Here is a 56,161-nt window from a genome sequence, read left to right on the forward strand (position 1 = left end):
CCCACCCCGCCGTCGACGCAGCGCCGGCCGACGTCGTCGGTCGCGCGACCGGGACCCCGTGGTGGCTGTCGGTGCGCGGCGCGGACTGGCGCCACCCGGCTGGTCCACGGTCCAGCATCACCGACCTCCAGAACCACCCGGTCGTGCACGTGTCGTGGCGCGACGCCCGGGCCTACTGCCGCTGGGCCGGCAAGCGCCTGCCCACCGAGGCCGAGTGGGAGCACGCCGCCCGCGGCGGTCTCGACCGAGCCCGCTACCCGTGGGGCGACGAGCTCACCTCGCGCGGCCGGTGGCGCTGCAACATCTGGCAGGGCTCGTTCCCGGCGACCAACACCCTCGACGACGGCTACCTCACCACCGCGCCGGTCGGTGCGTTCGCGCCCAACGGCTACGGCCTGCACAACACGGTCGGCAACGTGTGGGAGTGGTGCCAGGACGCCTTCCGCGCCACGGAGTACGCCGACCGGTCAGCCGACGGGGGCGGTGTGATCCCGGACCCGCGGGCCAGCGAGCCGAGCGGCGTCGACGACGCCGCCGTCCGTCGGGTCATGCGCGGTGGGTCCTACCTGTGCCACGACAGCTACTGCAACCGCTACCGGGTCGCGGCGCGCTCGTCGAACACCGCGGAGTCCTCAGCCGGCAACATCGGGTTCCGCTGCGCCAACGACGACGCGGAGTAGCCCCGAGCACGACGGGGCCCGGACGCTGGTGCGTCCGGGCCCCGGGTGCGATCAGTCTCGCGTCGACTCCGATCAGTTCGCCGGCAGGACGAACGGCACTTCCTCGCCCGGCGCGATCGTCAGCGTCTCGCCGTCGCGACGGGTGACCTCGTCGTTCGCGTAGGTGAGCCCGGAGACGTCCTCCAGCACCAGCGCCGGCCGCCCCGCCCGCACCGTCGCGAGCGGGGCATCGGTCTCGTCGAGCCACGCGATCAGCTTGCCGCCGAGGCTGCGCACCAGGCCCGGCTTGGCGGCCGCCAGGTTCTCGGTCTCGCCGACGTCGGTGCGCAGGTCGTACAGCTCGAAGGTCTGGTCGGCGTACTTGTAGTACAGCTTCCAGCGTCCGTCGCGGATGATCGAACCCGGCCCCTGCACGCCGACGTAGCCGGGCAGGTGGTGGAAGTGGGTCCGCTCGACGTGGGTGCCCTTGCTGAACGCCGGCCTCAGGTCGACGCCGTCGAACGGAACGCCGGCCGGGAGCGTGGCCCCGGCGTACGACGCGAGCGTCGGGTAGAGGTCGGTGCTGTTGACGAGGCTGTCGTTCACGCGCCCACCGCCGCGCACCAGGTCGGGGTTGGCGCTCCACACGATCCACGGGACCCGGATGCCGCCCTCGTAGAGCTGGCCCTTGTCGGCCCGGAGCGGGCCGTTCCAGGCGCCGGAGTTGATCGGGTCCTCCTCGCCCCCGTTGTCGGAGGTGAAGATGAGCACCGTGTTCTCGGACAGGGGTCGCCCGTCGTTGCGCGGGTCGGGCGTCGTCTCGAGGTAGTCGACGATCCGCGCCACCGACTGGTCCACGCCCTCGGTGAGCGCCGCGTACGACGGCTTGGCCGGGTCGGCGCCCGGGGCCTTCGCCTTGTACTTCGCCAGCAGGTCGGGCCGCGCCTGGGCGTCGTTGACCGGGAAGTGCGGCGCGAACTCGCTGACGAAAGCGAAGAACGGCTCGTCCTTGCTGCGGTCGATGAAGTCGAGCGTGGCGTCGGTCTGCGCGTCGGTGACGTGCTTGTCGGTGCCGACGAGCGCGTCGAGCTGGGCCTCGCTCACCCCCTGGCTGTAGGGCGCGATGTTCGCGTCGACGTACGCCTGGGTGTAGTCGGCACCGAACTGGTCGAGCGAGGGGGCCACCGAGTCGTTGAATTGGTTGTTGGTCGCGAAGTAGTAGGTCGCGTGGGAGTTGGAGCTGCCGCCCCAGTTCTCGTCGAACCCGTGGGCCTGCGTGATCTCGTCGATCGATCCCGTGACGTGGAACTTGCCGGTGTAACCCGTCGTGTAGCCCGCGTCCTGGAGGGTCTCGCCGAGCGCCTGGTAGCCGACCGGGATCGCCGTCCGGCCGTCCTCAGCGAGCCGGCCCTGCGTGACGCCGCGCAGCGGAGCCGACGCGTTGCCGGTGATCGCGCCGACGGCGTAGACGTTGTTGGTGGACCGTACGGCGTACTGACCCGTGTGCAGCGCCGTGCGGGTGGGCGAGCACTGGACCGAGGCATAGGCCTCGGTGAAGACCTGGCCGTCTGCGGCGAGGCCGTCGATGACCGGCGTCTCGTTGAAGTCGTTGCCGTGTCCGCCGTTCGCGAGGTCGGAGCTCAGGTCGGCCCAGCCGAGGTCATCGGCCATGACGAAGATCAGGTTCGGCGTCGGGGCGTCCTGCGGCTTGGCCGCCGTGGCGGACTCGGAGGCGGCCAACGTCGGGAAGGCGCTGGCGAAGGTCAGGACCGCCGGGACGGCGATGGCACTGACCAGTCTTCGAGAAGGCATGGTGGTCCTTTCGGGAGTGGAGGTTCCCGCAGGAATCTAGTGTAAATAACTAGACATACGTTTGTATCACTTCCCTTCCACGCTGCTTCGCGACCCGTACGATGCTGTCCTCCCCTCCAGGAACCTCATCGGAGCTCTCACATGTGGAAGACCTGGCTGATCCGGATCGGCGCGCTCGCCGTCGTCCTGATCGTCGTGGGCGCCTGGGCGTCCAGCCTCGTCGAGCGCGGCGACGACGAGCCCGAGCAGACACCGGTCGTCCGGCGCGACGCGCCCGACCGGCCCGACAAGGGCGACCGCGACCGTCGTACGAAGCGGGCTGACGAGCGCGCCGAGGCCGACCGGCCCTCCGACGACACCACTCGCGACCCGGTCGAGGGCGCCGAGGTCGCCGACCAGGTCGACAGCCCGTCCGACGACCCTGCCGCCGAACCGGCCCCGAGCACACCGTCGAGCCCCGACTCCCCCGACGGTCCCGACGAGCCCGAGGGCCCCGGCCAGGGCGACCCGCCGGACCAGCCCTCCCCCGACCCCAGCGACCCGCCGCCCGCCGCCGACAACTGCGAGGACCTCGGCGACGCCGTCGACTGCATCCTCAACCCGGTCACCAGCGCCCCCTGACCCGAGTCAGAGCGCGACGTCAGCAGCCGTCGGACGCCAGCCCCTTGTCCTCCGGCGACAGGCGCTCGGAGGGTGGACATCAGGAGACGCCCGCGTCCAACCCTGCGCGCACCTGCCGCGGTGTCTTTCCGAACCATCGGCGGCAGGACCGGTTGAAGGTGCTCTGCTCGGCGTACCCGAGCAACCCCGCGATCTGGCTGAGCCCCAGGCCGGGCTCGGCGAGGTACCTCCCGGCCTGGTGGCGGCGCTCCCGGTCGATCACGTCCTGGCACCGGATGCCCTCCTCGAGCAGACGACGCTGCAAGGTCCGCGGATGCAGGTTCAGCTGATCGGCGATGGCGTCCGCGGTGCAGTGCCCCGTCGGCAGCAGCCGGCGGGCGAGCTCGGCCACCCGCTCGGTCAACGTCGTGGTGTGCGGGAGGAAGTTCGCCTCGAGGTACTTGGTGGCGATCCGCCGCGTCTGCGGGTCGGCGCGGTCGATAGCGCGTTCCGCCAGTCCCAAGGGCAGCTCGAACCCGCACCAGGCCTGCCCGAAACGCACCTCGCACCCCAGCACCTCGGCATACGCCGCGTCCGAGCCCATCTGCTCGTGCAGGAACGAGATCGCGCTGGGTCGCGCATCCGGACCACCTAGGAGCCGGGTGATCTGGACGCCGTTGGCCATGCTCAGCTCATAGCCCTGACGGAGCACGTCGAGGCTCAGCTCGGTCACCTCGTAGGTGAACTTGAGGTCCCTTCCTCGCCCCTGCGGTTCGACCGCCAGGGTCAGTGCCGGCGAGTGGACGTAGAGGTAGCGGGCGACCGATCCCAGGCCGTCCTGGAGCGTCTGGGCGTTCCTGGCGATGACCGCGATCGGGCCGAGGATGTCCAGTCCCTGCCACTGCGAGAGGCGGAGCCCGAAGTCAGGGCAGTCCAGCTCCTCGGCGCTGGCTTCCAGCATCCGCACGAACGGCTCGAAGGCGACGAATGCGTCCTCCTCCTGCTCGGCCGCCGGCGCGATGCCGAAGCGCGACTGCAGTCGCGCCGGATCACCCCCGAGCTCGCGCACCAGCGTGCCGAAACCCCACAGGTTGCTGGCACGGATCAGGGTCGGCACGCGCCCACTCCCTCAACTGTCGGGAAATGACAAAAGTATGTCGCACCCTGTCAATACGCAGGGAGCGCCGGGCGCGCAGTCTCGTCTCATGACCACCACCCACTTCGACGTCCTCGTCATCGGCGCCGGCCTCTCGGGCGTCGGCACCGCCTGCCAGCTCACCGCGGAGTTCCCCGACAAGACCATCGCCATCCTCGAGCGGCGCGAGCGGCTCGGTGGCACCTGGGACCTCTTCACGTACCCGGGCATCCGCTCGGACTCCGACATGTTCACCTTCGGCTACAAGTTCCGCCCGTGGCACGAGCTCAAGGTCCTTGCCGACGGCCCGTCGATCCGCAACTACATCGCCGACACCGCGCAGGAGTACGGCGTCGACCAGAAGATCCACTACGGCCTCAAGATCGTCGGCGCGGACTGGTCGAGCTCCGACGCTCGGTGGACCGTCACCGCAGTGGTCGAGGCGACCGGCGAGCAGCGCACCTACACATGCGGCTTCCTGATCAGCTGCACCGGCTACTACAACTACGACAAGGGCTTCACGCCGGCCTTCCCTGGTTCGGAGCGGTTCGGTGGCCAGGTGGTGCACCCGCAGCACTGGCCCGAGGACCTCGACTACGCCGGCAAGAAGGTCGTGGTGATCGGCAGCGGTGCCACCGCCGTCACCCTGGTGCCCACGATGGCTGGCACGGCCGAGCACGTCACCATGCTGCAGCGTTCGCCGTCCTACGTCTTCTCGGTGCCTGCCGTCGACAAGATCTCCAGGGTCCTCGGGCGGTTCCTCCCCACCCAGGTCGTCTTCGAGTTCGCCCGGCGGCGCAACGTCGCCCTCCAGCGCGGCCTGTACCTGGCCTGCAAGCGCTGGCCGAAGGCGATGCGGCGCTACCTGCTCTCCCAGGTCGCCCGGCAGGTCGGCCCCGACATCGACATGAGCCACTTCACGCCGACGTACATGCCGTGGGACGAGCGCTTGTGCGCCGTCCCCGACGGCGACCTGTTCAAGGCGCTCAGGTCCGGCGATGCCTCGATGGTCACCGACCACATCGAGACCTTCACCGAGAAGGGCATCCTGCTCCAGTCCGGGGAGGAGCTGGAGGCCGACATCATCGTCACGGCCACCGGCCTCGATGTCCAGATGCTCGGCGGCCTGAAGCTGTCGGTCGATGGCGAGGCACGTGAGCTCCACGACCAGATGACCTACAAGGCCGTGCTGGTCGAGGACATCCCCAACCTGGCCTGGATCTTCGGCTACACCAACGCGCCCTGGACCCTGAAGTCCGACCTGGCCGCGACCTACCTGATGCGGCTCCTGCAGCACATGGACGACCACGGGTACGCCGTCGCCACGCCCCGCGACAGCGCTGACTCCGCCCTGGACATCGGCATGGTCGACAACCTCCAGTCCGGCTATGTCCAGCGCGCCAAGGACAAGTTCCCCCGCCAGGGTTCGACCTACCCGTGGAAGGTCCTCATGCACTACGGCAAGGACACCCAGATGCTCGTCGAGGACGCCATCGACGACACCCTCGTCCAGTTCGGGTCCGCCGCCGCGAAGCTCGAGGACGTCGCATGAGGCCCGACGCACCCTCGCCCGCCGTCGTACCTGGTCCGGGGCTCAACTCGCCGACCACCGGAAGTCCGAGGACGTCATGATCGAAACCACCTTCCTCAGCGGCGGCACGACGTGTGCCGCCTGGCACCTGCCTGGCGCCGGCGATGCCTTCCTGACCGATGCCGGCCGGCCCTGCGTGGTCATGGCGCACGGCTTCGGCGGCACCCGCGACACCGGGCTCCTCGGGTATGCCGAGGGCTTCGCAGCCGCCGGTCTCGACGTCCTGCTCTTCGACTACCGCGGCTTCGCCGGCTCCGGCGGCGCACCGCGCCAGCTCGTGTCGTACCGGCGTCAGCGCGCCGACTACCGCGCAGCCATCGCGGCTGCCCGCGCACTCGACGGCGTCGACCCGGACCGCATCGCGCTGTGGGGTACGTCGTACTCCGGAGGCCACATCGTCCCGGTCGGTGTGCGAGACGGGCGGATCGCCGCCGGGCTGTCGCTGACCCCCGCGATGGACGGCCTGTCCGCGCTGCTGGCTCTCGCCCGCCACGGCGGCCCGCGGCGACTGCTGCCCCTGATCACCAACGGGGTCCGCGATGCCTTGCGTGCCGTGACCCGCCGGAGCCCCCACTACCTCCCGGTCGTCGGTTTGCCCGGCTCGACGGCCGTGATCACGGCCCCTGGTGCGGTCGAGGACTACCAGGCCCTGGCTGGTCCGACCTGGCGCAACCAGGTCACTGCGCGGACGGCGCTGGTGGTGGCTTTCAACCGGCCGATCCGGTTCGCGTCCCGGGTCCGGTTCCCGCTCCTCGTCCAGATCGGCGACAACGACGCGGTGGCGCCGCCCGCCGCGGCGCACCGGGCGGCCGACAAGGCCGGTCGGCATGCGCACGTCCGGACCTACCCCGTTGACCACTTCGACGTCTACGACGGCCCGTGGCAGCAGCGGGCGCTCGCGGACCAGATCACGTTCCTCGGCCAGCACCTCGGCGGGACGGTCACCACCACCAGTGCGAAGCAGCACGGTGAGGGGCCCGTTCGACGATCCAGGCGCTTCGCGACGCCGACACCGCCCGGCCCCCTGAAGGAGGTCACCCGATGATCGACCTGGTCCTGGTCTACGGGTTCATGCTCGTCCCGATCTGGATCCCCTTGTTCACCGTCTCGGTGGGCGTCGTGGCCGACGCCGTACGACGCGACTCCTGACTCTCCGACCTGCCGGGGAACCCGAGGACACCCGCCCGCGGTCGTGGTTCCGTGGTGCGAGTCGAGCAACCGAGCGATCCCGGGCGGAGGTCGCTGCTCGATCGCCGCCGCCGCCGACGTCGAGCGTGAGCGACGCATCCAGGTGGCATGCTGTCCCTTGGCGCGCGAAGGACGAGAGGGGCTTCCGACGACAACCGCTGCCGGCGCCGGGACACCCTCTGATCCGCCGACGAAAGGAACAACCCATGTCGAAGTCGATCCCCGCCTCCGACCTGCCGCCGGGAGCCGTCACCGGCGTGGAGCGTCAGGCCGTCGGCAACAACGCCGGCGACTACTTCGCCGTCAGCCGCAAGTGCCGCCACCTGGGCGCCGATCTCGCCGAGGGCAGCATCGACCCGGACGGGTGCCTCGTGTGCCCGTGGCACCAGGCCAAGTACGACGTCACCACCGGCCGGATGGTCCGCGGACCGCAGGGCGTCTTCGCGAAGATCCCCGGCCTGGGCGCGATGTTCAAGGGACTCACCCGCGTCGTCCCGCTCAAGGTCGGCAAGGTCACGCCGCGCGGCGCTGACCTCGAGATCGACTGAGTCCCGGCCGGGACACGCCGACGTCGGTCCGTCGCACGGGCCGCTGATCGACCACGGTCCACGGGTCGAGCTCCACGACTTCGTAGGTGTAGGCCAGCCGACGTCCCAGGAACTGGGCGACGAAGTCCATCCGCGAGCCCACCGTGACCGGCGGTGGGGTCTGCCAGTCGACGGAGCGGATGTTGGCGTACCACTCCGGTGCGTTGCCGGGATCCGCGGCGTAGGCCGTCACGGCCGCGACCGGCCGGTCGATGATGGTCTGGACCTCGACGTCGACGCTCACCCTCCCATCGTCTCCGGTTGCCGCGAGGTCCGCCATCGCCAGGTCGAGCCGATGCTCCGGCTTCGGGCAGGTCGCCCGAATCCTCGGCTCTGCCGAGCAGGCATCGTTGCCCGGTCCGCGCAGCGATGGTTCGGCACGACGCCCGCACGTTGCCGGCGGTCCCAGGCGCCGTGACCGGCTGCCGCCTCAACCCTTCAGCCGCACCCGCCACGCGACCCCGGGACGCAGCAGCCGACCGGGGTGGTCCACGCCCGGTCGACGAGCTCCGCTGCCGCGCGGCGGTGATCCGTTGGGCGACTCCCACAAGACTTGAAGAAGTTTTCAACTTGTGTAGAGTCCTCAGCAGGGTCGCGCCGACGGTGCGGGCCGGATCGGAGGTGGTTCATGAGCGTGCCGCTGTACCAGGCGAAGGCCGAGTTCTTCCGGACGCTCGGTCACCCGGCCCGGATCCGGATCCTCGAGCTGCTCTCGGAGCGGGACCATGCGGTGCACGAGTTGCTCGAGCACATCAGCATCGAGCCCAGCAACCTCTCCCAGCAGCTGGCGGTCCTCCGTCGTACCTCCCTGGTCGTCGCCCATCGCGAAGGCGGCGAGGTCACCTACTCGATCAGTGCCCCTGAGGTCCGCGACCTGCTCCTCAGTGCCCGGAGGATCTTGGTCGGACTGATCCACGTGGACGAGGACCACGACCTGGCACCGACGACCAAGACGGCCCGGTGATGGCCGGAGGGGAACGCGAGAACGCCCGATCGTTGCGGGGCGACCTGCTCCAGCTCGGGCGCCGCGCGCACAGCCTGCGACCCCGGACAACCGATTGGACGCAGTCGCGGCCGCGCCGCGACCTCACCGCCGGCGTGATGGTCGGCCTGGTGGCGCTGCCGCTGGCCCTGGGGTTCGGCGCGAGCTCGGGGATGGGCGCGACCGCGGGGTTGATCACCGCGATCGTGGCCGGCGCCACCGCGGCGATCTTCGGAGGGAGCCGAGTGCAGGTCAGCGGACCTACCGGCGCCATGACGGTGGTCCTCGTTCCCATCTTCGCAACCCACGGCCCCGAGGGTGTCCTCGTCGTCGGCGTGCTCGCCGGGATCATCCTGGTGGGCCTTTCCCTGGGTGGCGCGGGACGCTTCATCCGCTACGTACCCGTTCCGGTCGTCGAGGGGTTCACCCTGGGGATCGCGGGCATCATCGCGCTTCAGCAGCTCCCGGCCGCGCTCGGAGTCGAGGTCCGCGGTGAGAACGTCATGGTGCTGGCGGCCGACACCCTCCTCGCATGGGTCGAGAGCCCCGTGTGGACCCCGGTCGGCATGACCCTCGGCGTCACCGTCGCGATCCTGGTGGTCGCCCGGATCCGGCCGTCCGTGCCGGGCAGCCTGCTGGCGGTGGCCCTGGCCACCGCCGCAAACTCGGTCCTGCAGCTGGGCGCCGCCACGATCGCTCACATCCCGGTCGGCCTGCCAGCACCTCGGCTGCCGTCGGTCCCCCTGGGCGACCTGAGCGCACTCGTCCTCCCGGCGATCGCGGTTGCGGCACTCGCCGCGCTGGAGAGCTTGCTGTCGGCGACCGTGGCCGACGCGATGAGCGTCGGACAGCGCCATGACTCCAACCGGGAGCTGTTCGGCCAGGGGCTCGCGAACCTTGTCGCGCCGCTGTTCGGCGGCGTGCCCGCGACCGCGGCGATCGCCCGTACGGCGGTCAACGTGCGCGCGGGGGCGACCTCGCGGTTGGCCGCGCTCAGCCACGCCCTCGTCCTCCTCGGGGTGGCGCTCGTCGCCGCGGGCTGGGTCTCCGAGATCCCGCTGGCAGCACTGGCGGGCGTCCTGGTGGCGACGGCGATCCAGATGGTCCGCTTCTCCAGCCTGCGCGCCGTGGTCCGATCGACGCGCGGCGACGCCGCCGTCCTGATCATCACGGCCGCCGCCACGGTGCTCTTCGACCTGGTGACCGCCGTCATCCTCGGTCTGGTCGTCGCCGGTTTCATCGCGCTGCAGCAGACCGCGAGGACCGCACGGATCGACGAGGTGCCGCTGGACGACGCTGACCACATCGATGAAGAGCTGTCGCTGCTGGACGAGCACATCGTCGCCTTCCGGATCGACGGGCCGTTGTTCTTCGCCGCGGCGCACGACTTCCTCCTCGAGCTGTCCGAGGTCGCCACCGTTCGGGTCGTCATCCTGCGGATGTCACGCGTCACCACGATCGACGCCACCGGCGCCCACGTCCTGGCGGACACCATCAGCCGGCTCGAGGGCCGAGGCGTGACCGTCTTGCTCTCCGGGGTGCAGCCGACCCATGCACGGGTGCTGCGGGAGCTGGGCGTGTACGGGCGGCTGGCCCACGAGCGACACCTCTTCGACGACACCCCCGCGGCCATCGCCCACGGCCGCCTGCACGCGTCCCGAATCGCCCACGCCGCCGCCACCCACCCCCACGAGGAAGAGGACCTGCCATGACCCACCCGCTCGCTCCGTGTCCGGAGTGCCGCGAGAACTACACCTACGAGCAGGGCGCGCTGCTGGTCTGCCCGATGTGCGGCCACGAGTGGTCGGCCGATGACGACGCAGACGCCGACGGGGCGCGCCCGATCACCGACGCGTTCGGCACCGCCCTCGCCGACGGTGACACCGTGACCGTGATCAAGGACCTGAAGGTCAAGGGTTCCTCGCTGGTGGTGAAGGTCGGCACCAAGGCCAAGAACATCCGTCTCGCCGACGGATTCGGCGGACACGACATCGACTGCAAGATCGATGGGATCGGCGCGATGCAGCTGAAGTCGGAGTTCGTCCGCAAGAGCTGAGTGCGAGCGACCCGCTGCCGTCACGCCGCGGAGCTACCCCTCGACGGCCGCCTCGCGCAACCGCAGGCGAAGAGCGGCGGGCCCCACCCCGAACCACCGCCGGCAGGAGCGGCTGAGCACGCTCTGCTCGGCGTACCCGAGCTCGCGGGCAACGGCGGTGAGCCCGAGCTCGGTGTCGCGCAGGTAGTGCACCGCGAGATCGCGGCGCTGCTCCTCGACCACCGCCCCGAACGTGGTCCCTTCCTCGCCGAGCCGACGCTGGAGTGTCTTCGGGTGCAGCGCCAGCTGTCGCGCCACGAGGTCCATCGTCACTGCGCCGGTGGGGAGAAGCTGGCGCACCAGACGCCTGACCGGCGGCGCCACACCGGGCTCGCTGGTCTCGGTCAGCACCTCCAGGTAGCGCAGCAGCACCTGGTTGGCCTGGCTGTCGCCCGCCAGCGGCCGGGCCAGGTCGGTGGTCCGCATCACGAATCCGCTGCGGGGCGCGTCGAAGCGGGCAGGGCACCCGTAGAACGCGCGGTAGGAGTCCAGGTCGTCCAGAGCCGAGTGGTCGAGGTGCACCTCGAGCGGCGTGTAGTCGTCGCCTCGCAGGAAGCGGAAGATGTCGAGGGCGATGCCGAGCGACAGCTCCGTCGTGTGGACATGCGCCGGGATGTCGGTGGCGACCACCCGGAACTCGAAGAACACCCGATCGGGCCCCGGGTCGGGCGTCAGCGACACCTCGATCGAGGGGCTGTAGGCGGCGAGATAGGTCGTGAAGACCTGCAGCGCCTCCCCCATCGTCGACGCCGTCCTTGCGGCGACGCCGACGGGGCCGAGGATCTCGATGCCCTGGCGCGTCGCCAGCCGGCGACCGAAGTCCGGCACGCCGGTCGCCCGCGCCCCCGTCTCGACGGCGAGCACCAGGCTGCGGTAGCTGATGAACGTCTCGTGGTCGCCGGCGTCGCCGGGACGGACCCCGGCGCCGCGCAGCAGCGGGTCCGGGTCGCAGCCGAGCTCGGTCACCAGGTCGGCGTAGCCGTGCAGCCCTGAGGCGCGGATCACACCCATGTCCTCAACTGTCAAATGGTTGTCCTGATGTGTCAAGACGCAGGCGGGCCGCGCGCGTGACGCTGGACACATCGCACCAACGGCCGGTCCCGGCCAGAGCGCGAGGCCCGGCTCCCTCCGGGCACCCGACCACCACCTGCCCGCGGCAGGCCCTCCCGGAAGGATCCGCCATGTCCACCACCACTCCCGTGCCCGCCACCACGAGCAACGGCACCGCCCTCCCCGTCGTCGCGCTGCCCCAGGGCGAGCTGCTCACCGTCAACGCGAACGACATGCCGCTGATCGTCGACTCGCTCGGCCCCGGCGTGCACTTCAAGCCGCTGCGACTCGACCTCGAGCTCGGTGAGTGGGTCGTGCTGGCCACCTTCGCCCCCGGCGTCGAGCTGCCGCTCCACTACCACACCGGCGCCGTCGACGCGTACACGCTGAGCGGCTCCTGGCACTACGTCGAGTACCCGAAGCAGGTGCAGACCGCCGGTTCGTACCTCTACGAGCCCGGCGCCTCCGTCCACACCTTCAAGGTGCCGGAGGACAACACCGAGGACACCGTCGTGTGGTTCCGCGTCTGCGGCGCGAACATCAACTTCAACCCGGACGGCACCTTCCACTCGATCCTGGACGCTGCCCTGATCGCCCACCTCACCAACGTGCTCGGCGAGGCCCAGGGCCACGGCAAGGTCAACTACATCGGTGGCGGCGCGGCCGACTTCACCGCCGACGCCTGATGCGCGCCGTCGTTCTCGAGCGCGGCAGCCTCACCGTCCAGGAGGTCCCCGAGCCGGTCCCCGGCCCCGGTGAGGTCCTGGTCGAGGTGCTGGCCGCCGGCATCTGCGGCTCCGACAAGAGCTGCGCGAACCACGCGGACGGCTTCAACCGCGCCTCGCAGGCGCTCATGGGGATCGACCTGCTCGACCTCGACAGCCCGATCGTCTTCGGGCACGAGTTCGTCGCTCGGGTGGTCTCCTACGGCCCCGACACCCAGCAGGCCATCCCGGTAGGCACCCGCGTGGTGTCGATGCCGATGCTCCTGCGCGAGCAGCCCGTGCTGCTCGGCTTCGCCGGGGCCGAGGTTCCCGGTGCCTACGCCGAGCGGATGCTGCTCTCCGAGGCGCTGCTGATCCCGGTGCCGGACCACCTGCCCACCGAGGTCACCGCTCTCACCGAGCCCCTCGCGGTGGCCCTGCGGTCGGTCAACCGGGTCGACACCGGCGCGGACGACGTCCCGCTGGTGCTTGGCTGCGGCCCGATCGGTCTGGCCGTCATCGCCGTGCTCAAGATGCGGGGCGTCGGGCCGATCGTCGCGGTCGACCTGTCGGCCGAACGTCGCGACTTCGCGAAGCTGATGGGCGCCGACGTCACCGTCGACCCCACGGTCGAGTCCCCCTACGACACGTGGATGCAGGCCGCTGCGACAGACGACCCGGCGCGGATGGCTGCGCCGACCGCGGTCTTCGGCCAGCTGCCGTTGCGCCCGACCGTCGGCTTCGAGTGCACTGGCGCGCCTGGGCTGCTGCAGCAGCTGGTCGCGGGCGCCCCGGCGGGCTCGCGCATCTCGGTGGCCGGGATCAACCTGGATCCCGACACCATCGAACCTGCGCACGGCATCCTCAAGGAGCTGGACATCCGGTTCAGCCTCTACTACTCGCCACAGGAGTTCGCCGAGACCGTGGCCCACCTCGCCTCCGGCGAGCTGGACGCCGCCGCGCTGATCACCGGACGCGTCGGCCTCGACGACGTGGCGGAAGCCTTCGCGCGCCTGGGGAACCACCCCACGGACGCGAAGGTGCTCATCGACCCCTCGCTCGGCTGAACGGAACCCTCTTGGGCAACTGCCGCCCGCGTCTCTGGGGGGATGCGGGCGGCAGACCCACCATCTCTCCCACAAGATCCCGCCAGGAGCTCCCCATGACCAGCACCGCGCCGGGTCGGCCCGCGCCGACGCTCGACCAGCGCATCTTCATCACCGGCGCCAACGGCTTCATCGGCCGTGCCATGGCTGCTCGCTTCCGCGAACTCGGTGCCACCGTCACCGGGGTCGACCTTTCGGCCGATCCCGAGCACGGCGTGGTCGCCGGCAACACCACCCGCCCCGAGGAGTGGTCCGACGCGCTCGCGGGGGTCGACGTCGTGGTGCACACCGCCGCCCTGCTCGGGTCGGCGTACTCGCTGGACCAGGCGTGGGAGGTCAACGTCCTCGGCACCAGCCGGGTGCTCCGCGCCGCCATCGACGCCGGCGTGCCGCGCCTGGTGCACCTCTCCTCGGTCGCCGCCTACGGCTACGACTTCCCCGACGGTGTCGACGAGACCCATCCGGTGCGGGTCGACGACGATGTCTACACCGACACCAAGGTCAACTCCGAGGCCGTGGTGTTCGCCGCGCACGCGGCCGGTGAGATCGCCGCCACCGTGGTGCGGCCCGGCGACGTGTGGGGCCCTGGCTCGGTGTGGGTGCGCTCCCCCCTCGCCGAGATGTTGAAGCCCACCGGCTTCCCGCTGCCCGACGGCGGCCGCGGCATCTTCACCCCGACCTACATCGACAACTTCGTCGACGGCGTGGTCCTCATCATGTCGAACGACGACGCGATCGGGCATGCGTTCAACATCACCGACGGCATCGGCGTCCCGTGCTCGGACTACTTCGGTCGGCTCGCCGCGATGTCGGGCGGTCGTGTCGTGCACATCCCGATGCGGGTGGCCTCGCCCCTCGCCGACGTCGTCGGAGGCCTGATGCGCCGGGTCGGGATCCCCAACGACCTGAGCCGCGGCACCATGCGGCTGCTCAACCGGCCCGGCACGTACTCCATCGACAAGGCGCGCAAGGTGCTCGGCTACGAGCCGCTGGTGGGCATTGACGAGGGGATGGACGCCGTCCGCGCCTGGGCGATCGACGACGGCCTCATCGAAGGACACCGATGAGGGCCGAGCCCGCCCCCGGGGCGACCACGAACCGCCTCACCGCGATCGAGCGGGACGGCCTGACCTTCGGCGTCATCGATGCCGGTCCGATCGACGGACCGCCGGTGGTGCTGCTGCACGGCTTCCCGCAACGCGCGACGACGTGGGCCCCCACGACCGCGCTGCTCAACCAGGCCGGTTTCCGCACCTATGCCCTCGACCAGCGCGGATACGCGCCCGGCGCTCGGCCGCGCGGACGACGTGCCTACCGGATGGCCGAGCTGGTCGACGACGTCGTCGCGCTGATCGACCGGATCGGCGGACCCGTCGTCGTCGTCGGGCACGACTGGGGCGCGGGCGTGGCGTGGAACGTCGCGACCCGCCACCCCGACCGGGTGTCCCACCTGGTCGCGGCCTCCGTCCCGCACCCGGCGGCCTTCTTCGCCTCGATGGTGCGGAGCAACCAGCTGCTGATGTCGGCGTACATGGGCTTCTTCCAGCTCCCCGTCGTCCCGGAGCTGTTCACCCGGTTCGGCTGGATGCGCTGGTGGCTCCGCCGCTCGGGCATGCCCGCCGACGCGGTGACCCGCTGGGAGCGCGAGTTCGCCGGCCGGGGCTGTCTGCGGGGCGCGCTCGGCTGGTACCGGGCGCTGCCGTTCCTCGAGCCGCGTCTGGTCGGCACGACGTCGAGCATCCCCACGACCTTCGTATGGAGCACCGAGGACTGGTTCCTGGGCCGCAAGGGCGCCGAGCTCACCCCGCAGTGGGTGAGCGGGCCCTACCGCTACGTCGAGCTCGACGGGAGCAGCCACTGGCTGATGGACGAGCATCCGGGAGTGCTGGCCGCCCAGGTGATCGCCGGCCCGCCGCGCTGACCTGGCCGGGATGCGCCCCGGCCGGCCGTCATCCTCCGGGTGGGGCCGGTGCGGGTGCGTACATCTCGATCGGGTAGTGCACACCCTTGACCTGCACCTCACCCCGGGACTCGCACCGGACTTCGTCCTTGATCAAGTGCCAGCTGGTGCTGGAGAGCAGGATCCCTCCGGGGTCCGCGTGCGACTGGATCCGCGCAGCGACGTTCATCTGGATGCCGATGCCGGTGTAGGTGGCGCGAACAGCCGTCCCGAAGGTGCCCACGGAGACGACGCCGGTGTTGATCCCGACCCGAGCGCGCAGTGGTGCGGTGAGTCCGAGCGGATACCAGCGCTCGCTCCACCCGGGCAAGGTGTTCTGGAGCTCGAACGCGGCGGCGGTCGCAGCGCGGACCTGATCGGCCGGTTCGGTCTCCGCAGGGGCCCCGAAGATGGCCATCAGTCCGTCACCGGCGAACTCGGTCACCGTGCCGCCGTGCCGCTCGACGAGCTCGGCCAGGTCGCCGACGTAGTCGTTGATCAGCTCGGCCAGCGCCTCGGGGTCGAGCTGGTCGGCCAAGACGGTGAAGCCGACGACGTCGGAGGAGAAGACGGTGACCCGGCGGCGCTGGGCGTGACTGACCGTGTCGTCACCCTGCTCGATCAGCGACACCACCGCCGTCGGTGCGTAGCGGCGGATGAGCTGGCGGCTCTCGACGAGCTGGCTTCGCTGCCGCACGATCACCTGCTCCTGGACGAAGCTGCGCCGACGACTCCCCTCCGCAGCGATGCTCGCCACGCCGAGGACCAGCGGGGTGCTGGCGACGAAGACCATCGGCACCCAGACCTCCGACCGGGTGAGCTGGTCGTCGGCGTAGTCGAGGAGCAGCATCCCCGCACCCAGCCCGTTGAACAGCACGCCCAGCAGGAGCGTGCTGCGCCACCCGAGCCGGGAGATCAGCGGGATGAAGGCGTACCAGATAGCGGCGACCACCGCCGTCACGGCACCGGCGGGCCCGATCCGATCGGTGAAGCCCGTCCAGCACACGTACATCAGGGCGATGCCGTTGATCGGGAGACCCGCGATCGTGAACGGGACCAGCGCCCGACGGAGACGTGGGTGCGTCAGGATCGCCCACAGGGCGGTGATCGGAGCGAGCACGGCCAGCTCGACGACCCAGATGGAGGTTCGCATGTCCGGGCCGAGCCACCACGCGGTGTAGAACGGGAGGGCGAGCCAGTGGAAGGTGCCTGGGATGGCGATGCCCCGCACCACCGGCACCATCTTGCCGACGTTCCAGGCGCGGTAGTCGGCCTCGGTCGCGGACGGGAAGCGACTCCACCAGTGCGGACGGACCAGGTCGGGATCGAGGCCGGGATCGAGGCCGGGATCGGCCGGGAGTGCAGCCTCCATGGGGTCCTCCATGGTTCAGGCACCCGCTCCGACGTGAACGACGCGCGGGGTGGTGTAGGAGTTCAACCCGTCGAGGACGCCGACGCCGCTGCTCTTGGCGGGCTCGCACACCATGCCTTCAGCGCCGCCCCACCACTCGTTGACCCAGACCACCGCCGCCGGGATCGTCGCGGCGGCATCGATGTGATCGGGATCCTTCGACAAGACGGTGGCGGCCAGCCCGAAGCTGGAGTCCCGAGCCAGGTTCAGCGCCTCGTCGAACGACGCGACGACGCGGATCGGTGCCACCGGACCGAAGGTCTCCTCCCGCATGATCGCCATGTCGTCGGTGACGTCGACAAGGACGGTCGGCGGGTAGAACGATCCCGGGCCGTCGGGGACCGTGCCGCCGGTGAGGACCCTCGCTCCCTGGACCACCGCCGCGTCGACCTGGTCCGCGACGATCCGGCGCTGACGCTCGTCGACGAGCGGGCCCAGGTCGGTTCCCTCCGACTGAGGGTCCCCGACCTGCAGGGCCGCCGCGCGCCCGACGAGGGCCCGGGTGAACTCCTCGGCGACAGTGTCGAGCACGTAGAGGCGCTCCATCGAGGTGCAGATCTGTCCGGTGTTGTGGAACGCGCCGAGGGCCACCTGCTCGGCCGCCCACACCGGATCGACGGTGTCGTCGACGATCACGGGGTCCTTCCCGCCGAGCTCGAGGAGCGCCGGGCGCAGGTGAGCGGCGCTGGCCGCAGCCACCGAACGGCCCGCGGCGGTCGAGCCGGTGAGCACGGCGATCCCCACGTCCGGGTGCTCCATCAGGGGCGCCCCCGCGCGGACGTCACCGAGCACGAGGTTGAGCACCCCGGGGGGCAGGTCGAGCAGCTCGACCAGTCTGACCGCGGAGAGCGGGCTGCGTTCGGAGGGCTTGAACACCACGGTGTTGCCGGTAGCGAGCAGTCCCCCGAGGGAATCGGCGCCCACCAGCAGCGGGAAGTTCCAAGGCACCACCAGGGCCCCGACGCCGTACGGGTGCCGCACGATCCGGGTGGAGCTGCCCTCGGCGCCGGCCAGGGCAGTCACCCAGGCATAGGTCCGGGAGGCCTCGGCCGCGCCGGCGATCGCGTCGAGCGCCGCCACGGTGTAGTCGCGCGCCAGGGCGATGGGCTGACCCATCTCCATGGTCTGCAGCCGCGCCAGCTCCTCGACGTGCGGACGGACCCGGTCGACCGCGGCGGCGATGCGGTCCGCCCGCTCGCCGACAGCAAGGGCGGCCCACTCCGGTTGAGCCGCCACGGCCGCGGCGACCGCGGCGGACACGTCCTCAGCGGCACCGGCGGGGATGACCCCGACCACGCCGCCGGTGGCCGGGTTGCGGACGTCGATCGTCGCGCCGTCGCACGACTCAACCCATGAACCACCGATGAAAAGTCGTGCCGTCTCCACACATCCCCCGTTTGCCGATCGTTCCCAGCCCCGAGTGTGTGGCGACCTCGGTCGCACGACCGGAAGATTAGTGGACGGGTGGTTGGTTCCGTGAGGCGCCACCGCTTCTCGCCGGATGTCGTCGTCCACCTCGGCCTTCAGACCGACCTGGATGCGCACGCACGAAGGGCCCGGACAGAATCTGTCCGGGCCCTTCGATCTTGTAGCGGGGGGGAATGTAGAGGCCTGCGACCAACTGGTGCGTGCTCGGCGATCCCTCGCTCGGATCGACTGCTGCACAGGCAAGTGCCAGGCCCTCGACATGGTCGCTCCTTCCCGTCGAGCGCGGTCTCGGCCTCGTCGAACAGGACTTGTAGCGAGCCCTTCCACGCTGGCAGGTCTCTGCAGAGCGTGATCCAGGTGAGCTCGCGGTTGATCTCGTCGTACTGGTGAATGATGAAGTTGCGGTTGGCGACAGCGAGTGCCCACTCGACTCCCTCGGAAGCGAGCACTCCGAGTCGCGACAACCGGTTGGCCGCTTCGCCGAGCTTCATCATCAGCGAGTCGCCAGCCTCTTGGAGCAGGTCGTCAGTGAGGTATGCCTCGCGGCCCCGATCCACGATTTCGTCCACGCGAGACACCCACGTCCTGATGTGGATGAGTTCCTTGGCCGCCTTGATCTCCATCAGAGCAGCACCGCCTCTCGCCGGATGTCATCGTCCACCTTCGGCTTGAGACCGCCGTACTCGATCAAGTCGATCTCGCGTCCCAGCACTCGCTCGAGCAGCTGCTTGAAGCGGATGAAGTCGAACGTCGAACTCCCCTCGGGCGCTTCGACGACAAGGTCGATGTCGGAGTCCTCCCTCGCCTCGCGACGAGCGACCGAACCGAACACCGCGAGCCGTCGGTACCCCGAGTCCTCCGCGAGACGCCGGAGAACCGGCGCAGCAGCCTCGACGAGTCGGTCGGGATGCACGCCCGACAGGTCCGAAGCCGACTTCAGTTGCTGACTCACGGCCGGCTGACTGACCCCCAGAGCGTTGGCGATCTCACGTTGACTCATCCCTGTCGCCACCATCGAGCGCAGGGCGAGGGCACGACGAAGCCGCGCGACCTCTTCCTGCTGCCGCGCAGCGACGTACTCCGCTACCGCGTTCATAAGGTGACCTTATCAGCGGTCGAGACCAGGCTCCCAAACCGACGTCAGAACCTGGTTGCGCATGCACGAAGGGCCCGGACAGTAACTGTCCGGGCCCTTCGATCTTGTAGCGGGGGGAACGTGGACATCTGCGATCGCCCCGTGCGACGAGTCCGCTTCTGGGCGTCGGTCGGTCCGCGCACGGGCATCTGCCACCCCTTCCTCGCCGGATCTGGGTGCCCATGTAAACAGAACGCTGCGACCAATCAGCCCCGCCGAGACCGCGCGTGTTCGGCCGCCCGACGAGCGTTCAGCCCGTGGGTACGGCACCTCGTCGCGCGTTGCGCCGGCTGCCGTTGACGAGGTCGTTGAAACGGTCGATCGCCCAGATCGTCCGGAGTCCCGGACGGCCCATCATCATCGGCCGCGGGAACCTCGGTTTGTCGTGCCACAGGGTCCGCAGGTCCTCGTGCAGCTCCCCGTCGACGATCGCGTCCGCGATGAGCGTTCCCACGTACGGCGCCTGGGCGAGCCCGTGACCGTTACAGGCGATCGAGTAGTGGACGTTGTCACCGACCCTCCCGGCGACGGGGAGCCACGACGAGGTGATCGCGATCCACCCACCCCAGGCACGGTCGACCGCGACGTCGGCGAGCGACGGGAACCGCGTGGCGAAGGCACCCGCCAGCTCCTCGACCAGGCCGGGGTCGGGCGTCTTCGCCGGGAGCGGGTACGTCGTGCCGCGCTCGAGCCGGCGGACGCCGAACACGATGGTGTTGCGCGGAGTGAGCCGGTAGTTCTCCATGATCGCGTGCTGGGTGACCAGGCCCATCCCGCTGGTCCAGCCGAGGGCGGCGATCCGGGCGGGGTCGATCGGTTCCGTCTCCACCTCGATGACGTAGATGGGCACCGACAGGTGCTTCGGAGTGATGTCCCACTCGCCGGCGAACGCGTTCGTGGCGAGCACGACATGGTCCGCTCGGACGGTCCCGTGCGCAGTGGTGACGACGACCCGGTCGCCGTCGCGGGCCACGTCGGCGACCTTGGTCTGCTCGAAGACCCGAGCGGAGGAGTCGAGGAGCACGCGGCGCATCCCGAGGGAGAACTTGCCCGGGTTCATCCGTCCGCCGATCATCTCGCGCATGCCGCCGACGAATCCGCGCGGGATCCCGAGCTCCGCGGCTGTGCCCACCTCGACATGCCCCCCCGCGCGGGTCACGATCTTCGCGACCCGACGCACCCGACCCATCTGTCCGCGCGAGACGGCGGCGAAGGCGTTGCCGGTCGCCTCGTACTCGCACTCGATGTCGTGCTTGGCGATGAAGTCCTCGACGTGGTGAGCGGCGTGCTCGGCGAGACGCATCATGCCCGGCATCTTCTTGCGCGAGAGCAGGTTGAGGAGCTGGAGGTCACCCCCGGGCGCGCCGGCCAGCTGGCCAGCGTTGCGGGAGCTCGACCCGTGGCCGCAGAACTCCGCCTCGACGACCACCACGTCCTGCCCGCGCTGCGCGAGCCGCAGCGCGGTCGACATTCCGCCGATACCGCCCCCGATGACGGCGACTTGGCAGGTCACGTCGCCGTCGACGCCAGGCCTGAGGTCCGCGGGGGCGTCGACCCAGCCGCTGAAGGACTCGTAGGCGACGCTGTCGGTCCTCATGCCCGCACCGCCTTGCGGTGGTCGTCAGCCGGCGCGCTGCCCGTCGCCTTGTTGTGGTCGTCGAGGGCGCGGTAGGCGAACAGGTAGGTCAGCATCTGCAGGCCCCACACGGTGAGCGCGAAGGTGTAGAAGAGTGCGCGATCCTCGAGCGGGTCGACCGAGTCGGGCAGCGGGAAGAAGTCGTAGGTCAGCGCGACGGCCGTGGCCGCGAGGCTGACCGCGAGCGTGGCGACAGCGACCCGGGTAGCTCCGATCTCCCACAACCGCTTCACGAAGTAGAGGAGGAAGGCCAGCGTCAGCAGGTTGACCACCAGGTAGAACGTGGCCGGGCCCTGGTGCAGGAGGAACTCTCCGTTGTCGTCCACGTGGTCGCGGTACTTCGGCTGTGCCAGGAAGAGGCCGCAGCCGATCGCCAGGGCGAAGACACCGATCTCGACCGCGAGGCTCGCCTTGTAGCGATGGGTCACCGCCAACAGGCCGACCACCAGTAGCAAGGTGATCCCGATGGACCGGGAGAACGCATCGAGGAAGAACGCGAACGCGTACTGCCCGCTGGCCTCACCTCCGTCCGGATCGTCGGCGAAACGCAGCGCCCAGACCAGGAAGTTCGTGCCGGAGGTCGCGACGATGAACCACTCGATGCCGAGCAGGTAGTTGCGGTGGTGCTTGATGAAGCGCCATCCCGCCCAGTAGCCGCACACGATCATGATCAGGTCGGCGACCAGGAAGGTCAGGCCGTAGATGTCTTCTTTCATGTCATTTCCTTGGAGTGAGTAGGGCCGGCCGAGACACCGTCAGGCCGCGATGCCGTCGGTACGGCGGGCGCGGGTGGTCGAGACCAGGACGGTCAGCACGACGGCGAGAGCGAGCGCGGCCGCGAGCCAGTAGCCGACGCCGTACAGGCTCTCGGCCGCGACCTCCAGCGTCGTTCCTGGGACGGGGACGAGGGAGGCGCTCAGGTCGGCGCTGACGAGGGCGGTGCCGAAGGCGAAGCCGACGGCGAGGAAGGTGCCGGCCACCCCGGTCGCCATCCCCGCCTTCTCCTCGGGCACGGCCAGCTGCACCAGCGTGAAGCCGGCCGCGTAGCCGATGCTGCAGCCGAGACCGATGATCGCGGCACCGACCAGGTAGTGCCACTTCTGGTCGTGCGCGAGGGCGAGCCAGGTCAGCCCGGCGGCGCTGATGAGGGCACCGCTCACGAAGACCGGCACCACGCGGCCGTTGTTGACGGGACGGTCGACGATGGCACCGCCCACGACGAACGTCACCGCGAACGGCAGCATCAGCCAGCCGGTCTCGAGCGCGCTGAGGCCAAGCCCGTAGGAGTCGACGGGACGCAGCGCCTCGGGGATGATCTGGGCGTAGGTGCTGACGAGGAGCAGGAACGCCGAGTTGACGGCGGCGAACAGTGCAATGCAGATGCACGAGGCCGTGACCAGCGGGGCCTTCATCAGCGCGACGTCGAAGACGGCCGTCGACGACCTGCGCTCCACCCGGACCCACGCGATGCCGCCCACCACGCCGAGCACCAACGGGATCAGCGCGGCGTTGCCCCACACGAGACCCTGGGTCAGCGTCAGCAGGATCGCCGCGACCCACGCGATCATCCACACGGTGCCGACGACACCGATGCTGCCGGTCCGGACAACGGGCGGGGCGTGCGGGATCAGCAGGTACGACGCGAGCGTGGTCACCGCGCCGATGGCGGTGAGGACCACGAAGAAGCTCTGCAGCGACAGGCTCTGGACGATCAGCCCGCCGCCGATCATGCCGGCGACGATGCCGACACCCGTGCCGATGACCAGGACCGCGACCGCGACGGTGATGCCACCCTCCCCGAGACCGCGGCGCAGGAATCCGAGCGGGAGCACCTGGGCGGCCCCGCCGAAGCCCATCAGGGCGCAGCCGACGAGCAACGTCGGGTAGGAGTCCCCGACCGCCGGCACGAGCGCACCGGCCGTCAGGAACGTCGCGGCGGCGACGTTGGCGTTCCGGTCGCCGTACAGGTCGGCCAGCCGGGGCAGGAGGATGAAGCCCGCTCCCCCGCCGAGGGTGAGGACCGTGTAGAGCCACGTCGTCTCCGCGACCGTGGCGAGGCCGTACTGCGCCTGGATGACCGGCAGCAGCGGCGGGAGGATGAAGATCACCGCGTTGGTCAGCACGACCAGCAGTGAGCCGATGCCGACGAGCGTCCCCTTGCCGGGCGTTCGTCCTGCCGTCGCACGGCGGTCGCTTCCAGCCTCGTGGGTCTGGGTCATGAGTGGTCTCCGATTCGGGCGAACGATGTGATCCGACTCATACGGTAGGCCTAACTTAGTCATACGATCAAGATGTATGACCAAGTTGTTTGACTAAGGTTTTCTAGACGCCCTCAGCAGGGAGCCCTGCTAGGCTCGTCTTTGACTTAGACAAGCGCCCAACTTTGTGGCGCCCAGGCACCCGGAGGCCCAGATGGCACGGATCCCCGTCGCCCAGCGACGTCGCGACTTCATCGATGCGGCCGTCGAGGTGATCGCCAGCAACGGGATCGACGGCGCCACCACGCGCCGGATCGCCGAGCAGGCCCAGGCGAATGTGGCGATGCTGCACTACTGCTACGACTCGAAGGAGGACCTCTTCGCCGACGTCTACGAGTTCGTCGCGAGCCGGTTCCGCCAGGTCATCGAGGAGAGCGACCCGCACTCGACGGTGCTCGAGACCGCGCAGGCGATCATGCGGGGCGTGATGGAGTGCTACTACGACTCCCCCAGCTTCGGCGCCACCACGCTCGAGCTGATCAACTGGGCCCGGCGCCAGCACGGCGACCGCGGCATCGCCGTCTACGACCAGGCCATGCAGGTCGGGCTCGAGGTGCTGCGCCGCGTCGCCGCCGAGGAGGGCGTCAGCGCCGACGTCGTCGACGAGATCCCCTATGTCATCGGCGCGCTCTCCGACGGCTTCGCGATCAACTTCCTCACGTACGGCGATCGCGCGGCCGCCAAGGCCCAGATGGACGTCACCGCGTCGGTGCTGGACAGCTGGCTGTCTGCACGGCTCGCGGCCGGTCCCGCCAAGCCGGAGCGACGCAAGCGCGCGGCCAGCGCCTGACGCGCTGACCGCGCGCCGCGATCAGATCGGGAGGTCGGGCGAGTCGACGCCCACGACCCGGTCGCCGCAGAACACCCGGACGGACTCGGCCGGTCCGTGGCCACCGATGCCGGAGGGTCCCCAGAAGCTCTGGGCAGAGTCGTCGCCGAGGTCCGCGACCTTGGCGCCGTTGACCCGAACCTCCCCCGCGACGATACGAGTGCCGACCTCGATCGCGCGGTCGGTATCGGCACCGAACACGTAGGCGTCCAGCCCTGACGGGTTCGCGTTCGCGATCCGCAGTGCCTCCTCGGCGGAGTCCACGGCGTGCAGCGAGACGACCGGCCCGAACAGCTCAGCGGTCGCCTGCGCGGGATCGGCACCCACGGCGACGGTCGGCGAGAGGAAGAACCCGCCGAGGTCGGGCAGGGTCGCCGGCTGGTGGATCTGCGCCCCCAGGCCACGCAGTCCCTCGATCCGCGACTGCAGGGTCTGGAAGTGCGGGGCGTTGGAGATCGGACCGACCTGGCTGTCGTCGTCGAGCGAGTGGCCCACGACGAGCTTGGAGATCCGCTCGGTCAGCGCCTCGACCAGCGGCCCGACGAGCGCGGGTGGGGCGAGCACCTTGCCCGGGCCCTCGCACCACTGCCCGTTGAGCTTGGTCATCCCCTCGAGGATGCCGTCAGCGGTGACGTCCACGTCCGCGTCATCGAGCACGACGACCGGGTTGTTGCCGCCCAGCTCGAGCTGCAGCACCTTGAAGTCCTCGGCAGCGACGCGGGCGATGGCGCGACCGGCACCGGGACCGCCCGTGAAGGAGACGACCTTGATCCGCGGGTCGGCTGTCAACTGCGCGCCGACGTCGCCAGCGCCGTGCACGAGCTGCAGGGCTCCCGAGGGCAGGCCGGCCCCGACGAAGCACTCGACCACGACCTGGGCGCTACCTGACGCATGTTCGGAGGGCTTGAGGATCACCGGGCAGCCGGCCGCGATCGCGCTGACGACCTTCGCCGCCGGGATGAAGCTGGGCCCGTTCCACGGGGTGAGGATCGCCGCAGGGCCCCACGGCACCTTGTGGAGACGTACGTCGCGGCCGCCGGCCTCGAGGGCGCTCACGCGCGGGATGGCGCGCAGGTCGGCCGCCGTTGCGCGGATCCGGTGGGGCAGGAAGGCCGCCACCAGGCGGGTGGTCGCGATCGGCGTACCGCTGGTCAGAGCGTCGGTCCGTGCGATGTCCTCGATCCGCGTCTCGACCAGGTCGGCGACGCGTTCGAGGATCGCCGCCCGCTCGTGGCGCGCTTCCTCGTCCCAGGGACGGGCGTCGTACGCCTGCTCGGCGTGGCGCAGCGCTGTCTCGACGTCGTCGGGCGAGGTGGTGACGAGCCGGTGGACGGGCTCGCGGGTGTTGGGGTCGAGGTTCCAGGCCTCGCCCGTCGTGCCCTCGCTCCACTCGTCGGCGACGTAGTTGACGGGCTGCGGGATGGTGATCTGGTTCATGGTGCGTCTCCTGTCAGGCCTGGAGGTCGACGACGATGCGGGTGACGTCGCCGGACAACATCAGCTCGAAGCCGTCGTTGATCGCGGCGAAGGGAATGACGCGGGTGACCATCTCGTCGAGCATCAGCCGACCCTGCTGGTAGAGCCGGGCGAACTGGGCGATGTCCTCACGGGCCTGGCCCGAGCCCATGTAGGAACCGATGAGTCGCTTCTCCTGGAAGAAGAAGTCCAGTGCGGGGACCCTCAGCTCGGTACCCATCGGCGCGATCCCGACGAGGCACGCGGTGCCGGTCGGCCGGAGCAGGGCGAGTGCCGTCTCGGCCGTGCGGGCTGAGCCAACGGCCTCGAACGCGTAGTCGACGCCGTCGCCGAGCTCGCGGTGCAGCTCCGCCACCGGGTCGACGTCAGCACCGTTGATGGTGTGCGTGGCGCCGTAACCGCGGGCGGCCTTGAGCCGGTCGTCGTCGAGATCGATCGCCACGACGGCCGAGGCGCCGGCCAGCCGCGCGCCCTGGACGATCGCGGAGCCGACGCCGCCGCAGCCGATGACCGCGACCGTGCTGCCCGGCCGCACCTGCGCACCGCGGAAGACCGCGCCCACGCCGGTGACGATGCAGCACGACAGCAGGCAGCCGACGTGGAGCGGCACGTCGTCGGGCAGCCGGACGAGCGCGTTCTCCCGCAGCAGGATGTGCTGCGAGAACGCACCGATGGCGGCGAGGCGCTCGATCGGGCGACCGTCCACGGTCTCGAACGCGGGTCGCTGCCGCAGGCGCACCTCCTCCAACCGGGTGCACTGGGTCGAGTGCCCGGCCTCGCAATTGGCGCACCGTCCGCACGACGGTGTCAGTGCGCCCGTGACGCGGTCGCCCGGGCTCAGCGAGGTAACGGCGGAGCCGACGGCCTCGACCACCCCGGCGACCTCGTGCCCGACGACCACCGGAAGGTCCGTCGGCACGGTGCCGGTCATGTAGTGCAGGTCGCTGTGGCACAGCCCCACATGGGTCACCGCGACGCGCACCTCGTGCGACTCGGGGTCGTCGACCCGGATGTCGGTCAGCTCCAGTGGTGCCCCGATCTCGTTGAGGACGGCGGCTCGGGTGGTGATCATGCGGAGGTCTCCTTCGTGTTCCAGAAGCCGGCGACGCCGGCGGTGAGCAGGCCGCTCGTCCACGCCTCGCGGGCGGCGACGTCCTCGCGCGCGAAGGCCGCCTCCACCTCCGCGAGCAGGGGCCGCAGCAACGCGAGGTGCAGCGCCGTCGTTCCGCCGTCCGGGGTCCAGGCGTGGACGGTCTCGACGGCGTGGTCGACCAAGGCGTCGGGGTCGACGACCTCGTCCAGCAGGCCGATCCGCAGCGCCTCGTCGGCGGGCACACGCGGCGAGGCGAGCACCATGCGCATCGCGTGGTTGCCGACCAGCCGCCGCAGCAGCAGGCTCGTCGCATTCGAGATGGTCAGCCCGCGCGCGTTCTCCGGCTGGAAGTACGACGTCGCAGGCGTCCCGATCCGGGCGTCGCAGCACAGCGTGATCTCGGAGGCTCCGCCGACGGCGAGGCCGTTGACGGCCGCGACCACAGGGACCCGGGTCTCGAGGATCGCGCGGGTGACGTCGTGGAAGCTCTCGAACGCCCGGTCGACCTCCTCGTCGGTGGTCGGTGCCTGCTGCAGGTCCTCGCCGGCGGAGAAGGCGCGGCCGCGGCCGGTGAGGACGATGCCGCGGACGGCGTCGCCCGTGCCGAGCTCGCGCACCAGGGCGGCGAGCCGCAGCCGCATGGCGACCGTGAGGGCGTTGAGCTTCTCGGATCGGTCGAGCGTGAGCACGGCGACATCGCGGACGATGTCGACGGCAATCTGCTCCTCGGTGACGGACGGGACGGTCATGGTCAGCTCCTCGGTCGGGCGAAGTCGTGGGTGATACCCGGCTGGTCGGCAGCTCGGGCCTTGAGGGCGGCCTTCGAGACCCGCTCGGACGGGGTCCGGGGGAAGTCGGCGACGAACTCGACGTAGCGCGGCACCTTGAAGCGAGCGAGCTGCGCGCGCGCTACCTCGAGGACCTGCTGCGCGGTGACGCGGTCGGCCGCCACGCCGTCCCTAAGCTGGACGAACGCCTTGACCTCCTCGCCCAGCACGTCGTCCGGTACGGCGACGACGGCTGCCGCGACGACCCGGTCGTCACGCTCGAGAACGGCCTCGACCTCGGCACAGGCGACGTTCTCGCCGCCGCGCCGGACCATGTCCTTGATCCGGCCGACCAGCTGGAGGCCGCCGTCGGGACGGCGGACGACCAGGTCGCCGGTGTGCAGCCACCCCTCCCGCAGCACGTTGGCGGTGGCGTCGGGTCGGTTCCAGTAGCCGCCCATCATCGGCGCGCCCGAGATGACCAGCTCCCCCGGCTCACCGAGCGCGACCTCGACAGCGGGATCGGCGGGGTCGACGACCCGGACCTTCTTGGTCGGCACCGGGCGGCCCAGGCTCCCGCTGCCCACGGCCGCGGTGTCGTCGAACGGGCAGAGCAGGTCGACGCCCGACTCGGTCATCCCGTAGATCTCGCGCCACGGTGCCCCCCACCGCTCCTCCAGCGCGGCGTGCAGGGCCACCGGGATGCCCGAGCAGAACACCATGCGGAGGTCGTTGTCACGGTCGTCGGGAGACGGCGGCTGCTTGAACAGCAGCGTCGGCATCGAGCCGAGGACGTAGAAGAAGGTCGCCCGGTGCCGGCGTACGTCCGCCATGAACGTCGACGCCGAGAACCGCGGCAGCACGACCAGGGGCGCACCGACGGTCAGCGCGAGCGCGGTGTTCCACTGCGGATCCATGTAGGAGAAGGGCTGCGACGTCAGCAGCACGTCGTCGCTGCCAAGGCCCGTGGCCGCGGCGCAGACCCAGCCCAGCCGCACCCAGTAGCCGTGGGAGAGCTGGCACGCCTTGGGAAATCCGGTCGTGCCGGAGGTGTACTGGAGGTTGGCCAGGGTCCCGGCGTCGACCGGCAGCCCGGGCGCCGTGTCCGGGAAGTGCTCGGACCCGTCGTCGGCGACGTCGACCACTCGGACGCCGGACAGCCCGTCCTCGCTGTCGATCACGTCGTGGACCAGACCGGACCGATCGGCATCGGTGAAGACGATCCGCGCCCCCGAGTCACCAAGGACGAACGCGAGGTCCGACCGCTGGTAGCTGCAGTTGACCGGTACGACGACCGCTCCCGCCTTGAGCGCTGCCAGCCACACGACGGGCCAGTGCACGACGTTCGGCAGCATCAAGGCGACCCGGTCGCCGGGCTCGATGCCGTCCACCTCGATCATCCGGTGGGCCAGTCGGGAGGTCCAGGCGTCGATCTCGGCGAAGGTCCAGGTCCACTCCCCGAAGCGCAGGAACTCGCGCTCACCGGCATCCTGCGCCCGGTGAGCGAGCAGACCGGTCAGCGTTGGCACGACGGGCTCGTGGCCCATCCGCTCGGCCGCGACGGCGGGCTGGTGGCTCAGGTCCGTGGTCACGACTCACTCCTCCGCTCGAGCAGCCGGGTCGCCTGGCGGACGACCCAGGTCAGTGTCGGGTCGGCGCTCTTCATCCACTCCGGGTGCCACTGGACGCCGAGGACGGGGTGACCGGGCACCTCGATCGCCTCGACGACGCCGTCCGCGGTGCGGCCGGTGACGACGACGCCGACGCCGCAGCGGTCGACGGCCTGGTGGTGCCAGGAGTTGGTGACGACATCGCCGTCGAAGAGGCCGGCGGCGATGGATCCCGGCTCGAAGGAGACGAGATGGTCCACGGTCCCATCGGTGGGCGCGCACTCCTCGGACAGGTGGCTCACCGGTCCGGCGGGCAGGTCCGGGACGAGAGTGCCGCCGAGCGCGACGTTGAGCACCTGCAACCCGCGGCACACACCGAGGACCGGAATCCCGCGGTCGAGGGCCGCGCGGACGACGGCCACCTCGTAGTCGTCGCGCTCGCGGTCGTGGACCATCGGGTCGGTGCGTGGGTCGATGCCGCTGACCACCGACGGGTCTCCGCCCCAGCAGGTGGGATGCATGTCCTGGCCGCCGGTGATGACGACTCCCGCCAGCCAGTCACACACGGCGTCGGGGTCGGTGTCGTAGGAAAGGTGCACCGGGAGCCCACCGGCCTCAGCGACGCGCGTCGCGAAGTCCGACATCGCGGTGTCGACGCACCGGTCGCCGTACCTCTCGTCCGAACCCTCGATGAGGGAGAGCCGGAAACGTCGTCCGGTGATGCCGACGAGCGGCCTCCGCGCGCTCACGGGAACTCGAAGTAGCGCTGGGACTCCCACGCGGAGAGCTCGGCGAACGGGTCGCCGCCCTTGGTGTGGAACTCCATCCACTCCCAACGGCGCGATGCGACCCAGAAGTCGACGAACTCGTCGCCGAGGTAGGCCCGCAGCAGCGGGTCGGCGGCGAGCGCAGCACCGGCCTTCGACATCGTGTCGGGGATGCGTTCGACTCCGATGTCGTCGGGCAGGCACCAGGCCATGTCCGTGACCTCGGCGGGCGGCTCGATCTGCCGCTCGATGCCGGCGAGCACCCCCGCCAGCACGCCCGCGAGGGCGAGGTAGGGATTCACGTCGGCGCCGGGCAGCCGGTACTCGAGGCGGCTGTACTTCGGGTGGCCGGTGATCGCGCGGACTGCCGCGGTCTTGTTGTTGACGCCCCAACTGATGGTCGTCGGGGGCCCGGTCAGGTCGACCAGGCGGCGGTAGGACGTGATCTGGGGCAGCGCGATCGCGGTGTTGCCCGCCATCGTGGCGAGCAGGCCGCCGACCGCGTGTCGCATCAGGTCGGACGGGCCGTCCTCGTCGAAGAACCGGTTCACCCCGTCGCTCTGCAGCGAGATGTTGATGTGCGCGCCCTGGCCGAAGCCGGCCGTGGGCTTGGCCATGAACGACACGGTGTGGCCGAGCTCGAAGGCGACCTCTCGCATGACCTGTCGGGTCCGGGCCCAGCCATCCGCGAGCCGCACGGGGTCGGTCGGCGCGAGGTTGAGCTCGGTCTGCCCGGGAGCGGCCTCGTCGGTCCAGGCCTCCCAGGTGATGCCGACCCGGTCGAGCCGTTCGACGACCGCCTCCATATAGGCGATCCAGTCGCTGGAGCGGGCCAGGTGGTACGTCGACCCGGTGCTGCCGCCGAGGGGTGTGAGGTCGCGGTACCCGCGTGCCCGGGCCTCGTGCACGGACTCCTCGAACAGCGTGGCCTCGATCTCGACGGCCACGGTGGCGTCGTACCCGAGGTCGGCGAGGCAGGCCACGAGCTTCCTGACGAGGTTGCGCGGACAGATCGGGACAGGAGTCCCGTCCTTGAGCCAGTAGTCACCGATCACCGCGTCCAGGCCGGGCTTCCACTCCACGAGCGTCGCCAGGTCCGGGATCATCTGGATGTCGTAGAGGTTGCCGCGCCACTCTGGGAAGGCGTCACCGAGCACGATCTCGTTGTTGAGGTCGATCGCGAACAGGATGTCGGCGAACGCGAAGCCGGCCTCCTTGCCGGCCTCGAACTTCGCCGGGGACACGTTCTTGCCGAGGAAGCTGCCCTCGTGGTTCGTCGCCTCGAGGCGGACGGCCCGCCGGGCGATGGTGGTCTCAGACATCGAAGCGGACCTTCCAGGAGGCAGCGGTCATGACCGACAGCTGCGAGAGGGTGCCCTGCACCTGCAGGCCGGCACTCAGGGAGACGAGGAAGTCGTCGGCGCCGCTGAAGACGCCGGCGAGGAGGTCGGCGGGACCGGTGATGCCGTACGACGTGGCGCCCTCGCCGAACCGAGCCCGCTCAACCCCATCCGGGACGACAGCGTGCACGTCGAGGACATCCGGGATGCCGGGAATCTGACGCGTCGCCTCCCAGAACCGGGCGGCGGCATCGCGCCAGTGCGGCACTGTCGGCGTCAGCGACAGAAGCACATCTGCGGCCAGGGCCGCGTCTCCCCGTGGCTCCTGGGTCGCCGCGAAGCGGGCGTTGAGGTCGACCACGACCGTGGCGTCGGGCTCGGCCGGCGCGCCGGCGACCACCTCGACGGTGCCGCCGACGAAGGTGATGGTCGCCGTCTGCGGGGTGTCGTGGGAACGGACCGCCACCGTGCCGCTGGCCCGGTCCAGCACCTCCACGGCGTTGCCGGCGATCGCCGCGTCGCGCAGGGTGCGACCCACCAGCCGGACCATCGGGGTCGCGTCGTCCTCGATCGCGATGTTCGGGACGGCCTGCCGCATCGGTGCGGCGATCGTCGTGGTTGCAGCCATCTCTCGGCCCTTTCTCGACTGGTTGTTAGTCATTTGACTATAACGTGTGACCATGATGGTGCGTGCTTCAGGTCACGTTGTCAACCACCGAGCCGGACGAGATCGCGACCAGCTCCCGAATTCGCGAGAGCCCCTTGACGAGAGGTGACCCTTGCCACACACTTGGCCAACAGACTCAATCAAATGACTAACTCGCGGAGGCGCTGAGATGAATCACCACCACACGACGGAGACGGCCGACATCGTCGTCATCGGCGCCGGCCTGTCCGGCATCGGTGCGGCGACGTACCTGACCGCCGACTTCCCCGACAAGAAGGTCCTCCTGCTCGAGGGCCGCGACGCAATCGGTGGGACCTGGGACCTGTTCCGCTACCCGGGGATTCGGTCCGACGACGCCGTGCACCACTACGGCTACGCGTTCAAGCCGTGGATGCACGACGACGCGATCGCCGAGGGCGCGCTGATCCGGAGCTACATGGCCGAGACCGTCACCGAGTTCGGGCTCGACAAGATCCTGCGCCTGCGCCACCGCGTCACCGCGGCCGACTGGTCCAGCGACGAAGCGCAGTGGACGCTCGAGGTCACCGCGACCGACGAGGCGGGCACCGAGACGAGGAAGACCATCAAGGCCGGCTTCGTCTTCAGCGGCACCGGCTACTACCGCTACGACCAGGGCTTCGAGCCCCACTTCGAAGGTCGCGAGGACTTCCGCGGCGACATCCTCCACCCACAGCACTGGCCCGAGGACTACGACCACAGCGGCAAGCGCGTGGTCATCATCGGCAGCGGCGCCACCGCCGTGACGATGCTCCCCGCGATGCTGAAGGGCGAGGGCGCGGCCGCCCACGTCACCATGCTCCAGCGCACCCCGAGCTACGTCGCCTCGATCCCCCGGGTGGACAAGATCGCCCTCCTCCTCATGAAGATCTTCGGCGCCCGACGCGGCTACGCACTGACCCGGATCAAGAACATCCGGCGCGACCACTTCCTCGTGACCGTGATGTCCCGCTTCCCCAACTTCGGACGCAAGCTCCTGCGCAGCATGACGGCCAAGGAACTGCCGCCGGGCTTCGACGTCGACACCCATTTCGCGCCGCCCTACAACCCCTGGGACCAGCGCCTGTGCGCCACCCCGGACGGCGACTTCTTCGAGGTGATCCGCGAGGGCAAGGCTGCAGTAGTGACGGACCATATCGAGCGGTTCACCCCCGAGGGCATCCTGCTGAAGTCGGGCCAGACGCTCGAGGCCGACGTCATCGTCACCGCGACCGGGCTCGTCATGCAGATGCTCGGCGGCATCAAGCCGACAGTCGACGGCACCCCCGTCGACGTCGCCGACACCGTGCTCTACCACGGCGCTCTCATGTCCGGCGTCCCCAACTGGGCGATGATGCTCGGCTTTACCAAGGCGACCTGGACGCTGCGCATCCGCAACGTGACCCGGCTCGTCGCCGACGTGATCCGCGAGATGGACCGCAAGGGCTACGACACCGCGCTGCCCGTCGCGCCGGAGGGCATGGCCACCCAGAGCCTCTTCGACCTCTCGGCCGGCTACATGCAGCGCGCCCAGGCAGAGCTTCCGCGCCAGGGCGCGGACAAGCCATGGCGGATGCACACGACCTTCGTGCGGGACAACCGACTCTTCAAAGGCCGCCTGATCCACCGCGACCTCCAGCTCTCGAAGCGAGCCGTCGAGGCGCCGCACCTGGTCAGCGTCGAGGCCACGTCATGAGCACGCAGCACTTCACCCTGGGCCAGCGTCTCCAGCGGCTTCTCCTCGTCGCGCTCAGCCACTTGCCGGCCCCGCTCCAGCGGGTGCTGGCGCGTCCGCCAGTCAACAGCGCCGGTGACCGGATGGCCCCCGACGTGGCACTCCTGATGAAGCTCAGCGAATCCGCCGAGGACTTCAGCGACCTGTCCGCCACTGAGGCGCGGCAGGTCACCGAGCGGGACCTCGCGCTGTTCGGCGACCGCATTTCACCATGTGCCCTCGAGGAGGAGGTCGAGATCCGCGACGGGCTGTGGGCCACCCGCTACCGGTCCGGGCAATCGGCCCGCGACCTGATCCTGTTCTTCCACGGCGGCGGCTTCGCGCTCGGCAGCCGAGCGAGCTACACCGCTCCGGCCCGCATGCTCGCTCACGGGACCGGGGCCGACGTCCTCTCCGTGGAGTACCGCCTCGCACCGGAGCACCCCTTCCCTGCGGCCCACGATGACGCGCTTGCCGCCTGGCACCACGTCGTCACTCACGCCGCGGACTGGGGCATCGACCCGCGTCGGGTCGTGGTGGCCGGCGAGAGCGCCGGCGGCAACATCGCCGCGGTCCTCTGCCAGCAGGTGCGCGGCCAGGACGTCCAGCCCGTCCTCCAGGTGCTGATCCAGCCGGTGACCGACGTCTCGGTCCATCGCTCCTCCCAGGACGAGTTCGCCGACTCCCCCGCGCTGACCGCCCAGCAGGTCGCGTGGTTCATGGGGCACTACCTGCCCGAAGGGACCGACGTCGCCGATCCGCGCGTCTCCCCGCTCCGTGCGGCGAGCCTCGAAGGCCTCCCGCGCGCCATCGTCACCCTCGGCGGGTTCGACCCGCTGCACGACGACGGCCACGCCTACGCCACGGCACTGCTGGAGAACGGCGTGCCGACGACGGTGATCCGCGAAGCCGGCAACGTGCACGGCTACCTCTCCTTCACGGCCCTCAGCCCGAGCAGCAAGGCCGCGACCGAGCGACTCGTCGCTGCGATCCGCACGACCCTGGACGAGCGGTCGGGACGGACCGCCGACCTCACGGTCACCGAGGCAGCCCTCGCCAGGGACACAAGATGAGCGCGCTGAACCTGGCCTCCCTCCTGGAGGACTCGGCCCGCCTGCACCCCGACCGCGAGGCCGTCGTCTCGGGGCCCACCCGCCTGACCTACCGCCAGGTGGACACCGCTGCGAACCAGGTCGCGAACCTCCTGATCGAGCGCGGGATCGCGCCCGGCGACCGGGTCGCCCTCATGTGTCCGAACGTGCCGGCCTTCCCGATCGTGTACTACGGCATCCTCAAGGCGGGTGCGGTGGTCGTACCCCTGAACGTGCTGCTCAAGGGTCGCGAAGTCGCCTACCACCTCGACGACTCCGAGGCGAAGGCCCTCTTCGCGTTCGAGGGCACGGACACGCTGCCCATCGGCGCGGAGGCAGGCGCCGGCTTCGACCAGGCCGACACCTGCAGGCACTTGTTCGTCGTCACCTCCGACCCGAGCGCCTCGCCTTCGATCCCCGATGCTGAGGCTTTCGGGCAGGCCGTGGCAGCGCAGCCGCACACCTTTGCGTCCGTCGCGACCGACGAAGACGACACCGCCGTCATCCTCTACACGTCGGGGACCACCGGCCAACCGAAGGGCGCCGAGCTGCGCCACCGCAACATGCGGGACAACGCGCTGGCGGGCAAGGACCTGTTCGGCTGCGACGACGACGAGCCGGACACCTACCTGTGCGTCCTACCGCTGTTCCACTCCTTCGGCCAGACCACCATCCAGAACGGCGCCTTCGCCTTCGGCGGGACCATCGTGATGCTCCCCCGTTTCGAGCCGGGACCTGTGCTCGAGACGATGGAGCGGGAGTCGGTCACGGTCTTCGCCGGCGTACCGACGATGTACTGGGGTCTGCTGGGTGCGCTCGACGAACGCACCGATGTGGGCACCATCGCCAAGAGTCTCCGCTTGGCGATCTCCGGCGGATCGGCCCTCCCCGTCGAGATCCACCGGCAGGTCGCCACACAGCTGGGCGTCACGATCGCCGAGGGCTACGGACTGTCCGAGACCTCCCCGGTGACGTCGTTCGCGCCCCGCGACGAACCGCCGCGCCCGGGCTCGATCGGCACACCGATCCCCGGCGTCGAGATGAAGCTGATCGAACCGGACTCCTGGAACCCGATCGAGTGGACCCCCGACGCGGTCGGCGAGATCGCGGTCAGGGGGCACAACGTCATGAAGGGGTACTTCCGACGACCCGACGCGACAGCCGCCGTCATCGACCCCGACGGCTGGTTCCGGACCGGAGACCTCGCACGACGCGACGAAGACGGCTACTACTACATCGTCGACCGGTCCAAGGACCTCATCATCCGCGGCGGGTTCAATGTCTACCCCCGCGAGATCGAGGAAGTACTGGTTCTGCACCCGGACGTCAGCCTGGCCGCGGTCATAGGTGTGCCCCACGAGAGCCACGGCGAGGAGATCAAGGCGTTCGTGATCCTCCAACCCGGCTCGGCGCTGACCTCGGGCGAGCTCGTGGCCTGGGCCAAGCAGGAGATGGCGTCGTACAAGTACCCGCGCATCATCGAGCTCGTGACTGGCCTCCCGATGACGGCGACGGGAAAGATCCTCAAGCGTGAGCTGACCTGAGCACCAGCTCGCGGCGCGCCACAGGTGTGCACGCACGAAGGGCCCGGACAGAATCTGTCCGGGCCCTTCGATTTTGGTAGCGGGGGCAGGATTTGAACCTGCGACCTCTGGGTTATGAGAGACCCTCCGACCACCAACCGACAGGTGCGCTGAGTGTGGAATCAAGGTAAAGTCGCAGGTCAGAGGGCAGTTTGCGTTCCGCTGACGTCCGAGATCGTCCAGCCAGATCCGGGCATGGTCTGCTCACAAATGGCTCACATGCGACTCGGGGAGACTTCATGGCATGGGTAGTGGAACGACACGGCGCTAAGGGCACTCGTTACCGCGGCGGCTACCGCGACCCCGACGGGCGCCTCCGCTCCGCAGGCACCTTCTCCACCCGCCGCGACGCCCTGCGCGCGGCGAACCGGGAGGAACAGAAGGTCCTCGCCGGCGCGTGGCACGACACCACCCTCGGCGAGGTCACCTTCACCGACTACGTGAAGGGCGAGTGGCTCCCGAACAAGCACGTCGAAGCGTCCACCCGGGCGGCCTACATCTCGTATTTGAACAAGCACTTCTACCCCTACCTCGGCGACCGCAAGTTGAACCGCATCTCCCCGTCCCTGGTCCAGGACTGGGTCACCCAAGCCAACGCGGACGGGCTGTCGCCTCGGTCGATCCGCAAGTACCACGTGATGCTGTCCTCGATCTTCGCCCGCGCCGTCAAAGACCGGATCCTGGTCCACAACCCCTGCGACCACACCGAGCTACCTAAGGTCATCACCCGCAAGGCCCGTACCCTCACCCCCGACGAATTCACCCGTCTGCTCGCCGCGATCCCCGACCAGCACCGACTCATGGTCGAGACCCTGATCGAGGCCGGACTGCGGTGGGGCGAGCTCGTCGCGCTCAAGCCCCGCCACATCGACTTCCTCCGCCGATCACTGACCGTTGAGGAGACCATCGTCGAGGTCTCCAAGACCCACTCCCCCACCGGCCAGCGCTACCTGACCAAGCCCTACCCCAAGGACAACGAGCCCCGCACCTTTGGCGTCCGCCAGGCCTGGCTCGACAACATCGCCCAGCACATCCAGGCCAACGGCATCGGGCACGATGACCTGCTCTTCCCGACGAAGGCCGGCACGCCGATCTCCCGCAACACCTTCCGCACCCGGATCTGGCTGCCCGCCGTCAAAGCCTCCGGAGTCGACTTCCCTGTCCGGGTCCACGACCTGCGCCACGCCCACGCCTCCTGGCTGCTGGCCGGTGGCGCGGACCTGAAGTCCGTGATGGAGCGCATGGGCCACTCCCAAATCCAAACCACCCAGAAGTACCTCCACACCCTGCCCGACACCGACCAACGCAACCTCGACGCGCTCACCCGCATCCAGAACCGCCAGCCCTGAGACGCGCCGTCAACCGGGCCGGTCGCCGGTACCACAACGGACCCCATCCGGGGCACCTCTGCCAAAGCTAGAAAGTGCAGTTTCTCTAGATGAATCTAGATCGACCCGCTCGCGCGCCCACTCTCCGAGCCACTCCACGAACACGGTTGACATTCGAACCCAAGCGTCGACGCTTGGTGTAAACCGCTCGGATCCAAGTAGCAGAGTTCGGCCCCGCCAGCGACTGGCTGAACCAGCGGGGCCTACCAATCTTCGTCGCCCGGGCGATGAAGGTCAGCTTCATGGGATTTACCCCAGCGGCGCTCGCGCATTCAGACGGTGCGAACCCGCCACCGCGTGGCACCAGAGGCTCCTGCCAGCTACGACCGAGCCGCGGCAGTCCGGGATCAAGCTTGGTCCGAACATGACATCTGAATCGCCCTGGGTTTCTTGGAGACTCTGCTACTAGCCGGTGGCGCCGACCTCAAATCCATGATGGACCGCATTGGGCCACTCCCAAATCCAAACCACGCAGAAATTCCTGCACACCCTTGCCCGACACGACCGACCAACGCAACCTCGACGCCCTCACCCGCATCCAGACGAAAGGCCCCGTGGCTCAGGTATGCACACCCGCGGAACCGCAAGCATCCGGTGGTCTCAGTGTTGTTGTCCAGGCGGAGCCCCCGTCAGGGGCTGGAACTGCACGGGAAGGCCGTCCGCGGGCACCGGGAGCGAGGTGTTATCCCAGCGGACCCGATAGTTGTCGGGCACCGTCCAACGATAGTTCAACAGCATCTCGTGCAGGATCGCCTTGACCTCCAGGGTCCCGAAGTGCAGTCCGATGCATTTGTGAACGCCGCCGCCGAAGGGGATCCAGGCGTTTCGATGGGACTTGTCCTCCTGGCGCGCGGGGCCGAACCTGTTCGGGTCGAACGTGTCTGGCTGGGTCCAGCAGGTGTGGTCGAAGTGGTTTACTGCAGCGGCGACAGCGACCAGCGTGCCCGCAGGGACGTGGTGTCCTTGGACCTCAGTGTCTTTCACTGTCTTGCGCATCACCAACGGCACGGGGGCCACTAGGCGCAGCGTCTCCCTGATCACCAGGTCGAGGGTGGTCAGTCCTTCGAGGGCGTCGATGTCGACGGCCTTTCCGAGGGCGAGTGACTCGCGCCGGGCGGCTTCTTGCCACTGGGGGTGTTTGGCCAGGAAGTAGGCGGCCGCGGCGGTGGTGATGGTGGAGGTGTCGTGCGCGGCCATCATGAGGAAGATCATGTGATTGATGATGTCCTCGTCGCTGAAGCTCTCGCCGTCGGCGGTGGTCGCCTGGCATAGACCAGCGAACAGGTCGTCGCCTCCTCCAGCCCGCGTCGCGGGGAGGTGCTTGTGGAAGTAGTCCTCGAGCACCCTGCGGCCCTTGACGCCGGCCCGGAAACGGGTGCCGGGAATTGGCAGACGGACGATGGAGCTGGCCGCGCGGACGGTTGCGACGAAGGCCTCGTTGATGGCTCTCGTGTCCCCGCCGCCGCGGCCTCCCATGAACACCTCGGTGGCGATGTCCAATGTGAGGTCCTTCAGCAGCGGGTAGAGCCGCACGGGGCCGTCGCTCGACCAGGAAGCAACGCCCTCCCGTGCCTGCGGCGCGACCTGGTTCACGTAACCAGCGAGCCGGTCCCGGGTGAAGGCTTCCTGCATGATCCGGCGGTGCATGAGGTGCTCATCGAAGCTCATCAGCATCAGGCCGCGATGGAAGAACTTGTCGATCAGGAAGGTCCATCCGTCCTGGGAGAAGGCCTTGTCGGAGTTCGCGAGCACCGACTGAGTCGCCGAAGGTCCGGCCACGACCACCATTCGTGTGCCGAACGCGCCCATCCAGGAGACCGGACCGAGGCGAGCGTACCGGTCCCGACCCAACTGGGCGCCGAATCGGATGTAGTCCACCGTGTGACCCAGGAGCGGCCACCCCTTGTCGCCCTCGACCGGTCGCAGCCCGCTGCCCCGTGGTGGTTCGGCCAAGGGTCGGGTGGGCCATCGGTGCGTGAGGTCCAGTAGCACCTCATCCACCTTCCGAGGCGCCGGGAGCATCAGGATGGAGGAGCAGCGGTCGCGCAGCGCCTTCCGGGGCCTGAGGAGAAGCGGGCTCACGGGATCTTCCTTTGTGATCGGGTTGCTCTCAGGACTTCCGGGCGCGGTTTTCGTAGGCCATGCGCTCGGCTTGGTCGGCGGAGACCAGATGTTCCTGACCGAGACCCGGTGGGGTAGGCACGGGGTCGCGGTCTCTGCAGGAGCGAGGCGATTGCGTCGGCGACCTCTTCGGGCTCGGCGTTGCGCAGACCTCTCGGTCCGGCGATTCCGGTGACCAGCTTCGATGGTGGTGACGGGGGTAGCACCAACGAGACCTCGACGCCGCTGGTGCGGTGCTCGAGGCGGACCGCTTCGGTGAAGCCGATCACCGCCGCCTTGGTCGCGCAGTAGGTGGCGGCTCCGGGAACGAACGTTTCGCCGGCCATCGACGCAACGTTGATGATGTGGCCGCCATGTCGCGGCAACATCGACTCCAATGCGAGCTTCGTGCCCGTGATGACACCGTGAACGTTAATGTCGACCATGCGGCGAGCCACGTCGTCGGGTTCCTCCAGGGTTGGTCCGACGGGCATGATCGCGGCGTTGTTGATCAGCGCGTACGGCGTTCCGAGCCGGTCGGTCACCGTCGCGTAGAACGCACGGAACGACGCCGGGTCCGTCACGTCCAACCTGGCGGCGACCTCAATCCCGAGCTCGTCGGCCGCTGTGAGCACCCGCGACTCGTCGATGTCGCCGATGCCCACCTTGGCGCCGAGCGCGGTGAGTCTCTTGGCGGTGGCGTATCCGATGCCCCGTCCGCCGCCGGTGATGATGACAACCCGGTCGCGAAGTGATGTGGCTGTCACCGATTTCCTCTCGCGGACGCATCGACGGGAGTCCTGGTCCAAGTGATGGGGAGTGAGGCGTAGCCGCGGACCGGCCCCGAGCGGAGCCGGGTCGCGGCAGCGAGGTCGACGTCCCAGTCAGGCCATCGACGCAGAATGGTGGCGAGCGCGGCCGCGGCTTCCATGCGGGCAAGGGCTGCGCCTAGGCAGAAGTGGATCCCACGACCGAAGGCGACCTGGTGGTCCGGCTTGCGGTCGATGTCGAACACGTCGGCTGAGGGGAAGGCGCGTTCGTCGCGGTTGGCCGAGCCAAACAGCAGAAGCACGGTCGCTCCTTCGATCATGGTCTGCCCGTGCAGCCTCACCTCGCGGGTGAGGGTTCGGGAAAGGCCCTGGACGGGAGAGTCGTAGCGCAGCAGCTCCTCGACCGCCGGAGCGATGAGGGTTGCGTCCTCGGCCATCCTGCGACGGGCCTCGGGATGCTCTGCGAGGACGACAGCACTGTTGCCCAGCAGGTTGGTGGTCGTCTCATGACCGGCCACCAGCAAGAGCAGGCAGAAGCCGAGGAGCTCCTCTTCAGTGAGCCGCTCGCCGTTGACCTCGGCCTGAACAAGCGCAGAGATCAAGTCCTCACGTGGCCTCGTGCGTCGATCGGTCAGGAACTCGGCGAAGTAGTCATACAGCGCAGCGGCGGCCGCGAGCCCCGGGCCGGCCATGTCGAGCAACGGGTTGGCCTGGACCAGCGTGCTGGACCAGATCCGGAACTGGTCGCGGTCGGATCGCGGCACGCCGAGGAGATCGGCGATCACCATGGCCGGCAGCGGCCCGGCGAAGTCCTGGACGAAGTCGCACCCTGCCAGGTCCTCGAACGGCTCCACCAGCTCGTCGGCGGCCTCGTGAACCGTTGCGGCCAGGCCGGCGATCCGGCGGGCGGTGAAGACTCTGCTGACCAGCGACCGCATCTCAGTGTGCCGGGGCGGGTCCATCATGATCATCATCGGCAAGAACAACTCGGTCATGTCCACCGCCGAGCGCGTGGGGAAGATCCCGCGGGCCGATGAGTAGGTCCCCACATCGAGCAGGGCTGCCTCGACGTCGCTGTACCTGCTCAACACCCACGTGTTGCTGTTCTCCGCCCGGTAGAGCGGGCACCGCTCTCTCAACACCTCGTACACCGGGTACGGGTCCTGATGCACGGCTGGATCGAACGGGTCGTAGAGCTCCACCATGGCTGGGCCCCTTCCGCGAGCACCGGATGGTATTGGACCACGGAGTTAGACTGTTAGTCTAGACTCGTAGGTTATAGCCTCACGGGTTATAGCGACAGGAGACCGCCATGCGCCGTGTTCCGGCCCAGATCGCTGCTCGACTGCCGGGCGCTGCCGAACTGTTCGCAGATCGCGGCCTTGAGGACACCAAGGTTGAGGACATTGCCTCCGCAACCGGAGTGCCGAAGGCGACGCTCTACTACTACTTCGCGGGCAAGGAAGAGATCTTGGCGTTCCTTTTCCAAGACGCGCTTCAACAGATGGCCGACGAGGTCACCATGGCAGTGCAGGCCGCGGACTCGGCGGCGACCCGGTTGACCGCGGTCGTCCAAGCGCAGTTGCGGGTGATGGCTGATCAGCCGGCTGTGTGCCGAGCCCTCGTGGGAAACCTCGGTCGGGCGGGTCGCATCCCCGAGATCGCAACCGCCATCACCGAGGCCTACTACACACCGGTGCAACATCTTCTCGAGGAGGGCGTACGCGACGGGTCGCTCCGAGCGACCGAGGATCCTGCCACGACCGCGATGGTCTTGTTCGGCGCCGTCACCATGAGTGCACTGTCATACCTAGCCACGGACCGGCCACTCAGCGCCGAGAGTTTGAGCCCCTCCATCCTCACCGTGGTCCTAGAAGGGCTGCTACCCCCTGATTCGGCCCCACAAGAGTCCTGATGAGATCGCAACGCGGTTCAAGCCAACGCAAGACCTGGACAGCCGCCGCACCGGGCCGCCTGGCCCGACTCTGCTCAGCCGGAATTCGCTTCCCGCGGCTGGTGGTCCTCGGCTGGCTGATCGCGGCTGTCGCAGTAACGGTTGCGGTGCCATCGCTTCCATCGGTGGTGGAGCGAAGCAGTTCGGCGTTTCTGCCGGAGGACGCCCCCACGTTGAACACGTTGCATCGGATGGATGAGGCGTTCGGTTCGGGGCGCACCGAGTCCTTCGTCTACGTCGTGTTCAGCAATAGCGACGGTCTGCGCGCGGCGGATGTCCGGGCCTACCGCAAGCTGGTGCGGGCGCTGCAGGCAGACGAGGTGCGGGTCTCTGACGTGCAGCACTTCGTCGGCAACAAGGACGCTCGGCGCCAATTGGTCAGCGACGACGGCGAGGCCGCGTACATGGTGGTCGGGTTGACCAGTGGCGTGGGATCACCGGGCTCGGAGCGAGACGTGCACTGGCTTCGGGACGAGGTCGCCCAGGTGCCAGTGCCGCCTGGCACCACTACACACGTGACCGGTGACGCGGCGATGATCACGGACCTGACGACGGAGGTCAATGCCGCGTCGGTGAGGATCACGGTGATCTCGGCTCTGCTGCTGATCATGATCCTGCTGATCATCTACCGCCGGCTCACCACCGTGGTGATCACCGTGGTGACGATCGGGGTGGCGCTGGCCTGCGCTCGCGGGGTGCTCGCCTGGGCGGGTGAGCAGGGCTTGGCGCTGTCGACCTACACCGATGCGTTCGTCACCGCGATCGTGCTGGGCGCCGGCACCGACTATTGCGTGTTTCTGATCAGCCGGTTCCGGGAGGCCTACGGACGAAGCGACGACCCGATGGCGGCGGTTCGGGAGTCCGCGACCAGGGTGGGCCCAGCGTTGCTGGCCTCGGCCGGCACCGTTATCGTGGCTGCCTCGTGCCTTGGCTTCACCAAGCTGGCGATCTTCTCCACCACCGGTCCGCCGATGGCGATCTGTGTCGCGGTGACCGTCGCGGTGAGCCTGACCTTCACGCCTGCGTTGATGGTCTGGTTCGGGCCGCGGATCGGTCCCGCCCGGGCCCCGGCGCCGACCTCTGCGTGGTCGCGGGTCGGCCAGCTGGTGGCGCGGCGACCCGCTCGCGTGCTTCTGGTCGGCGCTGCTGTGCTGGTGGCGCTGGCCGCGTTCTTGCCCACCATGGTGATCTCCTATGACCAGCGCAACTCCCAGCCCGAGGGCACGCCGAGCAACCAGGGGCTGGAGGTGTTGGAGGAGCATTACCCCCGCAACGAGACCCTGCCTGACTACCTGCTGGTGGAATCGCCCCGGGACATGCGCAACCCCAAGGATCTGGCCGTGCTCAACGAGCTCAGTCGCGAGGTAGCCAAGGTGGACGGGGTCACCGGCGTGCGCAGCATCACCCAGCCGGCCGGAAAGCCGCTCAAGCCGGCTTCGATCGCCCGGCAGCTCAAGAGACTCGCCGAGGGGTTCGGCCGAGCCAGCGATGGCCTGGAGGAAGGACAACCCGGGCTGGAACGCCTCTCCTCGGGCAGCACCCAGCTTGCCGATGCGATCGATCAAGTCGCCGGGGGCGCCGATCGTGCTCGCGACGGTGTCAACAGGCTGGTGGATGGCACCACCGACCTCGCCGGGGGACTCGGCCGCGCCGCGGAGAACACGGAGAGCGCGGCACAGGGCGCACGCCGACTCCAACGGGGCGCCGCGACCTTGGCGACAGGGCTCCAGACCGCCCACGACCAAGTCAGTGTCGCCGTGGACGGGATAGGCATGATCGTGCAAGCGCTCAACCGTGACCTGCTCTGCACCGCCGACCCGGTCTGTCACCGAGCGCGCGAAGGGCTAACTGAGATCCACCGCGGCCTGAAGAACGAACTGCTTCCCGGCTTGCAGAAGGCAGCGGACGGCGCAGCACGCATCGCGAGCGGTCAAGGACGGCTGGCCGAAGGCCTCGACCGTCTCGCCGCCGGGTTGGACCAGGCCCAGCGCGGTGCCGACCGGATCGCCGGCGGGCAGCGGCTCCTGCGCACCAGGCTGGGACAGATGGCAGACGGCACCTCGCAGATCGCCGACAACGCCGACGCCTTCGCGCCCGGCATCGAAGAGCTCATCGACCAGACCAGCCGGCTCACCGAGAACCTGCGACGCTCGGAGTCCTACCTGAACAGAGTGAATCGCCAGGCCGACAGCCCCGAGGCCGGAGGCTTCTACCTGCCCGCGAGCGCCTTGCGAGACGAACGGTTCGCCTACGCGCGTGAAGTGTTCCTGAGCCCCGACGGCCGCGTGGCACGAATCCAGGTCACCGGCGACACGGATCCCTTGAGCCCGGACGGGCTACGCCGCTTCGAGGAAGTGCAGGAGACGGCCGAAACCGCGCTAGACCAGACGCGTCTTGCCGATGCCACCGTCAGCGGCACCGGCGCCGCCGGTCTCGGCGCCGACCTGAACCGCTACCTGCTCGACGACGCCAAACTCGTCCTCATGGCAGTGCTCCTGGTCGTCCTCCTCGTCCTCATCATCACCCTGAGGTCACTCGCCGCCCCCTTGTACCTGCTCGTCTCGGTGGCTCTGTCCTGCGCGGCAGCACTCGGCCTAACCACCCTGGTCTTCCAGAGCCTCCTCGGCCACGACATCCAGTTCGCCGTACCCGTGATCACCTTCGTGCTACTCGTAGCCGTCGGCGCCGACTACAACATCTTGCTGATGAGCCGCATGCGCGAGAACGGCACCACCCTGACCCGCGCCAAAGTTGCCGAAGCCGTCACCCTCACCGGCCCAGTGATCACCTCCGCAGGCATCATCTTCGCCAGCACCTTCATCGCCATCCTCACCTCACCAGTCATCACTCTCGCCCAGACCGGCTTCGCCGTCGCCACCGGACTGCTGCTCGACACCTTCGTGGTCCGCAGCCTCATCGTCCCCGCCTGCGCCGCACTACTCGAGAACCACAACTGGTGGCCGGCCTCCGCGACCCGGCGCCGCGGATCAACCACGACGGCACCATCCCCTGCAGCGTCCTGACCCCGGCCCGAAGCCCGAGCCCGGCACTTCCGGGTAGTCGAGCACGACTGCGACAAGAGAGGTTCTCCAACCTGATCGGGATGAGACGTCGTCGCCGGCTCCAGCCCGGGTGGAACACCAGAACGAGGAGGTCCCATCGCGAGGCGGACCTGTCATGAGCCACAGCGAGGGGCGCAGTCCCCGCGGTGGGCATGCTTCTGATCAAGCCATTGCTGTGGGCCAGGGTCGGCGCCGGCATCCACCCGGCATCCGCTGGACAGGTCCGGGCCTTGACACCCCGAGGGATCAGGCGATTCAGGAGTCACAACGAGCGCCGAGTAGCCGGCGCAAACCCTGCCAGCCAGCGCCAGGCCAGCCACGTTGAAGACCTACATGCGGTTCAGTGGCTGACATAGACAATCTTGTCGAGATTTCTACGACCTGAGTCCGAGGTACCTCAGCGCCACTTCAGTGATCTGGCGGCCCGTGGTGTTCATGTCGGCGTTCGGGAGGGCAAGGTGGCTCACGGTGAGCCGAACCAGCGCATCGGCAGCGTCATCGACGTCCGTCCGGTCGAGCTCGGGAAAGCTCTCCATGAACCACCCGACGAGCACCTCCGTGGATCGTTCGAGCAGCGTGAACGAGGTAGTCAGGAGGGGCAGGACGCCGAGCGGTTGATCCGTCGCGTCACGATGTGAGATCAAGACCGCCTTCAGCAGGGGGCTTCGCTCAGCCTCGCTGAGCGTGAACTGGACAGCGGCGGAGATGCCGGCGGCCGCGTCGGATCTGTGGCGTTCCAGTTCGAGGTGGATCCCTGCCAGAAATCTGTCGGCCTCGCGCAGCAACAGTGCGTCGCCCAGACTGGCCTTGTCACCGAAAACCTTGTAGAGCAGCGCCCTCGACGCGCCGGCGCGCTCGGCGATCTCGCTCATCCGGACCTTGTCCCAGCCCTTGGCGACTGCGAGCTCATACGCCGATTCGAGGATCAAGCCGCGGACGTGCCGTCGATAGGACTCTCGGACGCTCGGACGATCCACCCGGACAGCGTAATGGATCCTGTTTCATTCATGACGTGTGTCACGGACGGAGTCGCTGGCCACGATCGCGAATCAACGGGGGCGCACGGGCACGCAACGTCGAGGGGGTACAGAATTCCGATGTCGTCTACAATGAAGGCACTGAGCACCGTATTGTTGCGGTGCGTTGCCAACTCGGTTGACAGCATGGGGGAACGAGATGACGTCCGCACGTGGCTCGATCATCACGCCCTATCCGCATCGGATGGGCGGTCACTGCGGGTCAGGTGCCTTGCGTGACTTGATGCACTGGGCTGGATTGGGGTGGGGCGAACCTCCAAGCGAGGGCATGGTCTTCGCGCTGGGAGGGGCGCTCGACATCGCCTATGCACGTACCGGCGAGATGGTGCCACCGATCTATCTCGTCGGCCGAGGAGGCGATCTCGAGGTCGATCTGCCGAAGCGGCTTGGAGCAACGGTCTCGATGCATTCCACAGATGATGCCGACCTCGGCTGGACCTGGGTGCGCGACCGCATCGACGACGGCCAGCCGGTCATGGCGTGGGGGGACATCGGCGAACTCCCCTACCTCCGCGTCCGCCTGCAGATGAGCCGTCACGACATCGTGATCATCGGGTACGACAACGACCGCCGGATCGCGTTCGTCGTGGACAACGACCGCGAGGAAGTCCAAGAGGTCCCCTACGACGCATTGGCACGCGCACGTGCATCGACGTCCTTCCCCGTGCCGACCAGGCACACCCTCTACGACATCGCCTGGCCCGCCGCCGTGCCTCCGCTCCAAGAGGTCGCTGGAGACGCCTTCGCTCAGGCAGCCGCGACCATGCGCGGCTCGTCCGGCTCCGTCATCGCAGCTGTCGACACTGGCATGGTGGGGGCCAGGGGTCTCGAAGCGGCGCAACTGTTCGCCTCTGACATCCTGACCTGGCGCCAGCTTTTCGCCAACGACGAGCTCCATGTCGTGCTGCTCGGACTGGGAGCCTTCATCGAGAAGGCCGGCACCGGAGGGGGCCTGTTCCGGCGGCTCCTGGCGAGCGGTTCCGCGGAGATCGCCGAGCACCTAGGTAATCGCGACGTGAACCACCTGGCGACGGCAGCCAGGAACTGCGCGCGGGCATGGACCGAGGTGGCGCACCTGGCCTGGAGCAAGGATTGCTCCGTCGATGAGCGGTGGAGGGACGCCGGCTCTGCGGCCCAGGTGTTGCCGGGCTTGGAGTCAGCGTTGGCGGAGGCGTTGGACGCCGCCGCGCTCTCGTTGCAACGGGCGAGGTTGTCGCGGTGACCCTTCCGCCACCTGAAAGCATCCAGCCAAGCGCGTACGTCGACAGCGATCATCCGGCGGTCGTCGATTTCGCCCGCTCGGTGACCTCGGGCGCGTCCGATGACCGCGAACGCGCAAGTCGGCTGTTCGCAGCCGTGCGGGACCGCCTCCGCTACGACCCGTATAGCCTCTCGGCAGATCCCGAGCAGTACCGCGCGAGCGCCATCCTGACCTCAGAGTCGGCGTGGTGCGTCCCGAAGGCCGTCGCATTGGCGGCGGCGGCGCGCGCGGTCGAGATCCCTGCGATGTTGGGCTTCTCCGATGTTCGCAACCACCTTTCCAGTCCCAAGCTCCTCACGTTGATGGGCACGGACTTGTTCGTCTATCACGGCTGGGTGCAGATGTACGTCGGGGGTCAGTGGCGCAAGGCCTCACCGGCGTTCAACGGCGAGCTGTGCCAACGGTTCGGCGTCGCACCACTCGAGTTCGACGGCACGAAGGACGCCCTCCTGCACCAGTACGACGGCGCGGGCCGCAGGCACATGGAGTACGTGCGAGAGCGAGGCGTCTTCGCCGACCTCCCCTTCACCGAAGTCATGGAAGCCCTTCGGGCGACGTATGGGGGCATGCTCTACCCGAGGGGCGAGGATGACACCTTCTCGCCCGTCGAAGGCTGACACCACGCCCCCGCGGAGGTTGCGTTCTACACCTCCGGCGGCGATGGTTCGCTGGGTTCTGCGGGCCTCAACCGAACGGGCGGACCCTCGCCGCGCACCCGCTCCAACATGCCCACGATTGCCTCGAAGAGTCGGCGCGTGCCCTCACTGGCCGCCTCGTGCACTGAGCCACCCCCGCGAAGATCATCCAGGTCGACCGGCGGGCCGATCTCGATCAGCACTCGCGGACGGCGCAAGGGGTGCGGACGCTTGCTGTAGGCCGGCAGCAGTTCCTGCGCTCCCCACTGAGCCACCGGGAGAAGCGGCGCGCCCGACTCCAAGGCCAAACGCGCTGCGCCGTTCTTCATAGCCATGGGCCATCCATCGTCGGCCTTCGTAATCGACCCCTCGGGATAGACCAGGACCACTCGGCCGCTGCGGACGGCGGCGAGTGCAGCGTCGTACCCCTGACGACCTTCCTCTCGATCGACCGCGATATGACCAGCCGACCGGAACCACCAGCCAACTAGCCGACGATCGAAGAGGGCCGACTTGGCGAGAAACGCCGGGACACGGCGCTGGGCCAGGACCATCTCACTCAGCAACAGCGGGTCGACGTGCGAGACGTGATTAGCAGCAAGGATCACGCCGCCGGACCCGGGTAGCAGCTCCGTACCTCTCCAATCTCGTCGCCGCACCACCACGAGTATTGGCTTGATCACGGTGATCGCCACCCACCACGGCACGCCACGACGTTCCTTGTCATGCCCATGGGGACCATGCGCAGCCACGGCCTTCCGGGACCGAACGGAATCACCATGGACCGGCATGAGCAGATCATAGACATACTCCGATGTAATGTTCACCTCGTTGACAAACCTGACCCTTCTGTTTCACATTGGCCCTGTCCGCTCGCCCCCTGGTCCGACGTGCTCTGGAGCAGGATCGACGTGCCGGATCGGGTGATGAGGATGCGTCCGCTGGTTCTTACCGGACCACGTTCGACGGGCGGTCTTCTGCCTCGCTCGCAACCACTACCGACGAGGATGACAACCAGTGCCTGACCTTCCCCAGCAGCAGTGCCTCCTCCCAGGCTCGACAAGTGCGAACGGCACGGACCTCGACAGCTGGGTTCGCCTCATGAAGGACACCTCGCCGGCAGCCGAAGGCGAGCTCCTCCCTCCGCACTCCGCTACATGCGCCGGGTGCGGACCCGACAACCCTGCTGGCCTAGGTCTTCGCGTCGAAAACTCGGCAGCCGGTGTCCGCGCGGTCCACCGCTTCGACGATCGCCAGACTGGCGCACCCGGGATCGCGCACGGAGGCTTGGTCGCGGCGGCGTTCGACGACCTGTTCGGATTCTTGCTCTACAGCGTGGGACAACTTGCCGTCACCCGGTCCCTCACCGTGGAATACCTCCGACCAGTCCGGCTCCACCAGGACTACGTGTTCACGGCTTCGATCAACGATCGATCTGGGCGACGACTCCACGTCGCCGCACAAGTGGATGCACCGGACGGCACCGTTCACGGAACAGCCAAGGCAACCTTCGTGACCGTCGATCGCTCGCACTTCTCGCCCCCGCCGGCCCCATGAGCGAGACCGACCAGCTGCTTGCATCCGTGCTTCTGGACGACCACGGCGCTGCCGGTCCTTACCTGGGTTACGACAGGATCCGTACCACGGCCCCCGTCCTCATCGCTTCCAGCGGAACCGTGGTCCTCTCCAGTTGGCGCGCCTGCACTCAGGCACTTCGCGACCCGCGCCTCGGCAAAGCCGACGAGTCACTCGGGTTTCAACTCAACCCCGTGCCGCCAGAGCTCCAACAGACCACGCTGTCCCGCCTGCGTCGCACCATGCTCTTCCAGAACCCGCCCCACCACACGCGCCTCCGCCGACTCGTCTCGGACGTCTTCACGCCGCGGCACGTAGCGGATCTGGAGGCGCGGGTCGCGTCCACGACAGACACGCTGCTCGACCAGATCGAGGAGAGGCAGGGCTGTGACATCGTGGCAGACCTTGCCCTGCCGCTGCCGGTAGCGGTGATCGGGGACCTGCTCGGAGTTCCCTCAGCCGACCGACTTGTCGCCGCACCTCTGGTTCGTCATCTCCTCATCCCTCTCGAGCCTGCTGCGGACGTCGCCGGCATGCAAGCCGCCGCACGTGCAGAGGCGCAACTAGCGGACTACTTCGGCGACCTACTGAACGAGAAGCGCAGGCGTCCGACAAACGACCTCCTGTCGCGCTTGGCCACGAATCGTGACACAGGCGCACTCGACCAAGAGGAATGCGTCGGCACCGCGATGCTGCTCTTCGCCGCAGGGTTCGAGACGACGACCAACCTCATCGCCAACGGAACCGCAGCGCTCCTTGACCATCCCGACCAGGCTGACCGCTGGCGGCGCAACCCTGATCTCTCGCTCACGGCGATCGATGAGCTGCTCCGATTCGATGCGCCCATCCAGACCGATGGCCGAACCGCGATGGAGGCAACCGACCTTGACGGTGTCCCCATCGCACCCGGAACTATGGTGCTGCTCCTCATCGGCGCCGCCAACCGTGACCCCGCACGGTTCGAAGATCCCCACCGACTCGATCTAGGCCGACCCGACAGCGGATCGCTCGCGTTCGGTGCCGGGATCCACTACTGCCTGGGCGCTCCTCTCGCACGGCTCGAGGGCCGATTGCTCTTCCCGCGCTTGCTCGCCCGCTTCCCCGCCCTGCGGGCGAGCGCGCCGGCACGATGGCGCCCCGGCCTCACCTTCCGCGGGCTGCTGGAGCTGCCCGTCGCGACGTGATCACTTGACGGCCCCAAAGGACCAGCGGCCTGGAGGCGAGTGCCCGAAGATCATCAGAGAGCTCGGGGAGTCCGACAACCGAACCACTCGGGCTCTGACGCCGGGACGCCTGCACGCGCGCACGGTCGGGGTGTTCTCCGGGGCGGTGGAGGCGGCGATGACGAGGATCCAGGCGGCCAGCTGGACCGAGCAGCAGTCGATGCGCCCTGCTCAGCAGCCGTATCGCCGTCCCCAGGAACGCGCCCCGCGAGCTCGAGGGTCCGCGGCCGGCCGCATCGCTCGACCAGAAGAGCAGAGCTTGCTCGACCGAGCCCTCGACCAGCGCACCGGCGGCGGTCAGAGCGAGCTCTTCCACCGGCTGATCGACGACCAGCGCGTCCCCGACGAGGCGCGGATCATCAACGCCCTCTCCGACGTCTCCGCCTCACCTCTGGTGACGGTCCGCGACCGGTCCGCGACCCGGGGCCCCGGGAAGGTCCAGCTCGATAACGCCGCGTTGGTTGGCCCGACCGCCAACCTCGCGCTACCGGCGATGGAACCGGCCACCTACGTGTCGCATCTGCTCTCGCTGGGCCTGGTCGAGCAGGGACCGGAGCACGCCTCGATGAAGCAGGACTACGAGATCGTGATGGCCGAGACCAACGTCCTCTAGCAGCTGCGCTAGCCGCTGGTCCAGGCGATCGCACCTATCACGCCCGAGCTCGCCGAGCAGATCCGCCCCGGTCTGTGGGACTCGCTGCCCGAGGCCGGCCGCCGCGCGATCCAGGCACGCGTGCTCAGCCAGGCGCCGAAGGTGGGCGAACGCCTGATGAAGGACATTCGCAGCGACCTCAGCCGCTACGTCGACGTCCAGTTCCTCGCGGTCACGACGCAGATTCGCAACGAGGACAAGCTCAACGACCTGCTGCGGTCGCTCAGCACCGACGCGACGGCGTTCGTGCGCCGCAGCGGCATCTGCTTCGGGTTCGGCATCGGCCTGGTCGAGATGGTCCCGCGTTGGGCGTCTTCCACTAGCCGTGGATCATGCCGGCGATCGGCTTCGGCGTCGTCAGCGACAACATCGCGCTCAACATGCCCTTCCGGCCGCTCGAACCCACACGCTACCTCGGCTGTTCACCTTCCAGGGGAGCAGTGGCGACAAACTCGACTCCCCGATCGCTAAGGAGGTGAGCTCGGTGATCGATGCCCAGACGGGCCTCGCCACCCCACTGGTGTCGCTCGTGATCGGCAGCACCCGCTACCGCGAGATGAAGGAGACCGCTGCGCAGCTGGGGATCGACCGGCTGCCCGACACCCCGGCGACCCACAGAACTACACCATGAGAGCGTCATCGATCTCGAGGGCACAATCGTGGAGAAGGTGGGCCAGCTCGACAACGTCGAGTACGACTCGATCCTGCCGATGATCTCCGTCGGCGCCGTCCTCGGGGCCGGTCTTCAAGGAAGACGAGCAGTGGCGGCATCGTCGGCGGATCCAGGTCCAGGTCATTGAGCACTTCGGCCACTGAGGTGTCCTACCTGTGCTCCGACCCTGGCAGTGGCCTCACACAGGCTTGAGGCCAGCGATCTTCCAGCCGTCGTCCTCCGGAGCCATGGTGACTTCGACCCGACTGCCTGAAACAGACTGCCTGCCGCGGGTCGTGGTGGTCTGGGTCAAGAACACCAGTACGACGACCCGGTCGCGGTCACCGCGCACGACTCCGGCAGCGGTGACTTCGGCCAAGGTGCTGATCTTCCGAGCTCGGGCCTCTGGTCTCACCACGTCCTCGAGAATGGTGCCGTAATCTTCGGCGAAGTCCCCGGTGGTCTGGGCCAACGCGTGCTCAAGGTCGTCGTCGAGCGTCGAGCTCTCGTAGCTCAGCAGCTCAGGAACCCGCTCTTCGGCCGAGCTGAGGGCTTCGCTTCGAGCGTCGGCGTCTGCCTCGGCCCGATGCGCTTGCATCCCCAGGAATGCGGCACCGCCCATCGATGCGACGAGCAAGCCAGCGGCCACGAACCGTCGTTTGCCAACCCATCGCGGCACCGCGGAGGCGGCGCCTCCGGGCATGTTCTCCTCGTCCGTGGCGTCGCTCATGCCACGAACTCCAATCCGGAAATCAGCCATCGACCGTCCATCTTCACGAGGTCCACCTTGAGCCGGTAGTTCCGAGGTTCGGCCTTGTCGGTGTCTTTGTTCTGCACCGTGCCAGAAGCAGCGACGATGACCGACGCCTTGTCGTCGGTCAGGGTGACAACACCGGTCGAGACTGCCTCCCCGGTTGCCTTGACCTTGCTGTCGGCGAGGACCTGCTGCAATCGCTTGATCTGACTCTCCAGTTCGGCATGGAAGTCACCGGTGGCGCCGTCGAGAAGTCGTTCGATGTCCTCGACGGCGGTCGAGCCGCTGATTCCGACGAGTTGCTCTACCTGGGTAACGGCAGCTGCCGAGGCCGCGCGCTCGTCTGCCTCATTGCTGCGCACTTCTCGCCATGACATCCCCCCCTCCACCGAGAAGGCCAGCAGCCCCAAGACGACCAAGCCGACGGCGATCGTTGTCCATGACGGGCGAACCGGCCGCTTCATCGCGCCGCCAGTGGCGCTAGGACCAGGATTTTCCACAGATCGCCCTCGTCATAGTCGCTGGCGTCAGCAGAAGGGTCCACGGATCCGTCCTCGTTGCCCACGGCTAGGTCGTAGGCCACCGTCCCACTGGAATCGGGCCACACTCCCCCACGGAAGCTGAGACCGCACGAGCTCGGCAGCGGGCCGCGAGCCGGCGACTGCGGGCACGGCAGGTTGCGCGCCCCGCGCACCGCCGTCGAGTCCGCCGGCGCGATCTCGCAGTGCGCCAACCTATTGACGTCGCGGGTCGTGGCGACGGACGGGCTGCGGCGCTGCTCGGGAGACAAGTATCCGCTCTGGCAGGTCGGCGGATCGTTCAGAGCCGCGCGAAGGTCGAGCTGAACGTCACCCAAGCCGGCTCGCGGGTTGACCGCTGACTGCAGTCGTGCGACGAGCGAGGGATAGAGCACCAGGATCTGCCGGACGTTTGGTAGATAGGCGTTCAAGACCTGTGCGTTGGTCGTGAGGTTGGCCAGCATCATCGGCAGCACCGGCTGCAGGTCAGCGACCGTTGCCGTCGCCGCGTCGAGTCCGCCCGGAGCGTTTCGCAGGAACTCCCTCAAGTCCGCGCTGTCGCTCGCGGAGAGCGTGGCGGTGACGTCGTTGAGGGAGTCGGCATAGGACCTGGTCCGCGGGCCGACCGCCACCTGTGTGTTGAGGACGGGTTGGAGGGAGGCGATTAGCGACGTCGTCGCATCGATCTGGGTCTGCGCCTCCGTTAACAGCTTCCCCGACGAGTCGATCAACTCCCGGAGCTCGGGGCCGCTCCCCCCAAGCCCCTCGTTGACCTGGTCGAGGACGGCCTTCGTCTCCTTGCGAGGAACCGACTCAAGCAGCCGGTTGACCGAGTCGAGGACCGGTGTGATCTGCGGCATCGCGATCGCCCGCTCCTGCGGGATCGCCGCTCCGTCCGAAAGTAGGCCGCCACCGTCGGCGGCGCCGCCGTCGCCGGCAGGGACGCTCTCGGAATCGACGAGGTCGACGTACTGCTCACCGATGGCCGAGGTGCTGTGCAACTCGGCCGACACGTCTGCCGGAATGTCTGTCCCGTTGTCGATCCGGAGAGTGGCGACAGCACCCTCGGCGGTGACGTCGAGGTTGGACACGACACCTACCTCGACCCCGCGGTACGTCACGGCAGCTCGAGGATAGAGACCGCTGGCGTCCTTGAAGTCGACGGTCACGTCGTAGACACCGATGCCGACCATCGCTGGCACACGTGCGTAGTGGATGAAGGCAAGCCCGAGTGCCGCCACGGAAACAACGGCGAAGATTCTCAGCTGGCGCTTGATCAGAGGAGTGAGCAACATCCGGGTAGTCCTAACAGAGTCCGAGGAGCTGGAGCATGCACGCGTCGTCCGGCTCGTCGGGCGCGGGAGCAGTGGGGTCTTCGCCACCGGTGTCGTCACCCCGCCCAGTCGGCTGATCCTCCGGATCGACCACCAACGGATCCTCGAGCGGATCCCCTGCCTGCAAGGCGGGTGGGATACCTCCTAGCCAGACGTCTGCGAGACCCGTGGCGCCGAGGTCCAGGGTGGCGAAGAGGTTCGCGTAGTCACCGCGGAGGATTTCCGTGGTCGTCATGGCCGGGAATGGAATGGTGATCGCGATCTTCAGGGCCTCCGGCAGAGATTCGCTCACCTTTCCGATGTTGGTCAGGATCGGCCCGAGCGAGTCGAGGTTGGCAAGCAATGCAGGCTCGCTCGCCTGGATCACCCGCACGGCGCGATCCCCAGCGAGGCCGGCGCGCGTCAGCGCTTCCACCAACCGCGCTCTCTCGTCCTCCAGCACCTTCAGACCTGGGGCGATCCGATCGATGGCGGTGGCGATCGAATGCCGATCGTCGCGCAGGCCCGCGCTCAGGTCGTTGAGGGACTCCAGCGCCGACACGATCTCGCCGCGATTGGCGTCGAGCACCGCGAGAAGGTCGTTCGCCCCCCGGATGAGGCCCCTGGTGTCGGGAACCTTGTCGCGCAGCGCGGTGGACAGCTCTCCTGTGATGGTGCTGATCTGTGAGAGCCCACCATTGTTCAGCAGGAGGGCGACCGCGCCCAGGACCTGCTCCGTGGCGGGATACGTCCCCGTCTGCTCCACTCCGATCACGTCGCCATCGGACAGCGCTTCCCGGTTGGCGAAGGCGCGCGACTCCGCCGCCGACGATACTTCGACGTACTGGGCGCCGAGCAGGGTCTTCTGTCCGATGGAGAACACTGCGTCGACGGGCAGGCGAACACTGTCGAGCAGGTGGAGGTGGACGACCGCCTCCCATCCGTCGACCTCGATCGCGCCGACAGTGCCGATCACCACGTTGTCCTTCTGCACCGTGGAGTTGGGGACCAGGTTCT

General features: G+C 68.7%; 54 protein-coding genes (1 of these 54 cut by a window edge). 27 read left to right on the forward strand and 27 right to left on the reverse strand.

Annotation, left to right across the window (positions count from 1 at the left end; translation table 11 throughout):
* Positions 1–680 (forward strand): formylglycine-generating enzyme family protein (locus H0487_RS00975; protein ID WP_183092357.1); only part of this gene is annotated, 680 nt, incomplete at its 5' end.
* Between the two features lie 72 nt (positions 681–752).
* On the opposite strand, the gene H0487_RS00980 is transcribed toward H0487_RS00975, so the two are convergent.
* Positions 753–2,471: a sulfatase-like hydrolase/transferase gene (locus H0487_RS00980; protein WP_183092358.1), complete on the reverse strand. Its 1,719-nt coding sequence runs from the start codon at positions 2,469–2,471 to the stop codon at positions 753–755.
* A gap of 141 nt (positions 2,472–2,612) precedes the next feature.
* Between H0487_RS00980 and H0487_RS00985 the strand changes: the two genes are divergently transcribed.
* Complete coding sequence (locus tag H0487_RS00985; protein WP_183092359.1) at positions 2,613–3,092, forward strand: hypothetical protein; 480 nt, start codon at positions 2,613–2,615, stop codon at positions 3,090–3,092.
* A 79-nt stretch (positions 3,093–3,171) separates the two neighbouring features.
* Here the strand turns inward: H0487_RS00985 and H0487_RS00990 are convergent, their stop codons facing one another.
* A complete protein-coding gene (locus tag H0487_RS00990; RefSeq protein WP_183092360.1) occupies positions 3,172–4,188 on the reverse strand; it encodes an AraC family transcriptional regulator in 1,017 nt (338 codons plus the stop codon).
* 88 nt (positions 4,189–4,276) lie between these two features.
* Here H0487_RS00990 and H0487_RS00995 point away from each other — a divergent pair, with 88 nt between their 5' ends.
* The 3 genes from H0487_RS00995 (at position 4,277) to H0487_RS01005 (ending at position 7,533) form a co-directional block, all read left to right on the forward strand.
* Positions 4,277–5,758 carry a flavin-containing monooxygenase gene (locus H0487_RS00995; protein ID WP_183092361.1) on the forward strand — a complete coding sequence of 494 codons (1,482 nt, stop codon included), beginning with the start codon at positions 4,277–4,279 and terminating at the stop codon, positions 5,756–5,758.
* 76 nt (positions 5,759–5,834) lie between these two features.
* A complete protein-coding gene (locus H0487_RS01000; protein ID WP_183092362.1) occupies positions 5,835–6,842 on the forward strand; it encodes an alpha/beta hydrolase in 1,008 nt (335 codons plus the stop codon).
* A gap of 349 nt (positions 6,843–7,191) precedes the next feature.
* Complete coding sequence (locus H0487_RS01005) at positions 7,192–7,533, forward strand: Rieske (2Fe-2S) protein (protein ID WP_183092363.1); 342 nt, start codon at positions 7,192–7,194, stop codon at positions 7,531–7,533.
* On the opposite strand, the gene H0487_RS01010 is transcribed toward H0487_RS01005, so the two are convergent.
* On the reverse strand, positions 7,499–7,816 hold the full coding sequence (locus tag H0487_RS01010; protein ID WP_183092364.1) for an SRPBCC family protein: 318 nt from the start codon (positions 7,814–7,816) through the stop codon (positions 7,499–7,501). The genes H0487_RS01005 and H0487_RS01010 overlap by 35 nt on opposite strands.
* A 384-nt stretch (positions 7,817–8,200) precedes the next feature.
* On the opposite strand from H0487_RS01010, the gene H0487_RS01015 reads away from it, so the two are divergent.
* The 3 genes from H0487_RS01015 to H0487_RS01025 are packed head-to-tail and all read left to right on the forward strand — an operon-like array spanning position 8,201 to position 10,610.
* On the forward strand, positions 8,201–8,536 hold the full coding sequence (locus H0487_RS01015) for an ArsR/SmtB family transcription factor (protein ID WP_183092365.1): 336 nt from the start codon (positions 8,201–8,203) through the stop codon (positions 8,534–8,536).
* Positions 8,536–10,266 (forward strand): SulP family inorganic anion transporter, encoded by a 1,731-nt coding sequence (locus H0487_RS01020; protein WP_183092366.1) that lies wholly within the window; start codon positions 8,536–8,538, stop codon positions 10,264–10,266. The genes H0487_RS01015 and H0487_RS01020 overlap by 1 nt, the downstream gene beginning before the upstream one ends.
* On the forward strand, positions 10,263–10,610 hold the full coding sequence (locus H0487_RS01025) for a zinc ribbon domain-containing protein YjdM (RefSeq protein ID WP_183092367.1): 348 nt from the start codon (positions 10,263–10,265) through the stop codon (positions 10,608–10,610). Before H0487_RS01020 ends, H0487_RS01025 begins: the two co-directional genes overlap by 4 nt.
* Positions 10,611–10,643: 33 nt before the next feature.
* On the opposite strand, the gene H0487_RS01030 is transcribed toward H0487_RS01025, so the two are convergent.
* Complete coding sequence (locus H0487_RS01030) at positions 10,644–11,660, reverse strand: AraC family transcriptional regulator (RefSeq protein WP_183092368.1); 1,017 nt, start codon at positions 11,658–11,660, stop codon at positions 10,644–10,646.
* Positions 11,661–11,830: 170 nt separating this feature from the next.
* Here H0487_RS01030 and H0487_RS01035 point away from each other — a divergent pair, with 170 nt between their 5' ends.
* From H0487_RS01035 to H0487_RS01050, 4 genes are all read left to right on the forward strand, one after another.
* A complete protein-coding gene (locus H0487_RS01035) occupies positions 11,831–12,385 on the forward strand; it encodes a 2,4'-dihydroxyacetophenone dioxygenase family protein (protein WP_183092369.1) in 555 nt (184 codons plus the stop codon).
* Positions 12,385–13,470, forward strand: coding sequence for a zinc-binding dehydrogenase (locus H0487_RS01040; protein ID WP_183092370.1), 1,086 nt, complete (start codon positions 12,385–12,387; stop codon positions 13,468–13,470). Before H0487_RS01035 ends, H0487_RS01040 begins: the two co-directional genes overlap by 1 nt.
* Positions 13,471–13,565: 95 nt before the next feature.
* Entirely contained in the window at positions 13,566–14,576 is a 1,011-nt protein-coding gene (locus tag H0487_RS01045) for an NAD-dependent epimerase/dehydratase family protein (RefSeq protein WP_183092371.1), read from the forward strand.
* A complete protein-coding gene (locus H0487_RS01050) occupies positions 14,573–15,430 on the forward strand; it encodes an alpha/beta fold hydrolase (protein WP_183092372.1) in 858 nt (285 codons plus the stop codon). Before H0487_RS01045 ends, H0487_RS01050 begins: the two co-directional genes overlap by 4 nt.
* A gap of 28 nt (positions 15,431–15,458) precedes the next feature.
* Here H0487_RS01050 and H0487_RS01055 read toward each other — a convergent pair whose 3' ends face one another.
* The 7 genes from H0487_RS01055 to H0487_RS01085 form a co-directional block, all read right to left on the reverse strand.
* Positions 15,459–16,820: an adenylate/guanylate cyclase domain-containing protein gene (locus H0487_RS01055; RefSeq protein ID WP_183092373.1), complete on the reverse strand. Its 1,362-nt coding sequence runs from the start codon at positions 16,818–16,820 to the stop codon at positions 15,459–15,461.
* A gap of 15 nt (positions 16,821–16,835) precedes the next feature.
* Positions 16,836–18,245 (reverse strand): aldehyde dehydrogenase family protein, encoded by a 1,410-nt coding sequence (locus H0487_RS01060; protein WP_183092374.1) that lies wholly within the window; start codon positions 18,243–18,245, stop codon positions 16,836–16,838.
* Between the two features lie 137 nt (positions 18,246–18,382).
* Positions 18,383–18,910, reverse strand: a complete 528-nt coding sequence (locus tag H0487_RS24435; protein ID WP_183092375.1) for a HepT-like ribonuclease domain-containing protein — start codon at positions 18,908–18,910, stop codon at positions 18,383–18,385.
* The gene (locus H0487_RS01070; RefSeq protein WP_220792970.1) at positions 18,910–19,302 is read right to left on the reverse strand and encodes a nucleotidyltransferase family protein; all 393 of its coding nucleotides are present in this window, start codon (positions 19,300–19,302) and stop codon (positions 18,910–18,912) included. Before H0487_RS01070 ends, H0487_RS24435 begins: the two co-directional genes overlap by 1 nt.
* Positions 19,303–19,672: 370 nt before the next feature.
* A complete protein-coding gene (locus tag H0487_RS01075; RefSeq protein WP_183092377.1) occupies positions 19,673–21,019 on the reverse strand; it encodes an NAD(P)/FAD-dependent oxidoreductase in 1,347 nt (448 codons plus the stop codon).
* Positions 21,016–21,774: a transporter gene (locus H0487_RS01080; RefSeq protein ID WP_183092378.1), complete on the reverse strand. Its 759-nt coding sequence runs from the start codon at positions 21,772–21,774 to the stop codon at positions 21,016–21,018. Before H0487_RS01080 ends, H0487_RS01075 begins: the two co-directional genes overlap by 4 nt.
* Positions 21,775–21,813: 39 nt before the next feature.
* On the reverse strand, positions 21,814–23,277 hold the full coding sequence (locus tag H0487_RS01085) for an MFS transporter (RefSeq protein WP_183092379.1): 1,464 nt from the start codon (positions 23,275–23,277) through the stop codon (positions 21,814–21,816).
* 193 nt (positions 23,278–23,470) lie between these two features.
* Between H0487_RS01085 and H0487_RS01090 the strand changes: the two genes are divergently transcribed.
* Positions 23,471–24,106 (forward strand): TetR/AcrR family transcriptional regulator, encoded by a 636-nt coding sequence (locus H0487_RS01090; protein ID WP_183092380.1) that lies wholly within the window; start codon positions 23,471–23,473, stop codon positions 24,104–24,106.
* A gap of 21 nt (positions 24,107–24,127) precedes the next feature.
* On the opposite strand, the gene H0487_RS01095 is transcribed toward H0487_RS01090, so the two are convergent.
* Genes H0487_RS01095 through H0487_RS01125 form a run of 7 tightly spaced genes read right to left on the reverse strand, consistent with a single transcriptional unit; the run spans position 24,128 to position 31,826 of the window.
* A complete protein-coding gene (locus H0487_RS01095; RefSeq protein WP_183092381.1) occupies positions 24,128–25,582 on the reverse strand; it encodes an aldehyde dehydrogenase family protein in 1,455 nt (484 codons plus the stop codon).
* A 13-nt stretch (positions 25,583–25,595) separates the two neighbouring features.
* Positions 25,596–26,693 carry a Zn-dependent alcohol dehydrogenase gene (locus H0487_RS01100; protein ID WP_183092382.1) on the reverse strand — a complete coding sequence of 366 codons (1,098 nt, stop codon included), beginning with the start codon at positions 26,691–26,693 and terminating at the stop codon, positions 25,596–25,598.
* Positions 26,690–27,463, reverse strand: a complete 774-nt coding sequence (locus H0487_RS01105) for an enoyl-CoA hydratase/isomerase family protein (protein WP_183092383.1) — start codon at positions 27,461–27,463, stop codon at positions 26,690–26,692. Before H0487_RS01105 ends, H0487_RS01100 begins: the two co-directional genes overlap by 4 nt.
* A 2-nt stretch (positions 27,464–27,465) precedes the next feature.
* Positions 27,466–29,073 carry an AMP-binding protein gene (locus H0487_RS01110; RefSeq protein ID WP_220792971.1) on the reverse strand — a complete coding sequence of 536 codons (1,608 nt, stop codon included), beginning with the start codon at positions 29,071–29,073 and terminating at the stop codon, positions 27,466–27,468.
* On the reverse strand, positions 29,070–29,840 hold the full coding sequence (locus H0487_RS01115) for a gamma-glutamyl-gamma-aminobutyrate hydrolase family protein (protein ID WP_183092384.1): 771 nt from the start codon (positions 29,838–29,840) through the stop codon (positions 29,070–29,072). Before H0487_RS01115 ends, H0487_RS01110 begins: the two co-directional genes overlap by 4 nt.
* Positions 29,837–31,180 carry a glutamine synthetase family protein gene (locus tag H0487_RS01120; protein WP_183092385.1) on the reverse strand — a complete coding sequence of 448 codons (1,344 nt, stop codon included), beginning with the start codon at positions 31,178–31,180 and terminating at the stop codon, positions 29,837–29,839. Before H0487_RS01120 ends, H0487_RS01115 begins: the two co-directional genes overlap by 4 nt.
* Entirely contained in the window at positions 31,173–31,826 is a 654-nt protein-coding gene (locus tag H0487_RS01125) for a hypothetical protein (RefSeq protein WP_183092386.1), read from the reverse strand. The genes H0487_RS01120 and H0487_RS01125 overlap by 8 nt, the downstream gene beginning before the upstream one ends.
* A gap of 208 nt (positions 31,827–32,034) precedes the next feature.
* Here H0487_RS01125 and H0487_RS01130 point away from each other — a divergent pair, with 208 nt between their 5' ends.
* From H0487_RS01130 to H0487_RS01145, 4 genes are all read left to right on the forward strand, one after another.
* Positions 32,035–33,558 carry a flavin-containing monooxygenase gene (locus H0487_RS01130; protein WP_183092387.1) on the forward strand — a complete coding sequence of 508 codons (1,524 nt, stop codon included), beginning with the start codon at positions 32,035–32,037 and terminating at the stop codon, positions 33,556–33,558.
* Positions 33,555–34,649 (forward strand): alpha/beta hydrolase, encoded by a 1,095-nt coding sequence (locus H0487_RS01135; RefSeq protein ID WP_183092388.1) that lies wholly within the window; start codon positions 33,555–33,557, stop codon positions 34,647–34,649. The genes H0487_RS01130 and H0487_RS01135 overlap by 4 nt, the downstream gene beginning before the upstream one ends.
* Positions 34,646–36,211, forward strand: coding sequence for a long-chain-fatty-acid--CoA ligase (locus H0487_RS01140; RefSeq protein ID WP_183092389.1), 1,566 nt, complete (start codon positions 34,646–34,648; stop codon positions 36,209–36,211). The genes H0487_RS01135 and H0487_RS01140 overlap by 4 nt, the downstream gene beginning before the upstream one ends.
* Before the next feature lie 278 nt (positions 36,212–36,489).
* The gene (locus H0487_RS01145) at positions 36,490–37,599 is read left to right on the forward strand and encodes a tyrosine-type recombinase/integrase (protein ID WP_183092390.1); all 1,110 of its coding nucleotides are present in this window, start codon (positions 36,490–36,492) and stop codon (positions 37,597–37,599) included.
* A gap of 639 nt (positions 37,600–38,238) precedes the next feature.
* Here H0487_RS01145 and H0487_RS01150 read toward each other — a convergent pair.
* The 3 genes from H0487_RS01150 to H0487_RS01160 form a co-directional block, all read right to left on the reverse strand.
* Entirely contained in the window at positions 38,239–39,591 is a 1,353-nt protein-coding gene (locus tag H0487_RS01150) for a cytochrome P450 (RefSeq protein WP_246382855.1), read from the reverse strand.
* Positions 39,592–39,716: 125 nt separating this feature from the next.
* Positions 39,717–40,505, reverse strand: a complete 789-nt coding sequence (locus H0487_RS01155; protein WP_312855779.1) for an SDR family NAD(P)-dependent oxidoreductase — start codon at positions 40,503–40,505, stop codon at positions 39,717–39,719.
* A complete protein-coding gene (locus H0487_RS01160; RefSeq protein WP_183092391.1) occupies positions 40,502–41,713 on the reverse strand; it encodes a cytochrome P450 in 1,212 nt (403 codons plus the stop codon). Before H0487_RS01160 ends, H0487_RS01155 begins: the two co-directional genes overlap by 4 nt.
* Before the next feature lie 107 nt (positions 41,714–41,820).
* Here H0487_RS01160 and H0487_RS01165 point away from each other — a divergent pair, with 107 nt between their 5' ends.
* Together H0487_RS01165 and H0487_RS01170 are read left to right on the forward strand one after the other, a co-directional pair.
* Positions 41,821–42,423, forward strand: coding sequence for a TetR/AcrR family transcriptional regulator (locus H0487_RS01165; RefSeq protein WP_183092392.1), 603 nt, complete (start codon positions 41,821–41,823; stop codon positions 42,421–42,423).
* Positions 42,423–45,485: an efflux RND transporter permease subunit gene (locus H0487_RS01170; protein WP_183092393.1), complete on the forward strand. Its 3,063-nt coding sequence runs from the start codon at positions 42,423–42,425 to the stop codon at positions 45,483–45,485. Before H0487_RS01165 ends, H0487_RS01170 begins: the two co-directional genes overlap by 1 nt.
* 413 nt (positions 45,486–45,898) lie before the next feature.
* Here the strand turns inward: H0487_RS01170 and H0487_RS01175 are convergent, their stop codons facing one another.
* Positions 45,899–46,501: a TetR/AcrR family transcriptional regulator gene (locus tag H0487_RS01175; protein ID WP_183092394.1), complete on the reverse strand. Its 603-nt coding sequence runs from the start codon at positions 46,499–46,501 to the stop codon at positions 45,899–45,901.
* Positions 46,502–46,745: 244 nt separating this feature from the next.
* On the opposite strand from H0487_RS01175, the gene H0487_RS01180 reads away from it, so the two are divergent.
* Together H0487_RS01180 and H0487_RS01185 are read left to right on the forward strand one after the other, a co-directional pair.
* Positions 46,746–47,783, forward strand: coding sequence for a BtrH N-terminal domain-containing protein (locus tag H0487_RS01180; protein WP_246382857.1), 1,038 nt, complete (start codon positions 46,746–46,748; stop codon positions 47,781–47,783).
* Complete coding sequence (locus tag H0487_RS01185; RefSeq protein ID WP_183092396.1) at positions 47,780–48,439, forward strand: transglutaminase domain-containing protein; 660 nt, start codon at positions 47,780–47,782, stop codon at positions 48,437–48,439. Before H0487_RS01180 ends, H0487_RS01185 begins: the two co-directional genes overlap by 4 nt.
* Positions 48,440–48,465: 26 nt before the next feature.
* On the opposite strand, the gene H0487_RS01190 is transcribed toward H0487_RS01185, so the two are convergent.
* Positions 48,466–49,284 (reverse strand): lysophospholipid acyltransferase family protein, encoded by an 819-nt coding sequence (locus H0487_RS01190; protein ID WP_312855780.1) that lies wholly within the window; start codon positions 49,282–49,284, stop codon positions 48,466–48,468.
* Between the two features lie 274 nt (positions 49,285–49,558).
* On the opposite strand from H0487_RS01190, the gene H0487_RS01195 reads away from it, so the two are divergent.
* The 6 genes from H0487_RS01195 (at position 49,559) to H0487_RS01220 (ending at position 52,707) form a co-directional block, all read left to right on the forward strand.
* Positions 49,559–50,014, forward strand: a complete 456-nt coding sequence (locus tag H0487_RS01195) for a PaaI family thioesterase (RefSeq protein WP_183092397.1) — start codon at positions 49,559–49,561, stop codon at positions 50,012–50,014.
* Positions 50,011–51,216 carry a cytochrome P450 gene (locus tag H0487_RS01200; RefSeq protein WP_183092398.1) on the forward strand — a complete coding sequence of 402 codons (1,206 nt, stop codon included), beginning with the start codon at positions 50,011–50,013 and terminating at the stop codon, positions 51,214–51,216. The genes H0487_RS01195 and H0487_RS01200 overlap by 4 nt, the downstream gene beginning before the upstream one ends.
* A gap of 298 nt (positions 51,217–51,514) precedes the next feature.
* Positions 51,515–51,868, forward strand: a complete 354-nt coding sequence (locus tag H0487_RS01205; protein ID WP_183092399.1) for an Abi-alpha family protein — start codon at positions 51,515–51,517, stop codon at positions 51,866–51,868.
* A 141-nt stretch (positions 51,869–52,009) separates the two neighbouring features.
* Complete coding sequence (locus H0487_RS01210) at positions 52,010–52,378, forward strand: hypothetical protein (RefSeq protein WP_183092400.1); 369 nt, start codon at positions 52,010–52,012, stop codon at positions 52,376–52,378.
* A gap of 13 nt (positions 52,379–52,391) precedes the next feature.
* The gene (locus H0487_RS01215) at positions 52,392–52,538 is read left to right on the forward strand and encodes a hypothetical protein (RefSeq protein WP_183092401.1); all 147 of its coding nucleotides are present in this window, start codon (positions 52,392–52,394) and stop codon (positions 52,536–52,538) included.
* Between the two features lie 28 nt (positions 52,539–52,566).
* Entirely contained in the window at positions 52,567–52,707 is a 141-nt protein-coding gene (locus H0487_RS01220; RefSeq protein WP_183092402.1) for a hypothetical protein, read from the forward strand.
* 51 nt (positions 52,708–52,758) lie between these two features.
* Here the strand turns inward: H0487_RS01220 and H0487_RS01225 are convergent, their stop codons facing one another.
* The 4 genes in view from H0487_RS01225 to H0487_RS01240 are tightly spaced (at most 10 nt apart) and all read right to left on the reverse strand, a layout consistent with a single transcriptional unit that may run on beyond the window.
* Positions 52,759–53,289, reverse strand: coding sequence for an Rv1363c family protein (locus H0487_RS01225; protein WP_183092403.1), 531 nt, complete (start codon positions 53,287–53,289; stop codon positions 52,759–52,761).
* Positions 53,286–53,777 (reverse strand): Rv1363c family protein, encoded by a 492-nt coding sequence (locus tag H0487_RS01230; RefSeq protein ID WP_183092404.1) that lies wholly within the window; start codon positions 53,775–53,777, stop codon positions 53,286–53,288. Before H0487_RS01230 ends, H0487_RS01225 begins: the two co-directional genes overlap by 4 nt.
* A complete protein-coding gene (locus H0487_RS01235; protein WP_183092405.1) occupies positions 53,774–55,126 on the reverse strand; it encodes an MCE family protein in 1,353 nt (450 codons plus the stop codon). Before H0487_RS01235 ends, H0487_RS01230 begins: the two co-directional genes overlap by 4 nt.
* 10 nt (positions 55,127–55,136) lie before the next feature.
* A protein-coding gene (locus tag H0487_RS01240) for an MCE family protein (protein ID WP_183092406.1) crosses the window boundary here: on the reverse strand, positions 55,137–56,161 show its 3' portion. It continues 166 nt past the right edge of the window; the window shows 1,025 of its 1,191 coding nt (coding positions 167–1,191); the start codon falls outside the window, past its right edge; its stop codon occupies positions 55,137–55,139.

The organism is Nocardioides stalactiti (assembly GCF_014180715.1).
GTDB classification, from domain to species: domain Bacteria; phylum Actinomycetota; class Actinomycetes; order Propionibacteriales; family Nocardioidaceae; genus Nocardioides; species Nocardioides stalactiti.

Excerpts from the sequence above, each read along its gene's own strand:
- H0487_RS01025 (WP_183092367.1), top strand. The coding sequence starts at position 10,263 with ATGACCCACCCGCTCGCTCCGTGTCCGGAGTGCCGCGAGAACTACACC.
- H0487_RS01040 (WP_183092370.1), top strand. The coding sequence starts at position 12,385 with ATGCGCGCCGTCGTTCTCGAGCGCGGCAGCCTCACCGTCCAGGAGGTC.
- H0487_RS01105 (WP_183092383.1), bottom strand. The coding sequence starts at position 27,463 with ATGACCGTCCCGTCCGTCACCGAGGAGCAGATTGCCGTCGACATCGTC.
- H0487_RS01195 (WP_183092397.1), top strand. The coding sequence starts at position 49,559 with ATGAAGGACACCTCGCCGGCAGCCGAAGGCGAGCTCCTCCCTCCGCAC.
- H0487_RS01080 (WP_183092378.1), bottom strand. The coding sequence starts at position 21,774 with ATGAAAGAAGACATCTACGGCCTGACCTTCCTGGTCGCCGACCTGATC.
- H0487_RS01145 (WP_183092390.1), top strand. The coding sequence starts at position 36,490 with ATGGCATGGGTAGTGGAACGACACGGCGCTAAGGGCACTCGTTACCGC.
- H0487_RS01020 (WP_183092366.1), top strand. The coding sequence starts at position 8,536 with ATGGCCGGAGGGGAACGCGAGAACGCCCGATCGTTGCGGGGCGACCTG.
- H0487_RS01135 (WP_183092388.1), top strand. The coding sequence starts at position 33,555 with ATGAGCACGCAGCACTTCACCCTGGGCCAGCGTCTCCAGCGGCTTCTC.
- H0487_RS01005 (WP_183092363.1), top strand. The coding sequence starts at position 7,192 with ATGTCGAAGTCGATCCCCGCCTCCGACCTGCCGCCGGGAGCCGTCACC.
- H0487_RS01225 (WP_183092403.1), bottom strand. The coding sequence starts at position 53,289 with ATGAGCGACGCCACGGACGAGGAGAACATGCCCGGAGGCGCCGCCTCC.
- H0487_RS01170 (WP_183092393.1), top strand. The coding sequence starts at position 42,423 with ATGAGATCGCAACGCGGTTCAAGCCAACGCAAGACCTGGACAGCCGCC.
- H0487_RS01125 (WP_183092386.1), bottom strand. The coding sequence starts at position 31,826 with ATGGCTGCAACCACGACGATCGCCGCACCGATGCGGCAGGCCGTCCCG.
- H0487_RS24435 (WP_183092375.1), bottom strand. The coding sequence starts at position 18,910 with ATGGAGATCAAGGCGGCCAAGGAACTCATCCACATCAGGACGTGGGTG.
- H0487_RS01230 (WP_183092404.1), bottom strand. The coding sequence starts at position 53,777 with ATGAAGCGGCCGGTTCGCCCGTCATGGACAACGATCGCCGTCGGCTTG.
- H0487_RS01050 (WP_183092372.1), top strand. The coding sequence starts at position 14,573 with ATGAGGGCCGAGCCCGCCCCCGGGGCGACCACGAACCGCCTCACCGCG.
- H0487_RS01140 (WP_183092389.1), top strand. The coding sequence starts at position 34,646 with ATGAGCGCGCTGAACCTGGCCTCCCTCCTGGAGGACTCGGCCCGCCTG.
- H0487_RS00980 (WP_183092358.1), bottom strand. The coding sequence starts at position 2,471 with ATGCCTTCTCGAAGACTGGTCAGTGCCATCGCCGTCCCGGCGGTCCTG.
- H0487_RS01075 (WP_183092377.1), bottom strand. The coding sequence starts at position 21,019 with ATGAGGACCGACAGCGTCGCCTACGAGTCCTTCAGCGGCTGGGTCGAC.
- H0487_RS01200 (WP_183092398.1), top strand. The coding sequence starts at position 50,011 with ATGAGCGAGACCGACCAGCTGCTTGCATCCGTGCTTCTGGACGACCAC.
- H0487_RS01090 (WP_183092380.1), top strand. The coding sequence starts at position 23,471 with ATGGCACGGATCCCCGTCGCCCAGCGACGTCGCGACTTCATCGATGCG.
- H0487_RS00995 (WP_183092361.1), top strand. The coding sequence starts at position 4,277 with ATGACCACCACCCACTTCGACGTCCTCGTCATCGGCGCCGGCCTCTCG.
- H0487_RS01055 (WP_183092373.1), bottom strand. The coding sequence starts at position 16,820 with ATGGAGGCTGCACTCCCGGCCGATCCCGGCCTCGATCCCGGCCTCGAT.
- H0487_RS01120 (WP_183092385.1), bottom strand. The coding sequence starts at position 31,180 with ATGTCTGAGACCACCATCGCCCGGCGGGCCGTCCGCCTCGAGGCGACG.
- H0487_RS01015 (WP_183092365.1), top strand. The coding sequence starts at position 8,201 with ATGAGCGTGCCGCTGTACCAGGCGAAGGCCGAGTTCTTCCGGACGCTC.
- H0487_RS01070 (WP_220792970.1), bottom strand. The coding sequence starts at position 19,302 with ATGGTGGCGACAGGGATGAGTCAACGTGAGATCGCCAACGCTCTGGGG.
- H0487_RS01100 (WP_183092382.1), bottom strand. The coding sequence starts at position 26,693 with ATGATCACCACCCGAGCCGCCGTCCTCAACGAGATCGGGGCACCACTG.
- H0487_RS01000 (WP_183092362.1), top strand. The coding sequence starts at position 5,835 with ATGATCGAAACCACCTTCCTCAGCGGCGGCACGACGTGTGCCGCCTGG.
- H0487_RS01235 (WP_183092405.1), bottom strand. The coding sequence starts at position 55,126 with ATGTTGCTCACTCCTCTGATCAAGCGCCAGCTGAGAATCTTCGCCGTT.
- H0487_RS01035 (WP_183092369.1), top strand. The coding sequence starts at position 11,831 with ATGTCCACCACCACTCCCGTGCCCGCCACCACGAGCAACGGCACCGCC.
- H0487_RS01095 (WP_183092381.1), bottom strand. The coding sequence starts at position 25,582 with ATGAACCAGATCACCATCCCGCAGCCCGTCAACTACGTCGCCGACGAG.
- H0487_RS01085 (WP_183092379.1), bottom strand. The coding sequence starts at position 23,277 with ATGACCCAGACCCACGAGGCTGGAAGCGACCGCCGTGCGACGGCAGGA.
- H0487_RS01160 (WP_183092391.1), bottom strand. The coding sequence starts at position 41,713 with ATGGTGGAGCTCTACGACCCGTTCGATCCAGCCGTGCATCAGGACCCG.
- H0487_RS01165 (WP_183092392.1), top strand. The coding sequence starts at position 41,821 with ATGCGCCGTGTTCCGGCCCAGATCGCTGCTCGACTGCCGGGCGCTGCC.
- H0487_RS01030 (WP_183092368.1), bottom strand. The coding sequence starts at position 11,660 with ATGGGTGTGATCCGCGCCTCAGGGCTGCACGGCTACGCCGACCTGGTG.
- H0487_RS01180 (WP_246382857.1), top strand. The coding sequence starts at position 46,746 with ATGGGCGGTCACTGCGGGTCAGGTGCCTTGCGTGACTTGATGCACTGG.
- H0487_RS01130 (WP_183092387.1), top strand. The coding sequence starts at position 32,035 with ATGAATCACCACCACACGACGGAGACGGCCGACATCGTCGTCATCGGC.
- H0487_RS01045 (WP_183092371.1), top strand. The coding sequence starts at position 13,566 with ATGACCAGCACCGCGCCGGGTCGGCCCGCGCCGACGCTCGACCAGCGC.
- H0487_RS00985 (WP_183092359.1), top strand. The coding sequence starts at position 2,613 with ATGTGGAAGACCTGGCTGATCCGGATCGGCGCGCTCGCCGTCGTCCTG.